45 protein-coding genes and 1 pseudogene (2 of these 46 cut by a window edge) are annotated in these 57671 nt (G+C 70.6%); 23 read left to right on the top strand and 23 right to left on the bottom strand.

Annotated elements, in window-relative coordinates:
- Both OG595_RS17570 and OG595_RS17565 read left to right on the top strand, forming a co-directional pair.
- Positions 1 to 62, top strand: the final stretch of a protein-coding gene (locus OG595_RS17570; RefSeq protein WP_329273178.1) for an LLM class F420-dependent oxidoreductase. It extends 901 nt beyond the left edge of the window; the window shows 62 of its 963 coding nt (coding positions 902–963); the start codon falls outside the window, past its left edge; its stop codon occupies positions 60 to 62.
- Between the two features lie 77 nt (positions 63 to 139).
- A complete protein-coding gene (locus OG595_RS17565; protein ID WP_329273176.1) occupies positions 140 to 838 on the top strand; it encodes a helix-turn-helix transcriptional regulator in 699 nt (232 codons plus the stop codon).
- A 64-nt stretch (positions 839 to 902) separates the two neighbouring features.
- Here OG595_RS17565 and OG595_RS17560 read toward each other — a convergent pair whose 3' ends face one another.
- Both OG595_RS17560 and OG595_RS17555 read right to left on the bottom strand, forming a co-directional pair.
- Positions 903 to 1709 (bottom strand): hypothetical protein, encoded by an 807-nt coding sequence (locus OG595_RS17560; RefSeq protein WP_329273174.1) that lies wholly within the window; start codon positions 1707 to 1709, stop codon positions 903 to 905.
- A gap of 70 nt (positions 1710 to 1779) precedes the next feature.
- Positions 1780 to 2520, bottom strand: a complete 741-nt coding sequence (locus tag OG595_RS17555) for a hypothetical protein (RefSeq protein WP_329273172.1) — start codon at positions 2518 to 2520, stop codon at positions 1780 to 1782.
- Between the two features lie 232 nt (positions 2521 to 2752).
- On the opposite strand from OG595_RS17555, the gene OG595_RS17550 reads away from it, so the two are divergent.
- The 4 genes from OG595_RS17550 (at position 2753) to OG595_RS17535 (ending at position 8080) form a co-directional block, all read left to right on the top strand.
- Complete coding sequence (locus OG595_RS17550) at positions 2753 to 3529, top strand: SDR family NAD(P)-dependent oxidoreductase (RefSeq protein WP_329273170.1); 777 nt, start codon at positions 2753 to 2755, stop codon at positions 3527 to 3529.
- 150 nt (positions 3530 to 3679) lie between these two features.
- Complete coding sequence (locus OG595_RS17545) at positions 3680 to 4798, top strand: LLM class flavin-dependent oxidoreductase (protein ID WP_329273168.1); 1119 nt, start codon at positions 3680 to 3682, stop codon at positions 4796 to 4798.
- A gap of 100 nt (positions 4799 to 4898) precedes the next feature.
- Positions 4899 to 6632 (top strand): N-acyl-D-amino-acid deacylase family protein, encoded by a 1734-nt coding sequence (locus tag OG595_RS17540; protein WP_329273166.1) that lies wholly within the window; start codon positions 4899 to 4901, stop codon positions 6630 to 6632.
- Complete coding sequence (locus tag OG595_RS17535; protein ID WP_329273164.1) at positions 6629 to 8080, top strand: aldehyde dehydrogenase family protein; 1452 nt, start codon at positions 6629 to 6631, stop codon at positions 8078 to 8080. Before OG595_RS17540 ends, OG595_RS17535 begins: the two co-directional genes overlap by 4 nt.
- 138 nt (positions 8081 to 8218) lie before the next feature.
- On the opposite strand, the gene OG595_RS17530 is transcribed toward OG595_RS17535, so the two are convergent.
- Positions 8219 to 9079: a helix-turn-helix domain-containing protein gene (locus OG595_RS17530; RefSeq protein ID WP_329273162.1), complete on the bottom strand. Its 861-nt coding sequence runs from the start codon at positions 9077 to 9079 to the stop codon at positions 8219 to 8221.
- A complete protein-coding gene (locus OG595_RS17525) occupies positions 9076 to 10146 on the bottom strand; it encodes a helix-turn-helix domain-containing protein (protein ID WP_329273160.1) in 1071 nt (356 codons plus the stop codon). The genes OG595_RS17530 and OG595_RS17525 overlap by 4 nt, the downstream gene beginning before the upstream one ends.
- Before the next feature lie 509 nt (positions 10147 to 10655).
- Here OG595_RS17525 and OG595_RS17520 point away from each other — a divergent pair.
- Positions 10656 to 11726, top strand: coding sequence for a helix-turn-helix domain-containing protein (locus OG595_RS17520; protein WP_329273157.1), 1071 nt, complete (start codon positions 10656 to 10658; stop codon positions 11724 to 11726).
- Here OG595_RS17520 and OG595_RS17515 read toward each other — a convergent pair.
- Together OG595_RS17515 and OG595_RS17510 are read right to left on the bottom strand one after the other, a co-directional pair.
- Entirely contained in the window at positions 11711 to 12667 is a 957-nt protein-coding gene (locus OG595_RS17515; RefSeq protein WP_329273154.1) for a sensor histidine kinase, read from the bottom strand. The genes OG595_RS17520 and OG595_RS17515 overlap by 16 nt on opposite strands.
- Positions 12664 to 12951, bottom strand: a complete 288-nt coding sequence (locus OG595_RS17510) for an STAS domain-containing protein (protein ID WP_329282970.1) — start codon at positions 12949 to 12951, stop codon at positions 12664 to 12666. The genes OG595_RS17515 and OG595_RS17510 overlap by 4 nt, the downstream gene beginning before the upstream one ends.
- A gap of 428 nt (positions 12952 to 13379) precedes the next feature.
- On the opposite strand from OG595_RS17510, the gene OG595_RS17505 reads away from it, so the two are divergent.
- Positions 13380 to 14120 carry an ANTAR domain-containing protein gene (locus OG595_RS17505; protein WP_329273151.1) on the top strand — a complete coding sequence of 247 codons (741 nt, stop codon included), beginning with the start codon at positions 13380 to 13382 and terminating at the stop codon, positions 14118 to 14120.
- Between the two features lie 15 nt (positions 14121 to 14135).
- Here the strand turns inward: OG595_RS17505 and OG595_RS17500 are convergent, their stop codons facing one another.
- Together OG595_RS17500 and OG595_RS17495 are read right to left on the bottom strand one after the other, a co-directional pair.
- Positions 14136 to 14450 (bottom strand): hypothetical protein, encoded by a 315-nt coding sequence (locus tag OG595_RS17500; protein WP_329273149.1) that lies wholly within the window; start codon positions 14448 to 14450, stop codon positions 14136 to 14138.
- A 327-nt stretch (positions 14451 to 14777) separates the two neighbouring features.
- Positions 14778 to 15173, bottom strand: coding sequence for a nitroreductase/quinone reductase family protein (locus tag OG595_RS17495; RefSeq protein WP_329273147.1), 396 nt, complete (start codon positions 15171 to 15173; stop codon positions 14778 to 14780).
- Between the two features lie 104 nt (positions 15174 to 15277).
- Between OG595_RS17495 and OG595_RS17490 the strand changes: the two genes are divergently transcribed.
- Complete coding sequence (locus OG595_RS17490) at positions 15278 to 16096, top strand: endonuclease/exonuclease/phosphatase family protein (protein ID WP_329282968.1); 819 nt, start codon at positions 15278 to 15280, stop codon at positions 16094 to 16096.
- An 88-nt stretch (positions 16097 to 16184) separates the two neighbouring features.
- Here OG595_RS17490 and OG595_RS17485 read toward each other — a convergent pair whose 3' ends face one another.
- Both OG595_RS17485 and OG595_RS17480 read right to left on the bottom strand, forming a co-directional pair.
- Positions 16185 to 16547, bottom strand: coding sequence for a hypothetical protein (locus OG595_RS17485; RefSeq protein ID WP_329273145.1), 363 nt, complete (start codon positions 16545 to 16547; stop codon positions 16185 to 16187).
- A gap of 223 nt (positions 16548 to 16770) precedes the next feature.
- Positions 16771 to 18351, bottom strand: coding sequence for a CehA/McbA family metallohydrolase (locus OG595_RS17480; protein ID WP_329273144.1), 1581 nt, complete (start codon positions 18349 to 18351; stop codon positions 16771 to 16773).
- A 231-nt stretch (positions 18352 to 18582) separates the two neighbouring features.
- On the opposite strand from OG595_RS17480, the gene OG595_RS17475 reads away from it, so the two are divergent.
- Together OG595_RS17475 and OG595_RS17470 are read left to right on the top strand one after the other, a co-directional pair.
- Complete coding sequence (locus tag OG595_RS17475; RefSeq protein ID WP_329273141.1) at positions 18583 to 19428, top strand: LLM class F420-dependent oxidoreductase; 846 nt, start codon at positions 18583 to 18585, stop codon at positions 19426 to 19428.
- Positions 19429 to 19636: 208 nt separating this feature from the next.
- Positions 19637 to 22252: a bifunctional FO biosynthesis protein CofGH gene (locus tag OG595_RS17470; protein WP_329273140.1), complete on the top strand. Its 2616-nt coding sequence runs from the start codon at positions 19637 to 19639 to the stop codon at positions 22250 to 22252.
- Positions 22253 to 22294: 42 nt separating this feature from the next.
- On the opposite strand, the gene OG595_RS17465 is transcribed toward OG595_RS17470, so the two are convergent.
- On the bottom strand, positions 22295 to 23359 hold the full coding sequence (locus OG595_RS17465; RefSeq protein ID WP_329273138.1) for an amidohydrolase family protein: 1065 nt from the start codon (positions 23357 to 23359) through the stop codon (positions 22295 to 22297).
- A 189-nt stretch (positions 23360 to 23548) separates the two neighbouring features.
- Here OG595_RS17465 and OG595_RS17460 point away from each other — a divergent pair, with 189 nt between their 5' ends.
- A complete protein-coding gene (locus OG595_RS17460) occupies positions 23549 to 24532 on the top strand; it encodes a hypothetical protein (protein WP_329273136.1) in 984 nt (327 codons plus the stop codon).
- Between the two features lie 203 nt (positions 24533 to 24735).
- On the opposite strand, the gene OG595_RS17455 is transcribed toward OG595_RS17460, so the two are convergent.
- The gene (locus tag OG595_RS17455) at positions 24736 to 26124 is read right to left on the bottom strand and encodes a glycoside hydrolase family 43 protein (RefSeq protein ID WP_329273134.1); all 1389 of its coding nucleotides are present in this window, start codon (positions 26122 to 26124) and stop codon (positions 24736 to 24738) included.
- A 317-nt stretch (positions 26125 to 26441) separates the two neighbouring features.
- Between OG595_RS17455 and OG595_RS17450 the strand changes: the two genes are divergently transcribed.
- Positions 26442 to 27317 carry a calcium-binding protein gene (locus OG595_RS17450; RefSeq protein WP_329273133.1) on the top strand — a complete coding sequence of 292 codons (876 nt, stop codon included), beginning with the start codon at positions 26442 to 26444 and terminating at the stop codon, positions 27315 to 27317.
- Positions 27318 to 27463: 146 nt separating this feature from the next.
- Positions 27464 to 28033, top strand: a complete 570-nt coding sequence (locus tag OG595_RS17445; protein ID WP_329273131.1) for a hypothetical protein — start codon at positions 27464 to 27466, stop codon at positions 28031 to 28033.
- A 188-nt stretch (positions 28034 to 28221) separates the two neighbouring features.
- Here OG595_RS17445 and OG595_RS17440 read toward each other — a convergent pair whose 3' ends face one another.
- Positions 28222 to 28776 carry a DUF2165 domain-containing protein gene (locus OG595_RS17440; protein ID WP_329273129.1) on the bottom strand — a complete coding sequence of 185 codons (555 nt, stop codon included), beginning with the start codon at positions 28774 to 28776 and terminating at the stop codon, positions 28222 to 28224.
- Between the two features lie 120 nt (positions 28777 to 28896).
- Between OG595_RS17440 and OG595_RS17435 the strand changes: the two genes are divergently transcribed.
- Together OG595_RS17435 and OG595_RS17430 are read left to right on the top strand one after the other, a co-directional pair.
- Positions 28897 to 32334 (top strand): tetratricopeptide repeat protein, encoded by a 3438-nt coding sequence (locus OG595_RS17435; protein WP_329273127.1) that lies wholly within the window; start codon positions 28897 to 28899, stop codon positions 32332 to 32334.
- A 252-nt stretch (positions 32335 to 32586) separates the two neighbouring features.
- Positions 32587 to 33720, top strand: coding sequence for an ADP-ribosylglycohydrolase family protein (locus OG595_RS17430; protein WP_329273124.1), 1134 nt, complete (start codon positions 32587 to 32589; stop codon positions 33718 to 33720).
- A gap of 250 nt (positions 33721 to 33970) precedes the next feature.
- Here the strand turns inward: OG595_RS17430 and OG595_RS17425 are convergent, their stop codons facing one another.
- Both OG595_RS17425 and OG595_RS17420 read right to left on the bottom strand, forming a co-directional pair.
- Entirely contained in the window at positions 33971 to 35530 is a 1560-nt protein-coding gene (locus OG595_RS17425; RefSeq protein WP_329282965.1) for a sodium:solute symporter family protein, read from the bottom strand.
- Between the two features lie 185 nt (positions 35531 to 35715).
- The gene (locus OG595_RS17420) at positions 35716 to 36501 is read right to left on the bottom strand and encodes an SDR family oxidoreductase (protein WP_329273122.1); all 786 of its coding nucleotides are present in this window, start codon (positions 36499 to 36501) and stop codon (positions 35716 to 35718) included.
- A 103-nt stretch (positions 36502 to 36604) separates the two neighbouring features.
- On the opposite strand from OG595_RS17420, the gene OG595_RS17415 reads away from it, so the two are divergent.
- Positions 36605 to 37549, top strand: a complete 945-nt coding sequence (locus OG595_RS17415) for a hypothetical protein (protein ID WP_329273121.1) — start codon at positions 36605 to 36607, stop codon at positions 37547 to 37549.
- A 102-nt stretch (positions 37550 to 37651) separates the two neighbouring features.
- On the opposite strand, the gene OG595_RS17410 is transcribed toward OG595_RS17415, so the two are convergent.
- From OG595_RS17410 to OG595_RS17400, 3 genes are all read right to left on the bottom strand, one after another.
- Entirely contained in the window at positions 37652 to 37861 is a 210-nt protein-coding gene (locus OG595_RS17410; RefSeq protein ID WP_329273119.1) for a DUF397 domain-containing protein, read from the bottom strand.
- 227 nt (positions 37862 to 38088) lie between these two features.
- Positions 38089 to 38946, bottom strand: a complete 858-nt coding sequence (locus tag OG595_RS17405) for a helix-turn-helix domain-containing protein (protein ID WP_329273118.1) — start codon at positions 38944 to 38946, stop codon at positions 38089 to 38091.
- Between the two features lie 597 nt (positions 38947 to 39543).
- Positions 39544 to 40299: a GOLPH3/VPS74 family protein gene (locus tag OG595_RS17400; protein WP_329273114.1), complete on the bottom strand. Its 756-nt coding sequence runs from the start codon at positions 40297 to 40299 to the stop codon at positions 39544 to 39546.
- Positions 40300 to 40515: 216 nt separating this feature from the next.
- On the opposite strand from OG595_RS17400, the gene OG595_RS17395 reads away from it, so the two are divergent.
- Positions 40516 to 43701, top strand: a complete 3186-nt coding sequence (locus OG595_RS17395) for a D-alanyl-D-alanine carboxypeptidase (protein WP_329273111.1) — start codon at positions 40516 to 40518, stop codon at positions 43699 to 43701.
- 96 nt (positions 43702 to 43797) lie between these two features.
- Here the strand turns inward: OG595_RS17395 and OG595_RS17390 are convergent, their stop codons facing one another.
- The 4 genes from OG595_RS17390 to OG595_RS17375 all read right to left on the bottom strand — a co-directional run bounded on the left by OG595_RS17390 (position 43798) and on the right by OG595_RS17375 (position 48362).
- Positions 43798 to 45501 (bottom strand): hypothetical protein, encoded by a 1704-nt coding sequence (locus tag OG595_RS17390; protein ID WP_329273108.1) that lies wholly within the window; start codon positions 45499 to 45501, stop codon positions 43798 to 43800.
- A gap of 317 nt (positions 45502 to 45818) precedes the next feature.
- Positions 45819 to 46745 carry a MerR family transcriptional regulator gene (locus OG595_RS17385; RefSeq protein WP_329273106.1) on the bottom strand — a complete coding sequence of 309 codons (927 nt, stop codon included), beginning with the start codon at positions 46743 to 46745 and terminating at the stop codon, positions 45819 to 45821.
- A gap of 108 nt (positions 46746 to 46853) precedes the next feature.
- Positions 46854 to 47357 carry a glutathione peroxidase gene (locus OG595_RS17380; RefSeq protein ID WP_329273104.1) on the bottom strand — a complete coding sequence of 168 codons (504 nt, stop codon included), beginning with the start codon at positions 47355 to 47357 and terminating at the stop codon, positions 46854 to 46856.
- A 9-nt stretch (positions 47358 to 47366) separates the two neighbouring features.
- Positions 47367 to 48362 carry an ArsR/SmtB family transcription factor gene (locus OG595_RS17375; RefSeq protein ID WP_329273101.1) on the bottom strand — a complete coding sequence of 332 codons (996 nt, stop codon included), beginning with the start codon at positions 48360 to 48362 and terminating at the stop codon, positions 47367 to 47369.
- 102 nt (positions 48363 to 48464) lie between these two features.
- Here OG595_RS17375 and OG595_RS17370 point away from each other — a divergent pair, with 102 nt between their 5' ends.
- The 4 genes and pseudogenes from OG595_RS17370 to OG595_RS17355 all read left to right on the top strand — a co-directional run bounded on the left by OG595_RS17370 (position 48465) and on the right by OG595_RS17355 (position 52448).
- Entirely contained in the window at positions 48465 to 49721 is a 1257-nt protein-coding gene (locus OG595_RS17370) for an MFS transporter (RefSeq protein ID WP_329273099.1), read from the top strand.
- 11 nt (positions 49722 to 49732) lie between these two features.
- Positions 49733 to 50302, top strand: a pseudogene (locus OG595_RS17365) (RNA-guided endonuclease TnpB family protein); the annotation flags it as partial.
- On the top strand, positions 50271 to 50732 hold the full coding sequence (locus OG595_RS17360; RefSeq protein ID WP_329273097.1) for an ATP-binding cassette domain-containing protein: 462 nt from the start codon (positions 50271 to 50273) through the stop codon (positions 50730 to 50732). The pseudogene OG595_RS17365 and the gene OG595_RS17360, both read left to right, overlap by 32 nt.
- 189 nt (positions 50733 to 50921) lie before the next feature.
- Positions 50922 to 52448, top strand: coding sequence for a hypothetical protein (locus OG595_RS17355; protein ID WP_329273095.1), 1527 nt, complete (start codon positions 50922 to 50924; stop codon positions 52446 to 52448).
- 80 nt (positions 52449 to 52528) lie between these two features.
- Here OG595_RS17355 and OG595_RS17350 read toward each other — a convergent pair whose 3' ends face one another.
- On the bottom strand, positions 52529 to 56137 hold the full coding sequence (locus OG595_RS17350) for an FG-GAP-like repeat-containing protein (protein WP_329273094.1): 3609 nt from the start codon (positions 56135 to 56137) through the stop codon (positions 52529 to 52531).
- 327 nt (positions 56138 to 56464) lie between these two features.
- Between OG595_RS17350 and OG595_RS17345 the strand changes: the two genes are divergently transcribed.
- On the top strand, positions 56465 to 57671 hold the 5' portion of the coding sequence (locus OG595_RS17345) for a ricin-type beta-trefoil lectin domain protein (RefSeq protein WP_329273092.1). It continues 7061 nt past the right edge of the window; only the first 1207 of its 8268 coding nucleotides appear in the window; the start codon lies at positions 56465 to 56467; the stop codon falls past the right edge of the window.

The raw sequence follows: 57671 nt of genomic DNA, 5'->3' as shown, positions 1-57671 counted from the left end.
GTCCACTGCTGGAGAACGGACCGGAAGGCGACCTGTCCGGCGGCCTGCCTGGATCTCATTGAACCTTTGAACATGTCCATGCTGGGGCGCGTACGTAGGGACGTACGGACGTCATCGTTCCGGCGGAAGGACATGCACGGTGCGCGCTTCCCGGCTCGTCGACCACCCCTCACCCAGGCTGTCCGTCGCCCTCGCCTGTGCCGAGGGCGAGTGGCCGCACGAGGACTGGCCGGACCCCGACGACCCGCACGTGGGGCGGGCGTCGCGCGTGGACCCGCCCTACCGCGAGCTGGGGGAGCAGGGCGCGGTGGACGTCGTCGTCCTGCGGTGCGAGGAGCCGGCGACCGAGTTTCCGGCGCTGCTGAGGGCCATGGGCGCCGTGAGCGTTCCGGTGATCGTCGTCAGTCCCCGGCGGGACACGGAGACCGTGGTGGAGGTGTTCCGGGGCGGGGCCGGCTATCTCGTCGAGGGCGACTACTGCACCTGCATGCTGGCCTCGGCGGTCATGGCGGCCACGGTCGGGCACACCTATCTCTCGCCGGTCGCGTGCGCCGCCCTCCGGGAGGGGGCTCAGCGGGTCTCCGAGGAGGGGTCGAAGGGCGCGTCCGTCGCCGGGACGGCGATGGAACGGCTGCGGAGTCTGCTCTCGCCGCGCGAACGGCAGATCATGGAGCTGCTGTCGACCGGCCTGGGTGCCCAGGAGATCGGGCTGCGGTTGACGCTGAGCGAGAAGACCGTCCGCAACAACCTCAGCAACATCTACGCCAAGCTCGACGCCCGGGGGAGTACGGACGCGGTCCTGAGATGGCTGGGAGCGACTCCGGTTGTTCGCATATGAGAAGCATGACAAGTATGAGAACAACCGGTGCCGCCTCATCCGGTGACGTCCGTCTCGAATCCCGCTACTGAGTCGAGATATCCGACGACGGAATCTCCGACAGCGGGACTTCCACGTCCGTGACGTTGCTGCCGCCCTCTTCGAATCCCGGCTCCGTGCGGATGCTGTTGCTCGAATTCTGGATTCCGTTGGCCTCCGGAGTTCCGCATTTGACGTTGCGCAGCCACAGCCTGCCGTCCGGAGTTCCGTTCTTCAGGAGCTGCGGATAGAAGACGTGGACGGTCGCGGCACCCTCGCTCGGTGCGAAGAACACCTTCTGGCCGTCCTGCTCCTCCTTGTACGTCGCACGCAGGAATCCGCTCACGTCGGTGCGCTTGGCCGACCACATGAAGAAACCGATGCTGTCCGCCTGCACGGTGTCGGTGCGGCTGATTTCCAGACCGGTGGTCTTGTCGTCCGTCGTGATGTTGATTTCCGAGGTGTTGAAACTGACGCCGACCTCGACGATCGAGCCCACCAGTTTCGAGTCCGCCGCGGCGACGAAGCCGTCCTCCAGCTGGATGAACCGGCTGACGGACGTGGCCACCTTGAAGGTCTTCGAGGCGGTGCCGGTCGATCCGCAGTTGTCGGTCACCGCGGAGACCCGTTGGTTGGGGCCGAGGCTGTTCCGCTTGTTCTGGACGGGGACGAAATCACAGTCGTCGAGCCTGTCCGAGTTCGACGCGCAGTCCGCGGACACCTCGGAGGGCGTGGCGGCGCCCGCCTGGGCCATCAGCGGGACGGCCACCGCGAGGGCCGCCACCGGGGCCAGGGCGAGGGTGATGCGCTTCTTCTTGCTCCGGTGGCTCTTGGCGCGGCCGGTGCGGCTCATGGGTTCTCCTGGGAGGGATATGGCTTTTGACCTGCGGTGATCGGGGTGTTCAAGAGAGAGCGGAGGAGCGTCAGCAGTCCTCCAGGACCGCCTTGGAGGTGCCGTCCATGAGACCGGGGGCGCCTGCGGCGCCGGGCAGGACGGCGGGACCCTCGACGACATCGGGTGCGACGAAGTTCTTCTCGGGGGAGGGGTTCACCGCGAAGCTCCCGGGGTCGGCGTCGATCCGCACCCGCCATTCCCCGGTCATCCGCTGCATCGTCGGCGTGAACTCCATGTGGAGCACCTTGCCGACAGGAACCTCGCGCTCTTCGGTGTCGCCCGCCGAAGCCGCCTTCGTGGTCAGGTCCAGGGTGCCCTTGTGCTTGAGCCAGGACCCGCCGATGGCGCCGAAGAGACCTCCGCCGCCGCCCTGCTGGGTCACGGTGTACTTGCCCTGTCCCTGAGAGGCGCTCGCCGACCAGGTGATGGAGACCTTCGACGGTTCGGTGGCGTTCGGTTCGCAGTTCGGGAAATCGATGGAGGACTTCTCGGTGGGCCCGGCGAAGGTCTCGAACTTCGTCTCGACGAAATCGCAGTTGTCGGACTCGAAACTCGGGCCGGCGATCGGGTGACCGCCGAAGTCGAAGATGTCCTGCTGTTTACCGTTGAGCACCTCGGCCCGCTGGCACAGAGTCATGATCTGCTCGGGTGTCTTCTCCTCCGCCGCGTTCGCCGACGGCAGGAGAGTGATGATCACGCCACCGGTCGCGAGTGCCGATCCGATCGCCACGAGTCGGACCTTCTTGTTCTTCAGACGCCTCTTTGCCATGTCACGCCGCCTCTGAATCTCTTGGTGTCCGCTTTACCTGTTCGTGGAGAAACATTGGCATCACCTGTGGTTCCGCGACAGGGTCAAATATCCCTACTCGCCGGTCACTTGGTGTGTGCTCTCGCACACGCAGCACACTCGCCGGTCACCCGCTCACCGACTCTGACGCATCGTCAGATCCGGCGGTACGATGCTGACCTCCACCGATGTGAACGCTGCGAAGGGGTTCCGCATGGGCAAGCTCGACGGACGGGTCGTACTGGTCACCGGCGCGGCACGCGGTCAGGGGGAGCAGGAGGCCCGGCTCTTCGTGGCGGAGGGTGCGCGGGTGGTCGTGGCGGATGTGCTCGACGACCAGGGTGAGGCCCTGGCAAAGGAGTTGGGTGCCCTGTACGTCCACCTCGACGTACGTGAGGAGGCGGGCTGGCAGGCCGCCGTCGCCGCCGCGGAGAAGGCGTACGGCCGGATCGACGGGCTGGTCAACAACGCCGGCATCCTCCGCTTCAACACCCTCCTCGACACGCCGCTCGACGAGTTCATGCAGGTCGTGCAGGTCAACCAGGTCGGCTGCTTCCTCGGGATCAGGACGGTCGCGCCGCGCATCGCCGAGGCCGGTGGCGGGACGATCGTCAACACCGCCTCGTACACCGGGCTTACCGGGATGGCGGCGGTCGGGGCGTACGCGGCGAGCAAGCACGCCATCGTCGGGCTCACCCGGGTCGCCGCGCTGGAACTGGCGCGCCGGAAGATCCGGGTCAACGCCATGTGTCCGGGCGCGATCGACACCGCGATGTCCAACCCGGCCGTGCTCGACCCGGACGCCGACGCCGAGGGTGCCTCTCAGGGGTTGGACAGGCTGTACCGCAAGCTCGTGCCGCTGGGGCGGATCGGGCGGCCCGACGAGGTGGCGCGGCTCGCGCTGTTCCTCACCTCGGAGGACTCCTCGTACATCACCGGGCAGCCGTTCGTGATCGACGGGGGCTGGCTCGCCGGAGTCGCCGTCGTCTGACCGGCCGGACCGCCGTCAGAGCGCATCATCTGACTGACCGTCAGCTATTGACGGTCCCAGGGGCCGGTGGAACAGTCGACTCAACAAATCTGACGCTGCGTCAGAAACGTCAGGATCGTCAGGAACGGTTACTGGGGACGGTGAACCTCCTTGGAATTCGGGCTCTTTGTACAGGGATACGTGGGCAAGCGGGCCGAGACCGATCCGCTCGCGGAGCACAAGGCGCTGATGGAGGAGACCGAGTACGTCATTCAGGCGGACAAGTCGAACTTCAAGTACGCCTGGGTGTCCGAGCACCACTTCCTGGAGGAGTACTCGCACATCTCGGCCAGTGACGTCTACCTCGGCTACCTGGCCCACGCCACCGAGCGCATCCACCTCGGCTCCGGCATCTTCAACCCGCTCGCCCCGGTCAACCACCCGGTGAAGGTGGCCGAGAAGGTCGCCATGCTCGACCATCTCACCGGCAACCGCTTCGAGTTCGGCTCCGGCCGGGGCGCCGGCTCCCACGAGATCCTCGGCTTCATGCAGGGCGTCACCGACATGAACCACACGAAGGAGCTGTGGGAGGAGACGATCGGCGAGTTCCCGAAGATGTGGATGCAGGACGAGTACGTCGGCTTCCAGGGCAAGCACTGGTCGCTGCCGCCGCGCAAGATCCTGCCCAAGCCGTACGGGCCCTCGCATCCCGCGATGTGGTACGCCGCCGGCTCACCGCCCTCGTACGCCATGGCCGCCCGCAAGGGACTCGGGGTTCTCGGCTTCAGCGTGCAGCGGGTCTCCGACATGGAGTGGGTGCTGGAGCAGTACAAGACGGCGATCGTGGACGCCGAGCCGGTCGGGGACTACGTCAACGACAACGTGATGGTGACGTCGACGGCGATCTGCGCGCCCACGCACGCGGAGGCGGTACGGATCGCGGCGGGCGGCGGACTGCACTACCTTCAGTCGCTGCTCTTCCGCTACCACGACACGTTCCCCCGTCCCGAGGGGTTCCCTGTCTGGCCGGAGACGCTCCCCGAGTTCAACGAGGAGATCATCGAACTGCTCATCGCCGAGGAGCTGTTGATCTGCGGGGACCCGGACGAGGTGCTGACGCAGTGCAAGCGGTGGGAGCAGGCCGGGGCCGACCAGTTGAGTTTCGGGATGCCTATCGGGATCTCTCGGGAGGACACGCTCCAGACGATTCAGCTGGTCGGTGAGCATGTGATTCCGAAGATCGACACCGACCCTGTGCATCGCACCTCGCGGTTCCGGGGGGCGGCTTGAGGTTCGTTGGCGGGTGCGGGGCCGTCGTGGTTGTTCGCGCAGTTCCCCGCGCCCCTAAAAGAGGGGCGCGTCCCTGCGGCCGTTGGGAAGAGGTGCAGCCGTGCTTGACCATCTGATCGCGGGCGTCACCGTCGTCGACGGGACCGGTGCGCCCGCCTACGTCGCCGATGTGGGGATACGGGACGGCCGCATCGCGGCCATCGGGTCCCGGATCACCGAGGAGGCCCGGACCACCGAGGACGCGTCCGGGCTGGTCCTCGCCCCCGGGTTCGTCGACCCGCACACCCACTACGACGCCCAGCTCTTCTGGGACCCCTATGCCACGCCGTCCCTCAACCACGGGGTCACGACGGTCGCCGCCGGCAACTGCGGCTTCACCCTTGCCCCGTTGAACCCCGACCGGCCGGACGACGCCGACTACACGCGCCGGATGATGTCCAAGGTCGAGGGGATGTCCCTGGTCGCGCTGGAGGAGGGGGCGCCCTGGACCTGGAGCGGCTTCGGGGAGTACCTGGACGCGCTGGAGGGCCGGATCGCGGTCAACGCCGGTTTCATGGTGGGGCATTGCGCGCTCCGGCGGTACGTCATGGGCCCGGACGCGGTGGGCGGACAGCCGACGGAACAGCAACTCGCCGACATGCTGGGGCTGTTGCACGAGGCCATGGACGCCGGAGCCTGGGGATTCTCCACCACGCAGTCGTCCTCGCACTCCGACGGCGACGGCCGACCGGTCGCGTCCCGGCACGCGCTGCCCGCCGAACTCCTCGCCCTCTCCCGGGCGGTCGGCGAACACGAGGGCACCCAGATCGAGGCGATCGTCGCGGGCTGCCTCGACCAGTTCAGCGATGCCGAGATCGACCTGTTCGTCGAGATGAGCGCGGCGGCGGGGCGCCCGCTGAACTGGAACGTGCTCACCATCGACTCGTCGGTACCGGCCCGCGTACCCCGCCAGCTGGAGGCAAGTGAGCGCGCCCGCAAGGCGGGTGGCCGGGTCGTGGCCCTCACCATGCCCATCCTCACGCCGATGAACATGTCCCTCGGCACCTTCTGCGCGCTGAACCTGATCCCCGGGTGGGGACCGGTGCTCGGCCTGCCGGTCGCCGAGCGGATCGCCCGGCTCGCCGACCCGGAGGTGCGGGCGGAACTGGTCCGCCGGGGACAGAGCGAGGAGGCCGGTGTCTTCCGGCGGCTGACGGACTTCGGCCGGTATGTCATCGGGGACACCTACAGCGCGGCGAACGAGGGCCTGACCGGCAGGGTGGTGGAGGACATCGCCGCCGAACGCGGCCTGGACCCCTTCAGCTGCCTCGTCGAGATCTGCGTGGCCGACGAACTGCGTACGGTGCTGTGGCCCATGCCCACCGACAACGACCCGGCGTCCTGGGCGCTGCGCGCCGAGACCTGGCGCCACGAGGACGTGCTGCTCGGCGGCTCCGACGCCGGCGCGCACCTGGACCGGATGTGCGGGGCCCCGTACACGACCCGTTTCCTCGGCGACTGTCTGCGCGGCCGGAAACTCGTGCCGCTGGAGCGGGCGGTGCAGATGCTGACCGACGAACCGGCGCGGCTGTTCGGCCTCCGTGAGAGGGGACGTGTCCAGGAGGGCTTCCACGCCGACCTGGTCCTCTTCGACCCGGAGCGGATCGCCGCCGACAAGGCCACCCTGGTGCACGACCTGCCGGGTGACAGCCCGCGTCTCGACTCGAAGGCGATCGGTGTGACAGCCGTATGGGTCAACGGAGTCGAGACGATCCGGAACGACACGGTGACGGGCGCGGTACCGGGCAGGGTGCTTCGCTCGGGCCGGGACACGGCGACGGTGAGCACCAAGTGAGCGACGGACAGCGGCTGTTCGTCGGCGGTTCGTGGGTGGAGCCGGCCGACGGGCACTACGAGGTGACCGACCCGGCGACGGAGGAGGTCGTCGGGCGGGCACCGGAGGCGTCCCGGGAACAGGCGTACGCCGCCGCGGCGGCGGCCCGAGAGGCCTTCGGACCCTGGTCGCGCACCTCACCGGAGGAACGGGCCGCGGTCCTGGCCCGCGCCGCGGACATCATCCAGAGCCACCTGGTGCCGTACGCCGCCCTCGCCCAGGCGGAGACCGGCGCCACGACGGGGACGGCACGCGGGATGCAGGTGGGCGTGGGCGCGGCCCGCTTCCGCCGGTACGCGAAGCTGGAACCGGCCGAGTGGGCGATCGAGCCGCAGGTCAACGAGGGGGGCCCGTTCGGGAAGGCCGCGGTGATGGGTGCGCTGGCCATACGCCAGCCGGTGGGTGTCGTCTCCTGCATCACCTCGTACAACAACCCGTGGGCCAACCCGGCCGGCAAGATCGCGCCCGCCCTGGCGATGGGCAACACGGTGGTCGTGAAGCCCGCTCCGCAGGACCCGCTGTCGGTGTACAGGATGGCGGAGGCGCTGGAGGAGGCGGGCGCGCCCCCGGGGACCGTCAACGTGGTCAGTGGACTGGGCGTCGGCGTCGGCGAGGCGGTCGTCGACTCCCCGGACGTCGACATGGTCAGCTTCACCGGCTCCACGGCGGTCGGGCAGCGGATCGCCGAGGTCTGCGGCCGTGGCATGAAACGCCAGCTGATGGAACTGGGCGGCAAGGGCGCGGCCCTCGTCTTCGACGACGCGGACATCCGCTCGGCGGTCGCGGGCATCGGCACCACGTTCTCCTTCTACAGCGGCCAGATCTGCACGGCACCGACGCGAGTGCTGGCCCAGCGCGGCGTGTACGGGCGGCTTGTGGAGCAACTCGCCGCGTACGCGGGTCACTTGAAGGTGGGTGACCCGCGCGCCGAGGGCACGGTGGTCGGGCCGGTGATCTCGGGGGCGCACCGGGACCGGGTCGAGGCGTACGTCGAACTGGGCCGGAAGGAAGGCGCGGTGGTGGTCGCGGGAGGCGAACGGCCGCCGTACGACCGGGGGTTCTATGTCGCCCCGACCCTGCTGGCCGACTGCACGAACGACATGCGGGTGGCCCGGGAGGAGATCTTCGGGCCGGTGGTCACCGTCATCCCCTTCGACGACGAGGAGGAGGGCGTCGCGCTGGCCAACGACAGCGAGTACGGCCTCATCGACTACGTCTGGTCGGCGGACGTGGCCCGCGCCTTCCGGGTCGCGCGCCGACTCCGGGCGGGCGGCGTGGGTGTGAACACCGTCGGCCGGAACATGGAGGCGCCGTTCGGTGGGTTCAAGCGGAGCGGGGTGGGACGCGATGTGGGGTCGTACGCGCTGCACGCCTATGGGGAGGTGCAGGCGGTCGTCTGGGCGGGGTGAGACCGGACAACCGACGATCCGCGCGTACGTCCCCCCGGCGCAGCCCGCGCCGCGCCGACGTACAGCCCGCGCCGAGGGGACGTACAACCGGGAGCCGCGCCCCGTGGGGCGGGGCCCACGGCCGGGCGAAGCGCGCTGTCAGGGGTCGAAGCACTCCCGGCCCGTGGTGCCCGCCGGTGTGAAGCACAGCCGTAGGCCGGTCCGGTTCGGGCCGCCGATCATCGGTGTGAAGCGGTAGGCGCCCGTATCCGCGGTGTTCCTGATGACGACTCGACGCGACCGGGTGCCGGGGGCCGAGATCTCGATCACGTCCCCGACCCTCGAATGCCAGATCCGGCCCCACGCGGCGACGCACACCTTGCTGTACCGGAGCTCCACACTCGCACCGGTGCTGGTGCGGTGCGGCGGACCGAGCGAGTCCACCCGGCCGGGCAGCCCGCAGGCCATCGGGTTGGGATCCTTCCCGTCACACGCCGTCCCCTGGCAGCCCGGGACGGGATCCAGCGCGGGGGACGCCAGGCTCGCCGGGCTTCCGCCGGCGCCGGGGCTCCGCAGGGACAGCGCCGCCAGCATCGCCACCACGGCCACGCCCACACCGGTGATGAACGGCCCGTAGCGCCGGACCCGCCCGTGGACGCCCGTGGTGTCCACCGCATCCGCGGGGACGAGGACGAGGGCGGGGGGAAGCGTGGGCTGGGGCTGCGGCTGTGGCTTGTGCGGGGGCCGGGCGGGGAGGCCGGTGTGCCGGGCGCGCCCGCTCCACTCGGTGTCCGCCAGCTCCCACAGCGCGAGCAGCCGCCCGGAGGACTCCCCCGCCATCGCGCACAGCGCCTCGACGGCCTGCCGGGGCACCGGCTTCTTCCCGTTGAGATAGCGCTCCCAGGACGACTTGCTGTACGGCGTGCGCTCGGCCAGCGCCGCCAGACTCAGGCCCGTCCGCGCCCGCATGTCGCGGAGCCCCTCGGCCAGGGCCACGCACTCCGGTGCGGGGCCGCTCATTTACGCAGCGCCTGCCAGGTATGCGGGCCCACGACCCCGTCCGCCGGCAGCCCGGCCTGCTTCTGAAGGCGCATCACGGCCGCGATGGTCTGCTGTCCGTAGACCCCGTCGACGATCCCCGGGTCCAGCCGGTGATGGCCCAGCAGGCACTGGGCCTCCACCACGTCCCAGCCCGGTCCGGCGAGGACGGCGGTGCGCGTCACGCTGTATCCGGCGAACAGCCCGCCGCCCGCCGCTTCGGCCCGGCGGACCTTGCAGGAGTACGACTTGTCCGGCTTGAAGACGTACCAGCCCAGCCCCTCGGTGGAGGTGCTGTTGCTGTTGCCGGTGCTACTGGTACCGGTGCCGGTACCCGTGGTGCTGCTGCCCGGCAGTGGGGCCGCCTGCGCGGTCCGTACCTTGGTGCCCCCGTCGTCGTCGCCCCAGGGAGCGGTGATCAGCATTCCGGCGACCATCCCCACGAGCGCGGCGGCCACCACGGCAGCGAGGGCGACAGACCTGCGCACCCCCGACGGCTGCCCAGCCCCCGAGGCTCCGGCCCTCGATACGCGGGGCCCCGACACCTCGGGCCACTCCTCGGAGGCCCTGGCGCCATCAGTCAAGGCCCCGCCCCCGAGCCCGCCCCCGAGCCCCTGAGCCGACTCCGACGCAGACGCCGTAGAGCCATCCGCCGGCGCCGATGCCGACACCGCGGAGCCCTCGGCCGCGCCGGAACGCCCGGCAGCCGCCTCGCCCCGTGCCTCCTGCTCGCCACCGTCCTCGTCCTCCGCACCGGCCGACGAGGACGGCGGCGCGATCTGCTGCGGCCACGCTTCCTCGGCCACCTCGTGCAGCACCAGCAGCCGGACCTGATCCGCCCCCGCGATCCGCGCCAGCTCCTCCACCGCGTGCCGCGGCGGCAGCGCCTTCCCGTTGAGGTAGCGGTCCCAGGACGAACGGCTGTGCCCGGTCCGGACCGCGAGCGCGTCCAGGCTCAGCCCGCTGCGGTCCTTCAACCTCCGCAACTGCACGACGAGTTGCCGGACTCTCTGGTCCAGAGAGTCCGGCAGTTCCTTCCAACGTGACACGCCCCACCCCAATACGTATCAGAAACCCCCCAGGGCTCTCGCCCCATGCCCTGTTAGTACACCTCGCGCGGGCTCCAGGGCCAGGCCGAGGCTCCACGCCCTTGTCCTCGTCCATGACCCACCAGGGCGCACGTCCCAGCGATGCCGCAGCACGCCGGACATCCCAGCAGGTCAATGCGTGGGCCGTCCCACGGTGTCCCAAGGGGGCCGGCCGCTCTGGCCCGTATCCGAACTGACCAGCAGTCTCTGTGGTGCGACCCGGCGGCGCGGTCCACCCGCATCGCCCTCACAGGGAGGAGGCCGAACCATGAACGTACGAAAGCGACCGCCTCCCCGACGCCAGAACCTGGACGACCCGCCGCACCGACGGCGGATCAACTGGCGGAATCGGCCTCCTGAAGCCGGCGCGAATCCGTCCACGCCGAGTCATCGAAGAGCGCGCTCCCTTCTCCTGACGGTTCCACTCTCTTGGCAGTTCAACGGGGTCATGACGATTTGAGGGGTGTCAGATGATCGAAACCGCGTTCCACAGCGATGAGTTGCCGGTCGTCGACCGGTTCGAGTGGTGGCGGGATCTGACAGCGCGGACGCTCACGCCCACGGTGATCACCAGCGAACACGAAGACGACTTCCGGGCCGGCCTCCGCCTGCTGGATCTTGGGGCCACACAGGCGTCGGTGCTGTCCTACCCGTCGCTGCGCTCGCGGCGCACACCGGCACTCGTACGCCGTTCCGACCCGGAGCTGTACCACCTGTTCCTGACGCTGAGAGGCGGACAGACCATCTCCCAAGGCGGTCGTGACGCGTCGGTGGGGGCCGGGGACCTGCTGCTGTACGACAGTTCCCATCCGACCGACGCCCAGGTCTTCCCCGAGGACGGGGGCGCGGTCGAGGGGATCATCGTCAACATGTCCCGTGCGGCCTTTCCCCTTCCTGCGGCGAAGGTCGACCGCCTCCTGGCGACATCGCTGCCGGGAGGCTCGGGCATGGGGATGCTGCTGTCCCAGTTCCTCATCCATCTGGCCGCCGAGGCCGCTGCCATGAGACCGCAGGACGCCGTCCGCCTGGGCACGGTCGTCCTTGACCTGGTCACCGCGTTCCTGGCGCAGCACCTGGACGCGGCCGACACCGTTCCCCCGGAACGCCGTCAGCAGGCCCTGATGGTCGCCATCCACTCCTTCGTCGAACGCAACCTGGGCGATCCGGAGTTGTCGCCGGCCTCGGTCGCCGCCGCCCATCACATCTCCGTCCGCTACCTCTACCGCCTTTACCAGGGCCAGGGGACGACGATCGCCGACGGCATACGCCGCAGCAGACTGCGACGCATCCACCGCGACCTGGCCGACCCCCGCCTCGACGGCCGCTCCATCAGCTCGATCGCCGCACGCTGGGGATTCCCGGAGCCGACGTCCTTCAGCCGCGCCTTCAAGACGCTGTACGGCATCACCCCACGCGACCACCGCGACACAACCCGCCTACCGGGACGCAGTCCGTGCGTCGAGTGCCAACGGCCGTGCACGGCATGCCAACAACCCCGCGAACATGTCCAGCACGATGTCCTCGGCTACCGGCCGAGGTAGAACCGGATGGTCGTACCGTCCGGGTCGGTGTGAACCCGGACCAGGTCGGCGACGGCGTGCACCAGGAGCAGGCCGCGTCCGCCGCGCTGGTCCCGGGGGGCCGGGCGGCGGCCGGCGAGCGGGTCGTTCAGTTGCCCGCTGTCGCGGACCTCGCACACCACCCGCGAGTCCTCCGACCAGATCCGCAGGATGCCGGAACCGCCGCCGTGCACCACGCTGTTGGTGGTCAGCTCGGCCACCGCCAGCGCGAGATCGTCCAGCCGTACGCCGGACAGGCCCAGTTGTGCGCCGAACGCGACGGCGAAACGCCTGACGACCGGCAGTTCGTCGATGCCGAATCGCTGGGGCTCGGCCGTCGCGGGAGCCGCCGTGAGCGGCTGGTTGCAGCGGGCGAAGGCCTGCCCGGGCGCGTAGGACGGGCTGGGCCGCCGACTGCCGCCGGAGACGACCACCGGGTGGGTGGCGTACGCGTCGGTGAGCACCTCCTCGTCGAGGCGCTCGGCGTCGTACGGGCACAGAATGGTCACGTCCCGGCCCTCGAAAGCCGGGTTGATCAGCGCCTCGTGCTGCACGCACGCCGGGTACTCGACGCCGCTGCGGCCGGCCCAGATCGGCTCCCCGATGATCCGCACGTGTGTCTGCGGGTGGGCGTCGGCGAAGGCGCGCAGCACCCTCGGGATGATCCGGCCCGGGTTGCGGCCCGCGTCGGTCATGTCGAGGAAGCGCACGGACGCGGCGTCCTCGCCCAGAGTGTCCCTGAGCAGGGCCAGGTTCGGGCCGGGCACGGCGACCGCCACCGGATGTCCGGCTGTCAGCCCCTCGCGGATGAAGGGCACCGTGCCGTCCAGGTACTCCTCCTCGCCCCGGTAGAACAGAGCGGGATGCGCGAACGGCTCGGCGGCCGACTCGTCGGTCGATCCGGCGGTCTTCGTGGCAGTCATCGTGCCACCACCTCGATCACTGGCAAATCGGGCCAGAACATCTCAAGCATCCGGGGCAGTGCGACAGGCGGCCGTTCGATCACGATGCGCCGTTCGGCCGAGAGGTCCTGAGCGGCCACCGCCAGGGCCGAGGCGCCGGCGACATCGACGAACGTCACGGCGGACATCTCCAGATGGCACACGATCTCTTTACGTAGGGTCATGCGAAGGGTCAGCTGCTCCAACGTCTGCTCCCAGGCCGGGCATGTGGCCGAAGTGATCTCACCGACAGCCCGCCACCCCACCCGGTCCCGCAACGGACGCAGCCGCAACGCGTTCCCTGACGGGGCCGTCACCGACGCCGAGGCATTCGCCCGTCGCAAAATGTCCACGTCTCACCCCGTGTGCCGGTCGCACCCCAGTATCCCTGTTGCCGCGCGGACGGCGGAGGGAAGACGCTGGCGCGCACCTCCAGGACGACCGGCACGATGTTGCCATTTCCCCATGCCCCGCAGGACCGCGTTCATGCACAGCCTCGCCCCGGCGCCTCACGCGCCACGTCGGCCGGGCCGACGGCGGCCCGTAACGGTCCCCACATCTCCACGCCGGTCGCGGAGTACGCCGTCCCGGACGGGGAAGGCGCGACAGCAACGGCCGCGGGCTACGTCAGAGCCGCGCGCAGCGTGGCGCGGACCCCGACGGCACATCCGGACCCCAGACCCGAGGTGAGTACATGTCTGTCGCCCCCGCTTCTCGACTGTTGGCGTCGGTCGCCAACGGGCCGCTGACCGTCCGCGTCGAGATATGGGGCACCACCGCGGTCCTGACCCCGGGCGGGGAGATCGTCCACGGCTGCACAACGGCGCTCGACCCCGTCCTGGGCAGGCTCCCCGGCGAGACGGACGGGCTGGTCCTGGACATGACGGACGTCACCTTCATGGACACGGCCGGACTCCAGTTCCTGGAAAGCCTGGAGGACTTCAGAGCCGCCGCGGGCATCCCTTTATGGACCGTCAACTGGACCGGCCAGCCCCGCCGCATCCTGGAGATCACCGGCCTGTCGGTCCCGGCCGCCGCGTCCGACCCCGCAGGTTCCACCTCCGCGTGGCTGCCCCCGGACACCCGTCACCTGGTCGCGCTGCTCGGCTCCGACCAGGGACTTTCCGCAGTGGCCGCGGAACGGGCGGAGCAGGTGCGGCGACTCCAGGCGGAGGTCGCGCAGTTGCAGCAGGCCATCGAGTCCCGCCCGGTCATCGACCAGGCGCGCGGAATCCTCATGGCCGTCGAAGCGTGCACCGCCGACCAGGCCTGGAACGCCCTGCGCGACGCCTCCCAGCACACGAACACCAAACTCCGCGACGTCGCCGAGGCGCTCGTCGCGGCGAGCACCGGCGGCCCGCCTCCGGCCCAGCCCGTGCGGACGGCGCTACGGGACGCGGTACGCCGCCAGCACGCGCGCGCTCAAGCGCCCTGACGGTCGCCGTCCGAACTACCGTGACTCCGCAGTACCCCCACCCCGCCAGGGCAACGGCGCCTCCCGGACCCTGAGCGGACCGACGGTCGCGTCCAACTCCGCGTCCGTGAGAGGGCCGCCGGTCCCCAGGCCCTCCCAGATCTCCAGCTGCCTGAGGCGTTCCACCGGGACGTGGCAGACGCGGAAGAAGCAGACCATGAGCTGGAAGACCCCGAAGTCGCCCCCCATCTCCCGCATCTCCCGCACCACCCAACGCCCGGCCTCGGACGCCGACCGGCCTTCCTCAACCAACCTCCGCAGACCGGCTTCGATCGCGGTCCTGTCGGTCATCAGCTGAAACACCCCCCTTCGGCGCTGTGTACCCTCCGGCGGCCGGATGCCCCCGGCGCCACGCATTGCGCAAGGCACCGGGGGCATCGCAACCCTGCGAGGCTCTCCCGGAGCCTCAGCCGAGAGCCAGCATGCCCGACCATCCACCGCTGGGTACCGCGGTATAGGCCCTGCCCCGGTCGCCGTACCCCCGGAAGACGCCGAAGGCGGACGAGGGCTGCACCTCGTACGGGCGTGCGCCGACTCGTGGGGGGTGTCCGTGCTGCGGGAGTTGGGCGCGTCGAAGGGCGGCAAGTTGCTGTGGGCCGAGTGCGGGCCGACGTAGGTTCAGCCGTCCAGGTCCACCCGCACCGTCAGCAGATTCGTCCCCAGGGTTCGTACGCCCGTGCTGTTGACCTTCGGCAGGGTCCGCAGGCGGGCGATCGGATCGTCGTCCGGGAGAAGGTGGGCCGTGCCCTCGTGCCACCGTCCCCCGACGCGCACCCGTACCCGCGGGTTCGCCTTGATGTTCCGTACGTACTGGGACTTCTCGCCGAACTCCGAGACCAGCCAGAACTCGTTGCCGATGCGGCGTCCGCCGAGCGGAGTGACGCGGGGGAGTCCGGACGTGCGGCCTGTGGTCTCCAGGAGAGTATGGAACGGGAGGCGGCGGGTGACAGGGTTGCCGATACGGCGCTGGAAGGTGGTGGCGGCCTTGAATCTGAACTCCGTGAAACGGGACATCTTGTTCCTGTGCCTCCTGTGCGCGTGCCGCTGTTGTTGGCTGTGTTCTTGAATGGTGTCCCGGAGGCAGGCAGTTGGGCGAGACGGGATGGGCGGTGGCGGGTATGCGCGTGGTGACCTGGAACCTCTGGTGGCGGTTCGGGCCCTGGGAAGCGCGGCAGAAGGCGATCCTGTCCGTCCTGCGGGAGCTGCGGCCCGATGTGGTGGGGCTCCAGGAGGTCTGGGAGTTCGGCGGGGAGAACCTCGCCGGCTGGCTCGCCGGCGAACTCGGGCTGCACTGGACCTGGGCCCCCTCCGAGGCTCCCGAGCGCTGGCAGCGGCGTATCGGGGGCGAGCAGGTCGACGTCGGCAACGCGGTGCTGAGCCGCTGGCCCGTCGTCGAGAGCGAGGCGATGCGGCTGCCGGCGCCGGACGAGTTGGACGACGGACGCCTTGCCCTGTACGCCAGGCTCGCCGCCCCCGGCCACCACGTGCCCTTCTTCACCACTCACCTCACCTCCGCGCCCCACGCCTCGGCGGTCCGGTGCCAACAGGTCACCGCGCTTGCGGAGTTCGTCGCGGAACGCCGTGACGGCACCGCCTTCCCGCCCGTCATCACCGGCGACTTCAACGCCTGGCCCGACTCCGACGAGATCCGTCTGTTCGGGGGTTACCGGACGGCCCCGCCCGTCCCCGGCCAAGTCTTCATGGATTCCTGGGAGTTGGCCGATCCGGCGGCTCCGTCGGCGACCTGGGACGCCGCCAACCCGTATGTCGCGGCAGGGTTCGGCCCCAGCGCGCGGATCGACTACATCCATGTGGGGGTGCCGTGGCCGGGAGGTCTCGGGCATGTGCGCAAGGTGGAACGGGCCGGGCACCGGCCTGTGGAGGGCGTCTGGCCGTCCGATCACGCGGCGGTGGTGGCGGATCTGATGTCCGCCTGAGGGCTGGGTGAATCCTCGTTACCCCGGGCGGGGCCATCGGAGCGGGGCAGTTCCCCTGTCGCGCCCCTGAATCCCGGTGCTCTCGGCCTCAGTTGAAGGGCACATAGCTCTCGCCGTTCAGGTACAGGTAGCCGTTCTGTCCGATACCCCACTGGTAAGTGAGCGGTGCCCTTCCGTCCGGGTAGGTCGTGAGTTGGTTGCCGCTGACGGAGAACCGGCCGGTGATGCGGGTGCCCCGGATATCCATGCTGTACGACGAGTCACCGTTGAAGGTGTACACGGAGGACCGGAAGCCGTCGCTGCTGCCGCCACTCCAGCTTCCGACCAGCGCGGCTGGTACGCCCGCCACCTGCCCGCCGGGGGCGCCGGCCGCGTCGCCGCCCGTGTCCGACGTCCCGCTTTCGCCTGCGCCGCCGCAGCCCCCAAGGGCGAGTAGAACGCAGAGTGTCACCGCGGACACCCCCATGTGTCGAGCTGACCTCACCAAAGCCTCCCAGCGCTGTGGCCCACAGTGGGCCACAGCTTCGTCCTGCATGGGGGCATAGTGTGACGAAATAAGTAAAAGAATCATGTATGGATCAAATGGATACTGCTTGAGGCTGTATTCGCTCAGGTTTTGTTGTCATGAGTACTGGTCTCTCGGCCCGACCTCCGGTCCGGCCGACCTGTCCCTGCTACCGCCCCAGGAAGATCGGGTTGGTGAACGCGGCCAGCGCCCCCGGCAGCGGCGCGAGTACCGCCTCGTGCCGCACCTCCGCGCGGACGTACGCCGCGTACTGGGCCGTCGTACGCCACTCCACGACGCCCGCGCCCGTCACCGGCAGGACCGCGCTGGTGAACAGCACGCCCTGGTCCGTGACGAAGCGGACCGTGCAGCGCGGGGCGCCCGACACCTCCAGGCGGATCGTCACCGGGGCGTCCTCGGACACCTCCAACCGGCCCCCGATGTCCGCGTGTTCGCCCTTCGGGCCGGATGCCGTGAAGGTGAGGGAGACCGACTTGGACTCGGCGACGTAGGAGCGTCCTGCCTTCAGGCCCTCCTGGATCGCCTCGCGGGTCAGGTCGTCGGCCAGGACCACCGTCTGCGGGACGCCCACCGGGTCGGGGTCGCGGTGGGCGTCGCTGTTGCCCATGGCCGGGATCCATCCGCGCCCGCCCGGGGCGCCCTCCCGCACCGACGCCACCAGCATGCCGTCCCAGTCCGCGAGGGCCACCTCGTCCTCGGGCGAGTAGGCGCCGTTCCACACCTCCACCGCGTCCGCCTCGGCGAAGCCGAACTTCCAGCCGCAGCCGACGCAGGTGGCGTGCGGGTGGGCCGGGACCACCAGGCCGCCGGCGCGGCGGATCCGGCGCGCGTACTTGCCGAAGCGGTTGTCGCGGGCCCGGTAGCGCCAGTCGACGAACGTCCCCGGGTCCGTGCCGAGCGCGAGCACGTGACCGTTGCGGGTCGTCACCTCCTCGCCCACCAGGATGAGGAGGTCGTCGCCCGCCTCAGAGGCCCAATGGGCGTGTGATGAATGGGTGTTGTGGTCCGAGCTGTTGATGAAGTCCAGGCCCGCCGCGCGTGCGAGGGCGGCGATCTCGGCCGGGGTGCGGCGGCCGTCCGAGAACCAGGTGTGGAGGTGGCAGTCGCCCCGGTACCAGGCCCGGCCCCGCCCCTTCGCGCGCTCGGGAGGGTAGACCGGGTCGACGGTGTCGCCGGGCTCGCCGTAGGTCAGCGTGATGGTGATCTCGTAGGCGAGGCCCTGCGGGGAGACGGTGTAGGGGCCCAGCGCGATGTGCCAGGTGCCCGCCTTCACCGGGCCGGGGATGTAGCCGGGCGTCGCGTCGTCCGCGCGGACGAAGAACTCGGAGCGGGCCCCGCCCGACCAGCCCCGGAAGCCCTTGCCGCCCAGTTCTGTGCCGTGCTGGTCGAAGACGCCGATGTCGAGGGCGTTGCCCGCGGTGCCGGCCGGGACGGACGGGCGGTCGTAGCTGTATGCCACCCTCAACTCCCTTACCCCGTCCGGGATTTCGACGGGCAGGTAGACGAAGTCGGGGGAGCCGGTGGGCAGCGTGCCCCGTACCGTCTTCGTCTCCGTGCCGGGGGTGGCCTCGGCCGGGGTGCCGTGGGAGAAGGTCACGCTTCCCAACGTAAGCGCGGCGGCGGCTCCCGTCACGAACAGAGCGCGTCTGGCCAGGCCGTTTCCGGTGCCGGAGTCGGTGTCGGGGTTGGTGCCGGGTTCGGTGCCGGTTCCGTGGTCGTCTTCGCACATGCTGCCGCTCCCAGGGTGTCGGGGTGTGACATGGGTGACGCAGTGACGGTGCTGTGTTGGCGCGTACCGCTTTCATGGCCACTCTCGTGCCCGGGAGTGAACTCCCGTACAAGACAGGGGGATCGCCGCCTTTCGAGCGCGCAGCACACACAGGTGCCGCCCAAGTGATGTTCGACCGATCCCGACCGGTCGGTATGGACAGACGAGGCATCGCCCGGTACAGATATGGGCATGCGCCTAGCCGTCACGATCTTCCTCACCGACGAGACGATCACCCCGACCCGACTCGCCCGTGAGCTGGAACAGCGCGGGTTCGCCGGGCTGTATCTGCCCGAGCACACGCACATACCGGTCGAGCGGACCACCCCGTACCCGGCGGGCGGCGACCTGCCGCCCGAGTACGGCCGCACGCTCGACCCCTTCGTCGCGCTCGGCCAGGCCGCCGCCGTCACCGAGCGGCTCGGCCTCGGCACGGGTATCACGCTCGTCGCCCAGCACGACCCGATCGACCTCGCCAAGCAGATCGCCACCCTCGACCACCTCTCCGGCGGACGCTTCACCCTCGGCCTCGGCTACGGCTGGAACGTCGAGGAGGCCGCCGACCACGGTGTGGAATGGCGTACGCGGCGCGAGCTGACCCGGGACCGGGTGGCGCTGATGCGCGCCCTGTGGGCGGACGAACCGACCGCGTACGAGGGCGAGTTCGGGAGTGTGCGGGCGAGTACCGCGTACCCCAAGCCGGTGCAGAAGCCGCGTGGGCCGGTGACCGGCCCCCGGACCCTCATCGGCGGTTCGGCGGGGCCGAAGCTGTTCGCCCACATCAGCGAGTACGCCGACGGCTGGCTGCCGATCGGCGGGCGTGGCCTGTCCGAGTCGCTGCCCGTGCTGCGGTCGGTGTGGGCGGACGCGGGCCGCGACCCGGCCGTCCTCCAGGTCGTCCCCTACGCCGTTCAGCCCACCCCGGGCAAGCTCGCCCACTACGCCGAGCTGGGCATCGAGGAGGCCGTGGTGCAGCTGCCGCCGGCGGGCGAGGCGGAGGTGCTGGGCCTCCTGGACGGGTACGCCCCGTACCTGTAGCCCACCTGAGGCCCTGAGGCCCTGAGGCCCTGAGGCCCGGCGGACCCGCGGGCTTCGCGCGGACTCCGCGCGCGCTTCGTGCGGACTCCGCGCGGGCTCCGTGGGCGATGGCCGCCGTGGTCGCCAGTGCCGCCCTGTAACGTTCGGCCGCCCGAACGGACAGGGCGGCCCCTGCGGGACCTGATCACATCGATCGTATGCTCGAAGGATGACGACTCCCGAGACCTCCGGAACCGGCCCCACCGAGCGCCCCGGCGGCGCCACCGGCCCGACCGAGAACTCCATGCGTCGCGCCCTCAAACGCGCCCGGGACGGCGTCGCCCTCGACGTCGGCGAGGCCGCGGTGCTGCTCCAGGCCCGTGGCGAGGCCCTCGACGACCTCACCGCGTCCGCTGCCCGCGTCCGGGACGCCGGCCTGGAGGCCGCCGGCCGCCCCGGCGTCATCACGTACTCGAAGAGCGTCTTCATCCCCCTCACCCGGCTGTGCCGTGACAAATGCCACTACTGCACCTTCGTGACGGTGCCCGGCAAGCTCCGCCGGGCCGGACACGGCATGTTCATGTCCCCGGACGAGGTTCTCGACATCGCCCGGCGCGGCGCGGCCCTCGGCTGCAAGGAAGCGCTGATCACCCTCGGCGACAAGCCCGAGGACCGCTGGCCGGAGGCGCGCGAGTGGCTCGACGCGCACGGTTACGACGACACGATCGCGTACGTCCGCGCCATCTCGATCCGCATCCTGGAGGAGACGGGCCTGCTGCCCCACCTCAACCCGGGCGTGATGTCCTGGACGGACTTCCAGCGCCTCAAGCCCGTCGCTCCGAGCATGGGCATGATGCTGGAGACGACGGCGACCCGCCTCTGGTCCGAGCCGGGCGGCCCGCACTACGGCTCCCCGGACAAGGAACCCGCCGTACGGCTACGGGTGTTGGAGGACGCGGGCCGGTCGTCCGTCCCCTTCACCTCCGGCCTCCTGATCGGGATCGGCGAGACGTACGAGGAGCGGGCGGAGTCCCTCTTCGCCCTCCGTCGCGTCTCCCGCGCCTACCACTCCGTCCAGGAGCTGATCATCCAGAACTTCCGCGCCAAGCCGGACACCGCGATGCGCGGAATGCCGGACGCGGAACTGGACGAGCTCGTCGCGACGGTCGCCGTGGCACGGCACATCATGGGCCCGAGCGCCTGCCTCCAGGCCCCGCCCAACCTCGTCGACTCCGAGTACGGGCGGCTGATCGGCGCCGGCATCGACGACTGGGGCGGGGTCTCCCCGCTCACCATCGACCACGTCAACCCGGAACGCCCCTGGCCCCAGATCGAGGAACTGGCCGCCAAATCAGCGGCAGTCGGCTTCGCGATGCGCGAACGCCTCTGCGTCTACCCGGAGTTCGTACAGCGCGGCGAGCCCTGGCTGGACCCGCGACTGCTCCCGCACGTACGGGCACTCGCCGACCCCGAGACGGGTCTCGCGCGCGAGGACGCGGTCGTCGAGGGGCACCCCTGGCAGGAACCGGAGGAGGTGTTCGTGTCCTCCGGCCGCACCGACCTGCACACCACGATCGACACCGACGGCCGTACGTCCGACCGGCGCGACGACTTCGACGAGGTGTACGGCGACTGGGGTGCCCTGCGGGAGGCGGCGGCGCCCGGGATGGTCCCGGAGCGCATCGACACGGACGTACGGCAGGCGCTGCGCACGGCGGCCGACGACCCGACGCGGCTCACCGACGACGAGGCGCTGGCGTTGTTCCACGCGGACGGCGCGGCCCTCGACGCACTGTGCCAAGTCGCCGACGACGTACGGAAGTCGGCGGTCGGGGACGACGTCACCTACATTGTCACCCGGAACATCAACTTCACCAACGTCTGCTACACCGGCTGCCGTTTCTGCGCCTTCGCCCAGCGCCGAACGGACGCCGACGCCTACACACTGTCCCTGGACCAGGTGGCAGACCGCGCCCAACAGGCCTGGGACGTAGGGGCGGTCGAGGTCTGCATGCAGGGCGGCATCCACCCCGACCTGCCGGGCACCGCCTACTTCGACATCGCGCGCGCGGTGAAGGAGAAGGTCCCCGGCATGCACGTGCACGCCTTCTCACCCATGGAGGTGGTGAACGGCGCGTCCCGCACCGGCATGTCGATCCGCGAGTGGCTGACGGCCGCGAAGGAGGCCGGCCTCGACACGATCCCCGGCACGGCGGCGGAGATCCTCGACGACGAGGTCCGCTGGGTCCTGACCAAGGGCAAGCTGCCGACGGCAACGTGGATCGAAGTCGTCACGACGGCCCACGAGCTGGGCATCCGCTCGTCCTCGACGATGATGTACGGCCACGTCGATCAGCCCCGCCACTGGCTCGGCCACTTCCGCACCCTGGCCCGCATCCAGCAACAGACCGGCGGCTTCACGGAGTTCGTCACCCTCCCCTTCATCCACACCAACGCCCCGGTGTACCTGGCCGGCATCGCCCGCCCCGGCCCGACGATGCGCGACAACCGGGCGGTCATCGCCATGGCCCGCCTCCTCCTGCACACCCACATCCCCAACATCCAGACCAGCTGGGTCAAGCTGGGCACGGAGGGCGCGGCGGAGATGCTCCGCTCGGGCGCGAACGACCTGGGCGGCACGCTGATGGAGGAGACGATCTCCCGGATGGCGGGGTCGTCGTACGGCTCGTACAAGTCGGTGAAGGACCTCATCGCGGTCGCGGAGGCGGCGGGCCGCCCGGCCAGGCCCCGGAACACCGTCTACGGCGAGGTTCCGGAGGAACGGCAGCGGGCGGCGGCCCTGTCGGACGGGCATCTGCCGGAGCTGTTGCCCGTGCTGGAGTGACCTCGGTCGACGGCGCCCACCCCGCCGCGTCCGCGTGATCCGTCAGACGACGACACGGCCCCGCAGGATGATCCGGCTCGGGTGGGCCAGTGCGGAGGCGTCCCGCGTCGGGTCGGTGTCGTAGGCGACGAGGTCGGCCGGAGCGCCGTCGGCCAGGCCGGGCAGGCCGAGCCAGGAGCGGGCCGACCAGGATGCCGAGCCCAGCGCCGCTTCGGCCGGCAGACCGGCACGCGTCAGCCATTCGACCTCCGAGGTGATGGTGCCGCACGGGAAACTGTCCGTGCCGGCCAGGACGGTGACACCGGCTTCGTACGCCGCCCGGACGCCGGGCAGCATGCCCTCCCAGCCGGCCAGCCACCAGTCCCGGGCGGCGCTCGGCCCGGCGGCCCGCCGCCGCTCGGCACCGGCACCGAACACGCTCAACGTCGGTACCAGCGCGGTCCCTTGGGCCGCCATCCGGTCGATCAGACCGGGGTCGAGATGCATCCCGTGCTCCAGGCTGTCCACCCCGGCCAGCACGGCGTTGCGGCAGCCGTCGGTGGTCTGGCAGTGCGCGGCGACCCGGCCGCCGACGGCGTGCACCGCCTCCACGACGTCGGTCAGGATCTCCAGCGGCAGCGCGGGCTCGTTGTACTTCCAGTCGCCGATGACCTTGCACCACCCCGAGGACGCCTCGACCTCCTCGACGGCGGCGTCCACCAGGCCCGCCTCGCTCACGTCCCGTCCGAACCCGGGGAAGAACCGGCCGGGCGTGGCCAGCCACCGCCCGGCCGAGCGCACCCGCGGCAGCTCCGGATCGTCGTCCACCCAGGCCGGGATACGAGCGGCGGACCCGGGCGCGCGCACGAGCAGCACGCCGGCGTCCCGGTGATCGGTCAGGTGTCGGCGCAGCGTCTCGTCACTGAAGGGATCCCCGACGCCCTCCGCGCCCGGATGGGTGTGCGCGTCGACGAGACCGGGCAGCAACCAGCCCCCGTCGACGACTAGTTCGGCATCCCTGTCCGAACGCGCCCCCGGGACCGGCTCGGTCCACAACCGGCCCCGGTCGATCCAGAGGGTCCGTTGCTCCCGCTCGGGCAGTACGACGCCCCGCACCTTGAGCACCACGGTCGACTGCCCCTTCCTGAAGGGTGGTTCACGGGTCGGTGGCCCACCTGGAATGTAGCGTCCCGCTGTTCACCGACCGGTCGGCACCGGGCCTCCTCCACCGGAGAAGCCGTAAGCCGGGCGGATGCGCGCCGGTGCCCGCCCGCCCGCGCGTAGCTCGCCTGCTCGGCGCTGTGATTCGATGTGCCGATGGACGGTCCGGCAGGTGTTGCCCAGGAGACGCTCTACCGTGCGCTCGACGAGACGGTGTCACGGCTGTACGGCGAAGGCCGGCCGGCCGATGCCCTGAAAGCTGTGGAGGAGGCGGCTCCCCGGATCCCCTCGCGCCGCGCGGACACCGCACACCTGGCGGCCTGTCTGCTGACGCTCACCGGGCGCGCCGAGGACGCGCTGACGACGCTGCGCACCGCGCTCGCCGACGGCGCCTGGTGGAGCCCCGCGATCCTCGTCGAGGACGACGACCTGGCCGCCGTCCGTGACCTTGAGGGATTCGCCCCGCTGCTGCGCGAGTCCACGGCCCGGCACGCGGCGGCCACCGGAGTCCCTCTTCCCCCGGTCGTACGACGGCCGCAGGGCACGCCCCGAGGTGTCCTGGTCGCCCTGCACGGCGCCGACCAGGACGCGGCTCTGGCCGCGGAACAGTGGGCGGCGGCCGTGGACGCGGGCCTCGTCCTCGTCGCCGTCGACTCCTCCCAGCGATCGACCCCGCTCTACCGCAGCTGGCCGGACACCGGCGTCGCGATCCGGGACGTCACCGCGGCCCTCGCCGAACTGGACGAGGCCGACCGCTCCCTGCCGCTCCTGGCGGCGGGTTTCTCGGCGGGCGCCCGCGTGGCCGTGCTGTGGGCCCTCTCCGAAGAGTCCGACGCAGCACAACTGCCCTCCGGATTCCTGGCGTTGGGCCCGGCCCTCACTCCGGCGCACCTCGACGGAGCACTGCTCGCGAGAGCCGCGCGGAGCACCGTGCGCGGCCGGATCCTGGTGGGGGAACAGGACGACGACGTCACCCCCGAGGTCTACGAGGCCCACACGGTACTGCTCGACGCCGGCGCGGACATCACCCTGGAGACCGTCCCGGGCCTGGGGCACGCCTTCCCCGCGGACTTCACCCGGAGTCTCCCGGCCCTGCTGGACTCCTTGTCGGCGGCTCGGCCGCGCCCTGCGGGGCGCTGAGGACCGGCCGGTCGCGCTACGGGCGTCCGCACCGGGATTCTCGTTCCGGAAGGAGACCGAGCGCAGGTGACCGGCAGTCGGCCGGCAGGTGGCGGTCCGGATGCGCACTCGGCCTGCCGGTGCAGGGCGGCGTCCCTGCACCGGCAGAGTGGGATGGGTCCCGAAGGCCCCCTCAGTTCACGACAGTTGGGACGGCCCCCGCCTCAGTACCCCACCCTGAACGTGGCGTCCTGCTTCTCGGTGGTCGTGGAGATCGGGTCGATGCGCAGTAGGTAGTTCGAGTGGCGGATGTACCGCGTCGGGTTGTTGTACGAGCGGAAGGACGCCCATGAGCTGTCCGCCAGGCCCGCCGTCCGGTAGAACGTCGCGTCGCCCGCGAACGTCGACGTGCCGTCGTTGACGTCGAGTTGGAGGGCGTAGTTGTAGTGGCGGAGGTAGCGGGTGGGGTAGTTGACCGACTGGAAGGAGATGCCGGTGCTGTCGGCCAGGCCCGGGACGAGCTTCCACTCCGAGTCGGTGTACAGGTCGAAGGGGTACTCGTCGATCCGGCCGACGTAGTTGGCGTGGCGGATGTAACGCGCCGGGTAGTTGTAGGACTTGAGGCGGTTCCAGGCCGGGGAACCCCACTTGGTCAGCAGGTTGTTGTACTCGGCGGTCGTGATCGTCTCGACGCCGCAGTGCTTGGAGTTGACCGGCTGGGTGTACGTCTTCTGGTCGAGCGCGGTCCAGGTGCCGGAGGCCAGGTCGGAGGTCTGCCAGGCGTAGAAGACGCCGTTCGGCGTGTACGTGTCGCCCCAGAGGTACCAGGTGTTCGACGACAGCGACTTGAACACCGTCGGGGCTTCCGTGCCGCCGTGGGCCACGCCCGCGCTGTACTCGGTGAAGCTGCCCGGGTCGAGGGAGGTGGAGCGCGCGGAGACGAGCGTCTGGTTCTTCTTGAAGAACAGGTAGTTGTAGCCGTTGACGCCGACCGCCATGTCCCCGTCGATCACGTCGTACCCGGGGTCGAAGAAGACCTGCGGCGCCGATGCCGTGATGAAGTCACTCGTGTAGTTGACCATGATCACGTTGTGGCCGCTGGAGTTCACGGAGGAGTAGATCACCGCGTACTGGCCCCGGCCCGCGTCCCAGAACGCCTCCGGCGCCCAGCTGTGCGTGGTCATGTCGTGGAGCTTGAGGCGCCGGTAGCCGGTGAAGGTGCGCAGGTCGGCCGAGTCCCAGACGTGGATGTACTGGCTGTTGTACGACCAGTCCGTGCCCTTGAGGTCGGTGGCGATGACGACGAACGTGCCGTCCTGCTTGCGCATGAGGAACGGGTCGCGGAGTCCGAGGGCGCCCGCGGTGGGGGTGACCACGGGGTCGTTCTGGTTCAGCGGCGTCCAGTTGAGCGAGTCGGTGCTGACGGCCAGGTGGAGGCCGTAGTCGGTGCCCAGCCCGAGGCTCGTCGACTCGGTGAAGTAGCACATCACGTACGCCGAGTCGGCCGCGTGGGCGGTGCCGGCGCCCAGGGTCATCACGCCGGACATGGCGAGGGGGGTGGTGGCGGCCATGCCGAGGAAGAGACGGCGGGACGGCTGGGGTCTTGCGCTCATCTTTGTCTCCAAGCGGGTGCTGGCGGGTGCTGGCGAGGGGTGGACGCGGGTCCGGGAGCGGAGTGAGCTGCTGTGCGACTCGTGTGTGTGGGGGAGGGGGGAACAGGGCGAACGGGGACGGGGAACGCGCAGTCCAGGCAGGCGAATTGGCCGAAATTTCGAACTAGGTTCGGAAAGTCGATCAGAAGGTAGATCGCCCCACCCTGCTCGTCAATCACTCTGGCGAGGCTGTGGGGATTCTTTGTGCACAACCCTCTGTACGCGTCGAGAGTCACCTGGGGGTGTTGAAACCGCTTGATCCTCTTGGAGGTTGTGCAATGCCCTCTCGCCCCACAGGCCGCCGCGTCGGCCGAAAGGCACTCCGCACGGCCTCGGCCCTGACCCTGGCCGTCACCACTGGACTGACCGCTCTGGTCGCCCTGCCCGCCTCTGCGGGTGCCGCGGAGTCGGCGGCCACCGTGACCAAGGGCCCTGGCCAGACCCTTGTTTACACGGCGGCGCCGGGTCAGACCAACAAGGTGAAAGTCGACGCGACGATTGACGGCGGCATGTCACTCAACATCTTCTTCACCATCGACGACGTGTTTCCGATCGAGGTCCCTGGGGACGTCTGCCGCTACCCCGACCCCGCAGACCGCACCAGAGTCTTCTGCGACGTGTTCGGCGGGGACAGCTCCTCGGACTACGTGGCGCTGACCATGAAACTCGGCGACGGCAATGACACCCTCGCCTTCGACAGGTACGCCGATCAGGGCAGATACACAGTCGCGCTCGACCTCGGCGCCGGAAACGACAGTTCGCTCCAGACCGGCGGTATCGACGGCAACCTGGTCTACGGCGGACCTGGCAACGACAACATCACCGAGCGCGGCAAGGGGCGCGTCTGGGGCCAGGACGGCAAGGACACGATCTCCGTCGACGGCGAGGGAAGCCGAGCGGACGGCGGCCCGGGCAACGACCTCATCTACGGGGGCGCGGGCCGGCAGACCCTGACCGGGGGCGACGGCAGCGACACGGTCCGTGGCGGTACCGGCAACGACCTGATCCACGGCAGCCCGGGCAACGACATCCTGTACGGCAACAGCGGCAACGACACCATCCAGGGCAACAGCGGCAACGACAAGCTGTACGGCGGTCCGGGCAAGGACGTCCTCAGCGGCGGCCCCGGCCGCAACGTCGTCCGCCAGGACTGACACCCGCGCCGCCCGCCGGGCCCCTCCCGGCCCTTCCCGGCTCCCTTCCCGGCCCCTGGCCGTCCGGGGAGGGAGTGCGCGTCGGAGTACGATGATCCGACCCCCGGCGGAGCATCCGGCGGCGGGTTCTGTTGCTGAGGAGATGCGTGACCGTGGCTGCCCGACGGCTTCCCTCATCGGTCTGGGTCACCGGTCTGACCTTGGGCGCGATCGCCGCGGTCGCCGTGCTGGCGGTGAAGGCCGAGCAGGGTCCGCAGCCCCACGCCACCGCTGCCGCCAGGCCCAGCGCGTCCGCCTCGGCGAAGCCTTCCGTCAAGCCCAGCCAGGCCGTCGAGGTCGCTGTGCCCGACGGGTCCGGGACCGGGCGGCGGGTCGTCTACTCGCTCGGGCAGAAGCGCGTCTGGCTGGTCGACGCGAGTGACCAGTCCCGCCGTACGTTCACGGTGTGGCCGGGCTCGGTGAGCCCGGACCCGGGGACGTACACGGTGTCCAAGCGCACCGACGCCCTCACGGGCTCGGACGGCGTACAGATCGAGCACGTCGTGTATTTCGCCGCCAAGTCCGGGGTGAACGTCGCGTTCTCCAACGCGCTGGACGGCTCGTCGCCTCCCCCGGTGGCGGGCGTACAGACCGGCGGTATCCGGATGAAGGTCGCGGACGGCGACGCCGTCTGGGCCTTCGGCTCCGCGGGGACCCCGGTCGCGGTGGTCGAATAGCCGACGGCAGCCGACGGCCGGCTCGGACCACGGCGGTCTCGCCTACTCCCATTACACGGAGAAGGAGCAACTGCCCTGACCGGCTTCGGGGAACGGGCCCGAGGAGGGTCGCGGGGCCGGTACCCGCGACCCTCACGGGGTCCCAGGGCGAGAGGGGCCTTGCCGCTGCCCTCCCGAGTGCCGGCGCGTCAGTCGGTGGACTTCGCGGTGGAGGCCGTCGAGGGTGCCCCCGAAGGCAGGTGGATCACCAGCAGCACCAGCCCGCTCAGCGTGATCACCCGCGTCGCCGCGTCCAGACCGTTCCAGTCGTCCGACTGCCACATGGCGAACCACTCGCCGCCGATCGCGATGAAACCGGCGCCGAACAGCAGCATCAGCATCAGCAGGCCGTACGTCGAGATGCGCCGCGCCTGTTCGAGGTCGCGGCGGATCCACAGCCAGGTGGCGGCGATGAGGACGAACGCGGCGATCGTCTCCCACACGATGATCGCGACGTACGCCGTGTCCTGGAGGCCCTTCGAGGTGATGGCTCTCCACATCAGGTCGTCGTCCTTGAACGTGGTGTCCATCGCGAGGACATGGCGCACGAACTGCTGATTCGAGTCGAAGTCGGTGATGTTGCCGAGCGCCACGAGGGCGATGTACAGCGCGACCGTCGCCGTCAGCAGGGTCGCGGCGAGGGTGAGCGCGGTGTGTGGGGGGTGGACGGTACGGGTGGGGTGGGGGGTACCTGTTGTGGTCATGGTGCAACTCTATGGATCGGTTCGGGCGCCGTCTCCCCGTACCTGTCCGGGAGTTGAGCCAGACTGGAGGACGCCTCAGGAGACTCCCCACGACGCGACACGACACGAGGAGACGTACGGATGCCCCAGCCTCCGCGCCCGTCGATGCGGCAGCTGATCCAGCAGCGCAGACGCGCCGGGTTCGTCGGCCGGGGTGCCGAACGGGCCGCGTTCCGGGCCAACTTCGAACTGCCGCCGGACGACGAACGCCACCGCTTCCGCTTCCATGTGCACGGCAACGCCGGCGTCGGAAAGACCTTCCTGGTGCGGGAGTTGGAGCAGCAGGCCAAGGACCGCGGCGCGCTCACCGCCTACGTCGACGAGGGCGTCGGCAGTGTTCCGGAGGCGCTGGCGGTGATGTGCCGTCAGTTCGCGGCGCAGGGACGGCGGTTCAAGGAACTGGAGCGGTTGCTCGCAGCCCATCGGGAGCGGCGGCACGAGGCGGAGTCCGCCGTCGCGAGCCTCGAAAGCCTTGAACCGCAACCGGGGAGTCCCTCGGCCGGCGGTCCGTCGGTCGGCGGTCCCTCAGCGGGTAGCCCCTCGGCCGGGAGTCTGACGGCTGCCCGGATGGGGCTCGTCGGCGCCGGACTCATCCCGGTCGTCGGACCGTTCGCCGGCGCACTCGACGCCGACCGGATCGCCCGGGGCGCCGACCGGGTACGGGCCGGGATCGCCGCCCGGCTGCGCAACCAGGACGACGTGCAGCTCGTCCTCGCGCCCGAGCGCGTCCTCACCCCGGTGCTGCTCGCCGAGCTGGACGACATCTGCGCCGCCGTGCCCTGGATCGTCCTGTTCTTCGACACGTACGAGCGCACCGGCCCGTTCCTCGACGGCTGGCTGCACGACATCATGACCACCGACCGCTACGGCGACCTCTCCTTCCCCGCCAACCTCGTCCTCGTCACCGCTGGTCAGCGCCCCTTCGACACCGGCCGCTGGGGCGGCTTCGCCGACTTCGTCACCGAGGTGCCGCTCGGGCCGTTCACGGAGGCCGAGGCGCGCGGACTGCTCGCCGACAAGGGTGTGACGGACGGGCCGGTCGTCGAGGAGGTGCTGCGGCTCACCGGCGGGCTGCCGGTGCTGGTGTCGACCCTCGCCGAGGCCCGCCCCACCGACCCGGACGACATCGGCGACCCGAGCGCGACCGCCGTGGAACGGTTCCTGAAGTGGGAGACCGACCCGGTCCGCCAGGCCGCCGCCCTGGCCTGCGCGCTGCCCCGGCGCCTGGACGCGGACATCTTCCGGGCCGCCTTCCCGGCTTCCGCTGCCGGGCAGGCGCGGGACGACGCCGAACTGGACCTGCTGTTCGAGTGGTTGAGGTCGCTGCCGTTCGTGAGCGACCGGGGCGACCGCGTCCAGTACCACGACGTCGTACGAGCCCCCATGCTCCGCCTCCAGCGCCGCCGCTCCCCGCGCCGCTGGGCCGAACAGCACACCGGCCTCGCCGGCACCTTCGCCCGCTGGCGCGCCGAGGTCGAAGTGCCGCTCCCCGCCGACGAGTTGTGGGCCACGGAGGAGTGGCGGGAGCTGCGGCTCGCGGAGTCGTACCACCTGCTGTGCGCGTCCCCCCGTACCGCACTGCCCGTCGTCCTGCGGGACGTCGTCGACGCCTGCGACCACGGCGAGGTGGTCGCCCGGCGGTGGGCGCGCCTTCTGGTGGAGGCGGGCGACGACAACGAGGCACCGGCGGTACGGAGTTGGGGACACGACCTCCTCGACGCGCTCGCCGACTACGGACACGTGGGGGACAACCGGGAAGGCGGGGACAACGAGCAGGGCGGGGTGCTCGGCGCGCTCGCGCTGCTGCTCGGCCGGGCCGGGCTCGACGCGCGCGGGCAGGCCGTCGCACGCATGCTGCGCGGGCGCGAACTGCGGATCGGCGGGGAGTACGAGAAGGCCCTCGGCGAGTACGAACAGGCCCTCGCCCTCGATCCCGGGCTGGAGCGCGCCTACTACGGCCGGGGCGTCACCCGTGCCGAACAGCGCGACTACGCCGCCGCCATCGCCGACCTCGACCGGGCCGACGAACTGGCCCCCGACACCGCCCGCGTCCTGTTCGTACGCGGCGACTACCACCGCATCCTCGGCCACCACGAGGAGGCCGGCCGCGACCTGGACCGGGCCGTCGCCCTCGGCCCCGAACTGGCCGGCGCCTGGGCCTCCCGGGGCGTCACCCGGCACGGCACCGGCGACACCGAACAGGCCCTCGCCGACCTCGACCGGGCCCTCGAACTGGACCCCGAGCACGTGTGGGCCCTGGTCCGGCGGGCCCGGGTGCACCGCTCGCGCGGGGAACAGGCCGGTCAACTCGCCGACCTGGACCGGGCGGTGGCCCTCGGCCCCGAGCTGGCCTGGGTCGCGTGCGAGCGGGGCGACGCGCTCCGGGCCGCCGACCGTGACGCCGAGGCCCTCGACGACTACGACCGGGCCCTCGAACTCGACCCCGCCTACGCGTCGGCGTACGCCAGCCGGGGCGTCTCCCGCAGCCGACTCGGCCGCCACGACGAGGCGTTGGCCGACCTCGACCGGGCCCTGGAGCTGTACCCGTCGTACGCCTGGGCGCTGGTGCAGCGCTCGGTGGTGCACCGGCGGGCCGACGGATTCGAGGCGTCGTACGAAGACGCCCACCGCGCGGTCGAGTTGGAGCCGGAGAGCGCGTGGGCGCTGTGGAACCGGGGTGAGGCGCTGCGCTGCCTGGGCCGGTTCGAGGAGGCGCGCGCGGACCTCGACAGGGCGCTCGCGCTGGCCCCGGACAGCGTGTGGGCGATCGGCTGCCGGGGCGCCGTACTGCACGAACTGCGCCTTTACGCGGATGCGTTGGCGGACCTGGACCGGGCGGTCGCGCTCGACCCGGACGGAGCCTGGCATCTGATGCGCCGGATCATGACCCTGCTGGCGGTGGGCCGCCCCGAGGACGCGCGCACCGACCTCCACCGCTATCTGGTGATCGGCGACGACCGGGCCTGGGCGCACCACACCCTCGCGCAGATCCACCTCCTGGACGGGCGTCCCGGCGAGGCGGCGACGGCGCTCGCGGAGGCCGCGCGGCACGGACTGACCGAACCCGCCGGACTGGAGGAGCTGGCCCGCGCCCAGCGCAGGGCGGGGGAGTGGAGTGCCGCCCGGGAGACGGCGGACCGGATGTGCGGCCTGCACGAGGCCGGCGGCGTCTTCTGCCTCGCCCTCGCGGTCGCCGGGGAGCGGGGCCGGGAGGCCGCCCGCCCGGTCTGGCGCGAGGCGGACCGGCTGGCCTCCGGCTGGGAGCCGGCCGAGGGCGCGTCCGGCTTCCTGCACGCGGTGATCGCGGCGGGCCTCGGCGACTGGGCCGACCTGGACGAACGCCTCACCGGCCTGCTCACGGGGACGAGGGAGTGGGTGGACGTGGCGTGGCTGGCCGACCTGCTGAACGAGCTGGCGGCGGCGCCGGGCGACCCGGCGGAGGAACGGGAGCGGATCGCCGTACGGCTGGAACGGGTGCGGGCGGCGCGGGAGGCGATCAGCGGGCGGTACACGGAATGACGAAGAAGCGGAATGACGGAGAAATGGGATGACGGAGAAAACGGGACGACGGACAAGGGGGAGTGACGCAGAAGGGGAGGGCCTGAGGCTCCTCGATTGGTGACCAGTCGGGATCACTCATGCCGACTCATGCTCTCTCATGTCACTTTCCGCATACCAATGCGGGCCCTGAACGGACCGTTCCCGGTCGATTACAGTGCTGAGCTGTCAATCGTACGAACGATGCTGTGAGGGAGGTCCGAGGTGGGTGTGATGACATCCGGTGGCGTGACCGGTGCCGCGTCCGGCGCCATCTGGGGCCGCCCCGAACAGCAGGACTTCCGCAGCCGGGTCCGCGGCACCCTGCTCGGCGCGGCCCTCGGCGACGCCCTGGGCGCCCCGCTCGACGGACTCACCCTCGACTCCATCCACGAGGCGTACGGCGCTGACGGACTCACCGATCTGGCCTTCGCGTACGGCAGACGCGGCTCGATCACCGATCTCACCCAGCTCACCCTCTTCAGCCTGGACGGCCTGATCCGCGCCCAGGTGCGCCGCGACACCGGCGCCTGGCACCCGCCGACCGACCTGCACCGCGCCTACCGCCGCTGGCGGGCCACCCAGAGCGACTGGGGGCCGGACGAGCGCCGCAAGGAGGACGGCTGGCTGGCCCGCGAGGAGTGGCTGTACGCCCGCCGCGACCCGGCCCTCGCCTGTCTGCTCGGCCTCGGCGACGAGACCATGGGCACCCTGGACGCGCCCAAGAACCCCGGCGAGGCCGGGCCGGAGGCGGCGGCCCGCTCGGGCCCCTTCGGACTCCTGGTCGGCTGGGAACCACAGCTCGTGATGCAGCTGGCGGTGGAGTGCGCCGCGCAGACCCACGGCCACCCGACGGGCTACCTGGCGGCGGGCGCGTACGCCGTGATCGTGCACGGCCTGGCGCGCGGCGAGAGCCTCGACACGGCGGTGCAGCGGGCGCTGGCCCTGCTGGCGGCCAGACCCGGCCACCAGCAGGTCTCGGAGGCCCTCCAGCGGGCCCTGGGGGCCGTACGCCAGGGCATCCCGTCCCCGGCGCGGGTCGCGGACCTGGCCGGCGCCGGCACGGCGGAGGGCCTCCTGTCGGTGGCGGTCTACTGCGCGCTGGTCGGCGAGGACATCCGCCACGGTCTTTCCCTGTCGGTCAACCACGGCGGCCCCTCGGCCGCGACGGGTGCGCTGACCGGCGGCCTGCTGGGCGCCCTGCACGGCGAGACGGCCCTCCCGCCCGCCTGGCTGGCGGAACTGGAGGGCCGCCCGACGATGCTGGTCCTCGCGGACGACTTCGCGATGGAGATGACCCAGGGACCGGCCCTCCACGGCCCGGCGGGATCCTCCCCGGGCTGGCTGACGAGATACCCGAGGGCGTGAGAGTCGGACGTTTCCAGCCGGGCCGTTCCGGCCCGGCCGGCGTTCGCGGACGAGGCACCTCCAGCCCGAGCCAGGTTTCCCACCCACCCCCGTCGCTTCTCCAGCCCGGGCCCGGCCATTCCAGCCCGTCCGGCGTTTGAGGGCGAGGCCCGTTCAGGGCCGAAGGGGGGCTGGGGGCGCAGCCCCCAGGTTCAGGATGGGACGGGTAGGGGCGGCGGGGGTGAGGAAACCCGCCGCACACCCCGCCGACTCACCCCTTCCCGGGCACCGTGTCCGCCGGCTCCGCCACAGGCACCCGCACCGCCATACCGTCGTCCCCGTCCGTGTTCACGGTCTCGATGATCGCCAGCCGCTCCGGCGTGTCCTCGGGCCGCAGGAAGCCGATCAGGATGTACAGCACCAGCGAGACGGCCAGCGGGATCGACACCTGGTACTGGAGCGGCACCCCGCCGTCCACACTCCAGTTGATCGGATAGTTGACCAGCCAGAAGGCGAGCAGCCCCATCGACCAACTGCCCAGCGCCGCCGTCGGCCCCGACCGCCGGAACGGCCGCAGCAGACCCAGCATCATCGGGATCGCCATCGGACCCATCAGACCGGCCACCCACTTGATGACGACGGTGATGATGTCCTTGAACGTGGGGGAGTTGACCTGTGTGGCCGCCGCCATGGACAGCCCGAGGAACACCACGGTCGTCACGCGCGCCGCGGTGAGCCCCGACGAGTCCGTCCATGCCCGCGCCCGCTTCCAGACCACCGGCGCGACGTCCCGGGTGAAGACGGCGGCGATGGCGTTCGCGTCGGACGAGCACATGGCCATGGTGTGGGAGAAGAAGCCGACGATGACGAGCCCCAACAGGCCGTGCGGCAGCAGCTGTTCGGTCATCAGGGCGTAGGAGTCGGACCCGTCCGGCTTCTGCGACTGGACCAGCAGCGGAGACATCCACATCGGGAAGAACAGCACCAGCGGCCAGACCAGCCACAGGACCGCCGACAGCCGGGCCGACCGTTCGGCCTCACGGGGACTGGCCGTGGCCATGTAGCGCTGGGCCTGGTTGAGCATGCCGCCGTTGTACTCGAACAGCTTGATGAAGAGGAACGCGAGCAGGAACACCGTGCCGTACGGGCCCACGAGCGGCTTGCCGTGTCCTTGCAGCGCGGGCTCGTCCCAGACCCCGAAGAACCCTCCGTGGTCGCCGAGTTCGGCGACGACCGCGACGAACATCGCGATGCCCGCCAGGAGTTGGATGACGAACTGACCCAACTCCGTCAGCGCGTCCGCCCAGAGGCCGCCGATCGTGCAGTACACGGCGGTGATCGCACCGGTGATGAGGATGCCCTGGTTGAGGGACAGTCCGGTGAAGACGGACAACAGGGTGGCGATCGCCGCCCACTTGGCGCCCACGTCCACGATCTTCAGCAGCATCCCGGACCACGCCAGTGCCTGCTGGGTCTTCAGGTCGTACCGGTTCTTCAGGTACTCCAGCGGTGACGACACATGGAGCCGCGACCTCAGCCGGTTGATACGCGGCGCGAACAGCTTGGAGCCGATGGCGATGCCCAGCGCGATGGGGAACGACCAGGTGACAAACGACGTGACGCCGTACGTGTAGGCGATACCGGCGTAACCGGTGAACATCACCGCGCTGTATCCGGACATGTGGTGGGAGATGCCGGACAGCCACCAGGGCATCTTCCCGCCCGCGGTGAAGAAGTCGCTGACGTTGTCGACCCGTTTGTGGGACCAGACACCGATCGCGACCATCACACCGAAGTACGCGATGAGCACGGTCCAGTCGAGGCCGTTCATGTGCTCCCTCCCAGGGGCGTCGAGCAGGTCGAGCGGGGGTGTCGAGCGCCCGCTCATCGTCGATTCGATGGCATGGCAACGACAACAGCCCGAACAGTCAAGAGGGAGTAAAGAAGTTCGCCGCACTGACCTCGGTTCATGTCCATGAACTCAGCGCGACCGCTGAGAGATTGGCGGAATATCGGCTACCGCATCAGTTCACCCGCGTTCACCAGCAAAGACTGCCCGGTGATGGCCCGGGCCCGCTCCGACGCCAGGAACACCACCGTGTCCGCGACATCCCCGTCCGTGGCCAGCTCTGGCAACGCCATCCGCTCCGCGAGCCGCCGCCGCACCTCGGCCTCCGGTACCCCCTCCCCCTGTGCCGTGAACCGCACGTACGCCTCCACCGGCGGCCCCCACATCCACCCCGGCAGCACGGTGTTGACCCGGATCCGATGGGGCCCGAGCTCCCGCGCCAGCGAGTACATCGCGCTCGTCAGCGCACCCTTGGAGGCGGCGTACGCGGCCTGCCGCACCTGCGAGGGCGCCGCCACGGCGGACTGTGTACCGATGAACACCACACTCCCGCCCCGCTCCTTCAGCGCCGGCAGACAGGCCCGCGTCATCCGCAGCGTGCCCAGCAGATTCACGTCGACGACACTCGCCCAGCTCTCGAAGTCCGCGTCCTCGATCCCCCCGAAGTAGCTGTCCCAGGCGGCGACATGGACGACCCCGTCGATCCGCCCGAACCGCTCGCCCGCCAGCGCGGCCAGCGCCCGGCACTGCTCCTCGTCGGTGATGTCGGTCGCGCGGTACGCCGTACGCGTCCCGTCCGGATCGAGCTCGGCGGCGGTCTTCGCGAGGTGCGCCTCGGTGCGCGCCCCGAGCACGGCGTTCCCCCCGTCCCGTACGACGGCCGCCGCGACCTGACGCCCGAGCCCGGCGCCGACGCCCGAGACCACCACGGTCCTCCCTGTGAGCAGCGACATCGAAGCCCTCCCCGGCTCTGGCGGATTATCTGACGGAGCGTCAGAGTATGGGCGTCCGAAGGAGGAAGGAAGAGGAGCGAAAGAGGAAGAGGAGGCGAAGGGAATGACCGAACGGGAAACAGCCGAGCGGGAAGCGGCCAAGACGGAGGCGGGTAAGACGGAGGCGGGCAAGGTGAAAGTGGACGGGACGGAAGCGGGCAGGGCGGAAGTCGGTGGGGACACCCGCAGCGAGGTGTACGCCGAGCTGGCGGCCCTCGGGCCGTACGGCGTCCACCCGGGCCACGCGCTCATCACCATGGTCGAACCGCACCCGGGCCACGAGTACGCGTACAACCGCTGGTACGAGGACGACCACTACTACGCGGGCGCGATGGCCATGCCGTGGATGTTCTCCGGCCGCCGCTGGGTCGCGACCCGGGATCTCCAACTCCTGCGCTACCCGGAGAAGTCGGCGGTGGCGCAGCCGGTCACCGCGGGCTGCTACCTCTCCACGTACTGGATCACCCAGGGCCGCTACGCCGACCACATGCGCTGGACCGTGGGCATCAACAAACGCCTCAACCGCGACGCACGCGTCTGTCACGACCGTACCCACGTCTTCACGGCGTTCCAGGACCACGAGACGACCGTCTACCGGGACGGCGCCGTCGGCCCCCGTGACTTCCACGCCCTGGATCACCCGTACAAGGGACTGGTGTTGCAGGTCATCGACGCCGAAAGCCCTGAAGCTCGGGCGGAGTTGCTGGAGTGGCTGCGCACCCGGCACCTGCCCGGGCGGCTCGCCGGGTCGCCGGCCGCGATGGTCACCGCCTTCCACCCGACCCCGCTGCCCGGCGACCGTATGACGTACGTGAAGCAGGTCGAGGGCGTGGACGTACGGCTGACGCTGCTGTGGTTCCTGGAGGCGGATCCACGGGACTGCTGGGAGCCGCACTTCACGGGGCTGGAGGAGGAGGTGCGGGAAGTGGGCCTCGGGCGGGTGGAGTTGGTGGCGCCGTTCATTCCCACGGTCCCCGGGACCGATCTGTACGTCGACCGGCTCAGGTGACCGGAGCCGGGCGTGGCCGAGCCCCCTCGGCCAAGTCGGCGGGCCGGTCGAGAGGGCTCTTCCTGTGGTGCTTATGGAGTTGTGGGAAGCAGCGGTGAAGCATCAGGTGAGGTCGAACGCTCCCCGGCCGACCTCTGTCACGAACGAGTTCCATGAGTCGGCCGGGAAAGCCAGCGTTGGACCCGCCGGGACCTTGGAGTCCCGGACGGCCAGCGCCGCGTGAATCGGGGACTTGACCTCGACACACGCGCCGTTGCCAGTGGAGTACGAGGACTTCGTCCAGGTGCTCGTGGCGCCTTGCTGAATTGCCATGTTCGCTCCGCTTTGACCAGTGGTGAGTTCTGTCGCCGACCGGAGGGCACCCTGTGGAGCCCGCGGCACGGTTTGCGCCAACGTTGTTCCTTGATGGCCTGATCGACGCTACTCGCCAACCTCGTTGAGCGGACCGGTCGTTCACTCGACCGGGTGGCATATACCAGCGGGCTCTTCCATTGGCGTGGTGCAGAGGTGTACTGTGCGGCCCTTGCTTCTCCAGGACGTCAGCGTGCGTACTCTTTCGCCAAGTCCGCGATGAATTGCCGGGATTGCTCCACATTCAGGGCCTGTGCCCGCAAGTGTTCGTACATGACGCTGTACTTCTGAACGTCCTGCGCCTTCTCCAGGTAGAGGTCGCTGGTGACGCCCTCGATGTAGACCACGCTGGAATCGGCCGCGTCGGGGAACTCCAGGATCGCGTACTGGCCGTTGAGGCCCGGATGCGCCCCCATCTCGAAGGGGATGACCTGGACCGTGACGTGCGGCAGCTGGGACTGCTCGACCAGGGACTCCAGTTGCTCCCGCATCAGCAGCCTGCTGCCCACGACACGGCGCAGCGCCGCCTCGTCGAGCACCGTCCACAGGCGCAGCGGGTTCTCCACGGCGGTGATTCGTTCCTGCCGGCGCAGCCGGACCTGCACGCGGTTGTCGATGTCACCGGGGGGCGTCTCCGGCAACGCGCCGGTGATGAGCGCCTCCGCGTAGGGGCGGGTCTGCAACAGGCCCGGGATGACCTGGGGGTCGTACACGCGCAGCGACGCCGCGTCCGTCTCCAGCCCGATGTACACGCTGTACGGGACGTCCCCGAACGCGTGCCACCAGCCCTGCTGACGGGAGTCCTTGGCCATCTCCATCAGGGAGTCGACCATCCGCTGGTCCTCGACCTCGTACACCCCGCACAGGTCGCGGACATCGCGCTGGCTGATGCTGCGGCGGCCGTTCTCCAGCCTGCTGATCTTCGACTGGGAGACCAGCAGGCGCTCGGCGACCTCTTCGGCCGTCATGCCCTTCTGTTCGCGGAGCCTGCGCAACTCCTGGCCCAGCCGGCGTCGCCTGACGGTGGGATTCACATTGGACGCCATGGGACGTGCACCTCCGGCTGCGTACCTGTACTTGCCACTTTCCGTATCTGCTGTTGAGCAGACTGCCACCAAGGCGCGCGCTACCGCTGGGAAACTGCGGATATGCGATGCCGAGGCGGGAGATATGCGTCCGGTACACGCCAGTTCGGCGGATTCCGCTTAGCGTCCGGGGGCGTCCCCGGCCGGCTCCGGACACGCATGTGCCGGACGCCGTCCGCCGGAGGGCATGTGCCATGCGCCGCAGGGCGAGCGCGGGGCACTCGGCCCCGGACATACGGCCCCGGGCACACGGCCCCGGGCACACGGCCCCGGACACACGGCCCCGGACATACGGAACCGGGCGCCCGGCCCCGGACATACGGAACCGGGCGCCCGGCTCCGGTACGCGGACATGCGGCCGCGCGAGGCGGCGAGGGCCGGGTCGGAGTCCTTGCGGACGTCCTTACGGTCCCTCACCGCCCCGCGCGGGCCAGCGGCTCCCGAACCGGTCTTGGGGACTGCGGTGCGGCGCTGTTGAGGTCCTGCGTGGTGCGCGTGCGCGTCGAGCGGGGTCGTGCGGGTGCTTCACGGATCGGGCGTTCGTCGTGGGCCTGCGGCTCAGAGAGCCACGGCGCGCGCCATGGATCCGCGGTGCGGCTGCATCGGAACGCCGCGTGCGGGCTCCGGTGCGGACCTGGCTCCGGGGGCGGCCTGACGGCCGGCCGGTGCCGGGCTGCGGCGCGGTTGGACCGCGACGCCGTTCTGCACGTCCATGACAGCGTGGGCCACCAGGCCACCCATGGGGTCGTGCCGGATCAGGTCCCGTAGCCGGGAGCGGGACGAACGTCCCTCATTACCCGGATACAGGTGCTTGCCGAGACCGACCGCATGGGCCAGCGCGGCGAGCGCCGCCGTCCGCGGGTCCGGCGGGACGCCGGTGCGGATGGCGGTGTCCAGTCGGGCTCTGATCTCCCGGCTGATTTCCGTGTCCGTCGCCTGATAGCGAGTCGTCGGAAGCACCCCGCACATCTGTCCCGCCACGGCATGCACCATGCCGCACCGCTCCAGATGCGAGAGGTAGGTCTGACGCAGCCCCAGGCGGGGCCCGCCAATCCAGTTCACTGCGCGTACGGGTGCTCCGCGTCGGCGAAGCAGTTCCAACGCACAGTCCAGTGTTGGATCTCCAGTCGGCCGTGGTACGACCACGGCGATACGATCCCCGTCCGGGGCTATCCGTCCGGCCATCGCCAGCTCCACTAGCTGTGCTCCGGCCAGACCGAGGTCGAGCGACTGCGGCTGTGCGGTGGTACCCGTGGCCGGGTCCAGCGCCAGCAGAAGAAGCTCTTCCGGAATTGATCTGCGGCTCCTGCCCATCCATGCCTCCCCGCGTGGATGAATGACAGGGTGACCCCTCTCACATTCATCTGTCGAGAGGGCGTGACCGGTTCGTAGTGGAACCAGTAGCTATGTCGTTCTCGTCTACCGCAGGAGTCAAGGCTGCGCACAGGACACTGGTAGCTGGTTCGGACAGTGTCGTTCGGGCTGTGTTTGACGATTCACGGTTCACGGTTCGGTACGCGCACGGAGACCGTGCGGCGCGAGAAGGAGGCATCGGTGGCGGGCGAGTCCCCCGACAGGTCGAAGCAGCGCGAGTCGTCGGAAGAACCGACGTCGGGGAGCGCGGGTCCGGTTCCCGGGGCCAGGGGTGAATCCGGCGCCGGGGCACGTGACCCACGGCTCGCGGTGGCCCGGGAGCGGGAGTCCACGGCGCGCGGTGGCGTCGACACGGCGACGCGGGTGTTCCAGCGCCCCCTCCTTCCGGCGGAGGCCGCGGATGCGGAGAGCGGTGCCGAGACCGACGTCGACGCGAGTACGGCGGACACGGCCGCGGAGGCTGCCGGCGAGCCCGGGGGTGCCGCCGAGGCCGACGGCACCGACGGGACGGGCAGCACCCGGTTGCGTGCGGCCGTGGCCGCGTGGGTCGCCAGCGCCGACGGCGACGGCGACGGTGACGGCGCCGAGGGCGAGGGCGGGAACAGGGGCGGGGGCGAGTCCGAAGGCGCCGAGGGTGCCGCCGAGGAACCCGGCCCCGATGCGGAAGCTCCGGCCGACGCCCCTGGGGGCGCCGAGAAGCCCGCGGCTGCCACCACTGACGATGTCGGACCCGAAGAGCCCTCCGGGGCCACTGACGGGGCCCCTGAGGCCGCCGACGGGGCATCTGGCGATTCCGCCGAGGGCCCCTCCGAGGCGGACAGTGCCCAGGAGAGCGAATCGAAGCGGCAGCCGAAGCCCGGGTCCGAGCGGAAGCCCGGGCCCGAGCGGAAGCCCGGCACCGAGCCGAAGTCCGGCACCGAGCCGAAGTCCGGGCCCGAGTCCGGCGCCGGGTCCGTGAGCGCGGGCGAGCCGAAGTCCGGCGCCGGCAGTGAATCCGGTGCCGAGCCGACGTCCGGCTCCGAATCCGGCGTCGGGCCCGAGTCGGGCGCCGAGGTCGAGAACGCGGCCGAGCCGAAGCCCGGCGTGGGGTCCGGGGTCGGGCCGGAGTCTGACACCGAGGCTGACTCCGGCACCGAGCCCGAGAGCGCCGCCAGGCCGAAGTCCGGCACCGCCACCGGCGCGGGGTCCGAGCCCGGCGAATCCGGAGCCGGGACCGGGACCGGGACCGATGACGCGCCTGAGCCGAAGTCCGCCGTCGAGGCCGGCTCCGGCACCGAGCGCGCGGCCGATCCGAGGTCCGGCGCCGGCAGCGATTCCGGGGCCGATCCGAGGTCCGACGCCGAGCCGACGTCCGGGGCTGAGTCCGACGCCGAGACGGGGTCCGCGCCCGGGTCCAAGCCCGGCGCCGAATCCGGGTCCAAGCCCGGCACCGCGCCCGGGTCCAAGCCCGGCACCGCGCCCGGGTCCAAGCCCGGCACCGCGCCCGGGTCCAAGCCCGGCGCCGAATCCGGGGCCGGGTCCGAGCCCGCGTCCGATTCGGCGCCCTCGCCTGACGCCAAGGCCGAAGCCGGCGCTGACTCCGCCTCCGTCTCTGGCTCCGCCGCTGACTCCGCCCCCGCCTCCGGCGTGGACGCCGACGGTCCGGCCCCCAAGCCCTTCGTCGATCAGCCCACCGCCGTCTTCAAGGCCGTACGCCCGCCCGCCGCGCCCCCTGTCGACCAGCCGACGACGATGCTCAAGCTCGGCGACCTCGCAGCGGCGAAGCCCAAGGGCGACAGGCGGGACGCGGACGGCAAGGCGGACGCCAAGGCAGACGCTGACGCCAGGACGGATGCCGTCGAGGGTGCCAAGGGCGAGTCCGTTTCGGAGCGAACCAGCAAATTCGTAGCCCTGAGGCAGCTGGACGACCCGGCGACCCGTAAGCCGCCGCCCGCCGCGGGCCCCCCCGAGGCACCCGCTCCGGCGCCGTCCTCCGCGCAGGCGCCGAAGGCACCCGCCGCCGATGCCACCGCCGTCACCCCGCAGGTCGGGCCGGAGCGGACGACGCAGCAGCCGTTGCCGCCCATGCCGCCGCTGGATCTGCTGGCCGAGCTGACGAACACGCCGCCGCCCCGGGACACCGCCGTGCGGACGGTCGCGCGGCGCGTCAAGATCTGGACGCCAGTGGTCGTCCTGCTGGCGATCGTCTTTGCGGTCGTACAGGCTTTCCGTCCGCTGCCGAGCCCCGAGCTGACGTTGACCGCCGAGGACTCCCACACCTTCGAGGGGACGGCCGCCGCGCTGCCGTGGCCGTCCGAGGGACAGGGCTGGATGGACGTCAACGGCGTCGGAACCATGGGGAACTTCGGCGAGCAGAAGCCGGTCGCCATCGGGTCGGTCGCCAAGGCGATGACCGCGTACATCGTCCTCAAGGACCACCCGCTGAAGTCCGGCCAGGCAGGCCCGAAGATCACCGTCGACGCGCTGGCGGAGAAGGAGGCCGGCTACTGGAAGGACGGCGAGTCCACGCTCACCACCGTCAAGCAGGGTGACGTCCTCACCGAGCAGCAGGCGATCTCGGCCATCATGATCCCGTCGGCGAACAACATCGCCCGGCTGCTGGCACGTTGGGACTCGGGGACCGAGGCGGCGTTCATCAAGAAGATGAACGACACGGCCAAGGAACTCGGGATGAAGAACACCACCTACACCGACGCCTCCGGCCTGAAGGAGACCACCGTCTCCACCGCCGAGGACCAGGTGAAGCTGGGCAACGCGCTGGTGCGGATCCCGGCGCTGATGGACATCACCAAGCTGCCGGTCTGGTACGACCCCACGGGCAAGAAGTGGGACAACTACAACCGTCTCGTCCCCTACAACGGTGCCATCGGCATCAAGACCGGCACCACCACCGCGGCCGGCGGCAACCTGCTCTTCGCCGCCACCAAGGAGGTCGGCGGCGAGACGGCCGTCGTCGTCGGCGCGATCCTCGGCCAGCACACGGCGCCGATCATCGACACCGTCAACGCGGTCAGCAAGACGGCGATGATCGCCGCCCGGGACGCGCTGCTGTCGTCGAAGATCCTGAAGAAGGGCGATGTCGTCGGGTACGTCGACGACGGGCTCGGCGGGCACACGCCGGTCGTGCTGTCGAAGGACGTCACGGCGGTCGGCTGGGCCGGGCGGAAGGTCGAGCTGTCGTTCGTCGCCGACGACGACCTGCCGCACTCCGCCAAGGCGGGCACCACGGTGGGCTCCCTCACCGTGGGCGACGGCAAGGGCGGCGCGGTCAAGGTCCCCGTCCAGCTCCAGAAGGACCTGGTCGAGCCCGGCTTCGACAAGAAGCTGACACGGGTCGGCTGACCGGTACCCGGCTGGACGCGAGCTGGATGTGCGGAAGGGCCCGCCCCCATCGGGGCGGGCCCTTCCGCACATCCAGCCGTCCTGCTCCCGTCCCCGTTACTTGTCCTTCTCCGCTTCCTTCTCGCACTGCAGGGCCGTCTCCCGCGACGGCCCGCCGTACGTGGAGCTGATCCGGATGTCGCCGGGCTCCTCGACGGTCAGCTTGGTGAACTCGCCCTCGTCCGTCAGGCAGCCGTTCTCCGCCCACAGCCAGGGCGAGAACGCGATCCGTACGGTCACCTCGCCGGCCTTCGGCATCCGGACGACGAGGTTGGCGCCGTCGGCGCTGACCACGGAGGCCGGCTTGTCGACCAGCGGGGTCGCGTTCTTGACCCGGTAGATCTTCCAGTTGGCGTCCTCCCAGACCGGCTGGAGATAGCTCGGTCCGCTGGTCACCAGGGCGTGCTCCAGTTTCGCCGGGCCGTCCGGTTCGCCGTTGACGAGGACGACGAAGCCCACCGCCCACTGGGAGAGCCACGCCTTGTACGCCGTGGGGGAGAAGCCGCCCTCGGGCTCGGCGGTGCCTCCGTGGCCCTCGTAGAAGAGCCGGCCCCGCTCGACGTCCGCCTGCCGGTTCCAGCCGCGGGCCATGTTGATGTACGGGGCGAGGATGGCGGCCTCGCGGTGGTCGCGGGCCGGTACGACCTCGACGCGCGTCTGTTCGGCGCCCAGCCGCTTCAGCTCGTTCACGACGCCGTCCGTCTTGACGGCCCACTCGGGCACCGTGGTGTTGGTGACGATGTCGGCGATCGTCTTGCCGGACAGCCAGCTCACGGAGATGGCCATCGCGAGCCCGAGGGCCACGATGCGCCGCCGGGGGGTGAACCAGGGGAGGGGCAGCCGGGGAGGGACCGCCTGGGCGGTATCCCCGTCCTGTGCCCTGTACATCATGATCGCGAGCAGTGTCGCCGGGGCGGCCAGCTCGGAGAGCCGCTCGACGTTCGTACCGATCGGGGTCGGGATCAGGTAGCAGAGGACCACGCCGGCCGCGTACACCGCGGAGCCCAGCCGCAGGGTGCGCCAGGCGCTCGGGGCCGTCAGGACGACGATCGCGCACAGCACGACGGGCGGCCATATACGGGCGAACGGCATCGGCTGCTCGCCCTCGAACGGGAACAGCAGCGTCGTGACGCCCACGACGGCCACCGGGGGCACCAGCAGGGCCACGGCCCGGCCCCAGTCGCGCGACAGCAGATAGGCGGCGCCGACGACGAGGACGAACAGCCCGGCGACCGGGCTGCCGGTGGTGGCCAGCGTCGCGCACAGGGCGGCGATGCCGAGGTGTCGTGCGCCGCGCCCGCTCACCACGGCCAGTACGGCCGCCATGGCGAAGGCGGTGCCCAGCACGAACGTGGAGCGCCCCGAGATCACCTGGCACCACAGCGAGAACCCCACCGCCATCGCCGGCCACAGCGGCTTGCGCACACCTGTGCGGGCGACGAGTTCCGCGCCGAGGACCGTGGCCGCGACCCCGGAGAGCATGGTGGCCGCGACGACACCGATGGCGGCCATCAGGTACGGGGACATCAGGCTGTAGTTCGCCGCGTGCAGTCCGCCGTACCAGAACAGGTTGTACGCGGAGTCCGGGTACATCTTCGCGAACTCGGCCCACGCCACCTGGGCGGCCAGGTCGCCGCCGCCGGTCGCGAACACCGCCCACCACACGAAGTACAGCGGCACCGCGCAGGCGGTCACCGTCAGGGCCACCCGGTGGCGCTCGTGCCACACCTCGCGTACCTGCGTGGGCTTCTCGGCGCGCATGACAGGTCTGCGTGGGGTCAGCTCGGCAAAGGCCACTGCAACTTCCGTTTCGCTTCGGCTCGGGCTCGCGCGGACGACTGGCGGTGTCTGTCCCGGAGAGATCTCTGTGGAGGCCTCTCCGGGGTAGACGCTAATCGCACCCCGGGCGTTGGTTTACAGGGCCCCATGTGACATGGCGGTGACTGGGGCATGACGGAAAAGAGCCCCATCAGCTTGTGACGGTTCCCGGACGGGCGCGACCGGATAATTCAGGCCGCGCCCATCCGGTCACTTCTCGGGCACTCTCCCGGGTCCCCTACGGGTTCCCCGGGGCATTCTCACGAACCGGCCGGGGAGACGGGGGACGGGACGGGCAGCGTGACGGACGATGCGACGGGGAACGCGATGTCGCACACCGCGTCGTCCGGTCCCGCCGCTTCCCAGTCCGCGAAGTACACCTCGCGGCACGGGCCCGTCGGCCCGGTCCCCTGCCCGGCCAGCCACCGCTCCACCGCCTCGAAAGCGGCGATGATCTGCGGATGGGCCACCTGCGCCTTCGTGATCCGCGTGTACGCGAGCCGCCGGGCCGGTTCCACCCGTACCACCGTCTCCCAGGGCCGCCCGTGCGCCTGCGCCCAGGCCCGCGCGGCGGCCTCGTCGGCGACCGGGACGCACGACTCGGCCGGACCGTCGCTCTCCATGGACACCTCGGAGTGGTAGACGACGAACGGTGCCGCCGTCACGCCCCCGCACTCCCGGGCCGCCGCCTCCAGGCGCCCCAGCGACGCCCCGATCCACGCGGGCAACTCATCCGCGAGAGTGTGCCGCGTCTCCGTCAGCACCACCCGCTCGGGTACGTCCACGATCTCGATCACGAACTTCCCGTACAGCTCTTCCATCTCGGAGCTCCTCCCCGACAGTCGTCCACGGAGGTAGTCGGCGAGTGTGCGCTGTCCCGCGATCCGCGCCTCGACGTCCGCCCAGTAGGCGGCGAGCCGCTCGGCGGCGGCCGTCCCGTCCAGCTCGACCAGGGTCACCAGCTCGCCGATGAGGGCGAGTGGCATGTCCAGCTGTCGCAGCAATGCCACCAGGCGGGCGCGTTCGGTCTGCTCGGTGCGGTAGTAGCGGTAGCCGCTCGCCTCGTCGACGTGCGCGGGGGCGAGCAGCCCGAGTCGGTCGTACAGCCGCAGGGCCTTGGGCGAGAGCCGGGCCCGTGCGGCGAACGCGCCGATGGTGAGCAGGTCGTCGTTCCCGTAGCCGTCCACTCCGACATCCTCCGTCACCGGGCACGGTCGGCCCGGTGACACAGGACGCTCACCCCTGCCCCAGGGGCAGGGTCAACCCAAGGCCGGCCCGCTGAACCGAGGGGCAGGTCAGCCGATGGCCTTCTCCACCGCGCCCACCAGCTCGTCCGTCTCCGGCTCGGTCTGCGGGGAGAAGCGGGCGACGACCTGGCCGTCACGGCCGATGAGGAACTTCTCGAAGTTCCAGCGGATGTCGCCGGTGTGGCCCTCGCCGTCGGCGAAGCCCACCAGACGGTCGTACAGGGTGTGCCGGGCGTCCCCGTTGACCTCGATCTTCTCGGTCATCGGGAAGGTCACGCCGTACGTCGCCGAGCAGAACTCGGCGATCTCCTCGGAGCTGCCGGGCTCCTGGCCGAGGAACTGGTTGCAGGGCACCCCGAGGACGGTGAAGCCCTTCTCGGCGTACCGCGCCTGGAGCTTCTCCAGCCCCGCGTACTGCGGGGTCAGCCCGCACTTGGAGGCGACGTTGACGATGAGGACGGCCTTGCCCGCGTACTGGGACAGGTCCGCGGAACCGCCCGTGAGGGCACCGATCTCGACATCGAGGGGGGAGGAACTGGCATCTGTGGTCATAAGCGGATGCTAACTCCGGTAGGTGTCGGGCCCTGCTCCCGCCCTCGAAGCCGTGACCAAGACCTCACCGGCCGCCGTACGCGAGTACAGCACCGACCGCCCCGCCCGATGCCGCTCCACCAGCCCCGCGTCCAGCAGCACCCGCAGATGCCGCCCGACCGAGCCGAGCGTCTGCCCGGTCACGCCGGTCAGCTGGGTGGTGCTGTGGGGCGAGTCGAGGAGGACGAGCACGGTGGCCCGGGCCGGTCCGAGGAGCGCCCCGAGGGCGGCGGACGCCCCACGCCCACCGCGGTGCTCGGCCAGCACGCCCGCACACGGGTAGATGACGGCGTACCGCTCCGGCTCCTCCCACGCCACCCACCCCGCCTTCGGTGTCACGGGTACGAAGACCAGCTCGGCACCGGAGATCTCGCGGGGCGGGTTCGCGTACAGGTTGATCTGGAGCCGGTCACCGTCGAGCCAGCGAGTGCCCGGGCGCAGGGTGTCCAGGACGGCCGCCCAGCCGTCCTGACCGAGCCGCGCGGTCCGGGCGACCACATCGGCTTCGAGGACGCGCCGACGCCGGTCCCAGTACGGCAGTACGGCCTCCTCCCACACGTACGTGAGGAGGTCGGCGGCGCGTTCCGGGAGGTCGTCCCGGTCGGCGAGGGCGGCGGGCAGCGGGCCGGGGCGGGAGCGGACGAGGTGGTCGCGGGCGAGAGCGGGGGCGACCGTACGGACGCGGTCGACGGCCTCCTCGAACGTCTCCCCGTACCGGGGGGTGGGGGTCAGGAAGTCGGCGGTCCAGTCCCGGCCGAGGCCGGCGCGGACGAGGAGAGCGGCCGTCGGGTCGTGCGCGAGACGGCGGCGGTACGCGGGCAGGTGGGCGGCCAGCCAGCCGCGCTCGCCGGGGTGCGAGGCCGTCCCGGCGTGCAGCAGACGCAGGTTCGCGAAGGTCTCGGCGAGGGGCGAGATGACGAACCGGCTGCGGGCCAGGGTGTCGGCGTTCACCTGCCACCAGCCCATGCCCGTCCCTCCGTCGGCCCTCCGTCAGCGTGGAGCGTGCGTGAGGTTTCGCGTGTGCGCGAAACAATAACGGGGGTCCGGAGCCTCTCGCAGACTCCCCGCATGCGCAGCTACTCCGCCCTCTTCCGCACCCGCGAGTTCACACCGCTCTTCCTCTCCACGGCGCTGAGATCGGCCGCCTCGACGATCGGCGGTCTGGCCCTCGCCACCCTCACCTACCGCGCCACCGGCTCGCCCCTGCTCTCCGCCCTGAGCATGTTCGGCCCCCAGCTCGCCCAGGTGGTGGGCGCCACGACCCTCCTCTCGGCCTCCGACCGACTGCCCCCGCGCGCGACCCTGACGGGCATCGCGCTCGCCTTCGCGCTCGGTACGGCGGCCATGGCGACCCCGGGCCTGCCGATCGGGGCGGTCTTCGCCCTGCTGTTCGTGCTGGGGCTGATCGCGTCGCTGGGGGCGGGGGTCGGCTGGGGCCTGCTCAACGAGATCCTGGCCAAGGAGGGCTACCTGCTGGGGCGTTCGGTCTTCAACATGTCGAACGGGCTGATGCAGATCGCCGGTTTCGCGACCGGCGGGGTCATGGTGGCGACCCTCTCTCCCCGCACCGCACTCCTCACCGCGGCGGCCCTCTACCTGGCAGGCGCCCTGGTGACCCGCCTGGGCCTGACCCGCCGCCCGCCCCGACTCTCCGGCCGCCCGTCCATCGCCCAGACCTGGCGTACGAACGCCCAGTTGTGGTCGGCCCGGCCTCGCAGACTCACCTACCTGGGCCTCTGGATGCCCAACGGCCTGGTCGTCGGCATCGAGTCCCTGTACGTGTCCTACGACCCCGGCTCCGCCGGCACCCTCTTCGCCTGCGCGGCCCTCGGCATGCTCATCGGGGACGTGACGATCGGCCGGTTCGTGTCACCCCGGCTGCGCCGCCGACTGGCCGTGCCGCTGCTCCTGTTGCTGGCGGTGCCGAACCTGGTGTTCGCGCTGGGCCCCGGGGTGTGGGTGGCGGCCGTGACGGTCTGCGTGGCCTCGGTCGGTTACGGCGCGAGCCTCGTCCAGCAGGAACGCCTGATGTTCCTCACCCCGCCCGAACTCTCCGGCCACGCCCTCGGATTGCACTCCGCCGGGATGCTCACGATGCAGGGCGTGAGCGCGGCCCTGGCCGGCACGATCGCCCAACTCACCTCCCCCGGGGCGGCGATGGCGTTGATGGCGGCGGGGTCGGTGTGCGTGACGGTGGTCCTGGTGGCGGCTGGGCGGCGCGAGGGGCACGGTTCGGATGGCAGCACGGGTGACGGCGCGGGAGTCGCGAGCCCGGCAGAGCAGCCGTGGTCCGTCGAGCGGCCCGGCAGCACCCGGAACGGGTGAAAAATTCCGCCAGGGTGACTCGAAACGTGAAGAAGGCGCAGCGGGAACTGTCCCGTAAGCGGAAGGGGGCGAAGAACCGGGAAAAGGCCCGGCTGAAAGTTGCCCGCGCCCACGCTGCTGTGGCGGATGCGCGCAAGGAGTTCCATCATCAGCTCTCCACCCAGTTGATCCGCGAGAACCAAGCGGTCGCTGTGGAGGACCTGGCGGTATCGGGACTGGTGCGTACCCGGCTGGCCAAGAGCGTGCACGACGCGGGCTGGTCACAATTCGTTGACCTGTTGGAGTACAAGGCGAAGCGGTACGGGCGGGCCTTCGTGAAGGTCGGCCGGTTCGAGCCCACCAGCCAGGTGTGTTCGGCCTGTGGCCACCGGGACGGGCCCAAACCTCTGCACGTGCGGGAATGGACCTGCCCCGCCTGCAACACCGTCCACGACCGGGACCACAACGCCGCGATCAACGTCAAACAGGCCGCCGGACTGGCGGCATCAGCCTGCGGAGCGTCGGTAAGACCGGGACTTGTCCCGGCACAGCGCGAAGAAACAGGAAGTCGTGGAGTCCCGCCTCAAGCGCGTGCCGCGTAGCGACACGGAAACGAGCGAGACGGCCAGAAACTCCCTCCCCTTCAGGAGGGGTACAAGTCAAAAGGGTGGTCACCAGATATCCGGCGGCCAGTGGCAGCGCCTCGGCGTCGCCCGCGCCCGGCACCGCGACGCCCGCATCCTCGTCGTCGACGAACCGACCAGCGCCCTGGACGCGGAGACCGAGCAGCGCGTCTTCGACCAGATCCGCAGCCGCGCCGCCGCCGGCCAGACGATCATCCTGATCACCCACCGTCTGCACAGCGTCCGGCACGCCGACGAGATCTATGTCCTGGACCGGGGCCGGGTCGCCGAACACGGCACGTTCGAGGACCTGTTGAGGCCCGACGATGACGGACCGGGGCTTTTCCGGCGGATGTACCTCGTGCAGTCGGAGCAGTACCGGCTGGACGGCGAGCAGACGGCCGAGTAGTGATCCACATCACAAGATCGTGACGCGAGGAAAGTGAAGGAAGTGTGCCACGGCGATGCGTGGGGCTGGCATGCTCATGCGTGGCTACTGAGGGGTAACCGTTCGTGCTCGATCCCTGGCTCGATCCCCGGCTCAACCCCCGTGCCCCGTCCCGTCATTCGATCAACTCGATCCCGAGGACCCCCACGCGTGCACAAGCTCACCAGACATGCCCTGTTGGCATCGGTCACCGTCGCGGCCCTGCTCACCACGGGCTGCTCCGCAAGCTCGTCGACCGAGGCCGACAACACGGGTGCGGCAGCGGCCGAGATGCCCGCCGCCGCCAACACGCCGGACGAACTCGCCGTCGTAAAGGCCCCGTTGGACAACACGGCCCCCACCGCCGTGGCAACCCAGGGCGCGGCCCGGACGGGCTCCGCAGCGCGGAAGTCGTCGCTCAAGGTCGCCTCGTACGACAAGAAGAGCGGCCGGGCGGTCATCACCGCGAAGTCGGTGACCGCGCCCGTGGACGGCGCGAAGACCCCGTCCTCCGCCCCCGCCTCCTCTCCCTCCTCCTCCGACCCTTCCTCCCCCTCGCCCTCCGCGTCGGAGACGACTGCCGCTCCCGCCGCGCCCGTTGCCGTCGGTGACGTCATCGCGAGCGCCCCCGCTCCCGGTGCCCCCGACGGTCTGCTGGCCGAGGTGACCGAGGTCGTCGGTGACGCCGCGGACGGCGGTACGGAGGTGGTCACCAAGTCCGCCGAACTCAGCTCCGTACTCGGTGAGAGCAAGGCCGAGGGCGACGTTCCGGTCGACCCGTCGGCCATCGAGGTCGACCCGCTCGTCCAGGGCGTGAAGGTCTCCTGGGCGAAGACCGGCGACCTCACCTTCGGCCCCGAGGGCGCGAAGCTCCCGCTGGGCAGCCTGCGTATCGACGTGGGCGCCGCCATCGCCACGGCCGAGGGCGCTCCCGCCTCGGCGTCGGCCTCGGTGCAGGGCTTCGTCCAGCTCGCGCCCGAGGTCGCCTTCTCGTACGACGGTTCCGGCAGCGGGACGGGCTCCTCGCCCGGCGGCGCGTTCCTCGGCCTGACCGGTGACTGGGCCTCGAAGTGGTCCCTGAAGGGCCGCGCGGCCGGCACCACCACGACCGACGGCAAGCCCCTGCGCATCCCCTTCGCGAAGCTCCACGCCGACCCCGTCATCTACGCGGGCCCGGTCCCGATCGTCGTCAACCTCGACCTGGTCTGCTACTTCCAGGTCGACGCCGACGGCAAGGTGACCGTCGACGTCGAGCAGGACCTCAAGGGCGACTTCCGCGTCGGCGGCACCTTCTCCTGGAGCAAGGGCTGGCAGTCGGTCAGCGAGTCCGAGATGACCGGCACCCCGCTGGACGTCAACGTCACGGCGACCGGCGACGTCAAGGCGTCCCTGGGCGCCGAGGCCTCGATCGGCCTGTACGGCACCGTCGGTGTCAGCGCCGACCTCGCCCCGTACCTCCGCGTGGAGGCGGACGCCGCGGCCGGGGGATCGAGCGACGGCACGGGCTCGGCGAGCGGCTCCTGGGCCCTGTACGGGGGCGTCGACCTCTCCGGCGCCCTCCAGCTCCAGCTGACCATCTTCGGCACACCGATCTTCCAGACCCGCATCCCGCTGGGAGAACTCCACAAGGAGTGGCCACTGGCCAAGGGCGAGGCATCGGCGACGACACCGCCGACGACGGTGAAACCGGCGGCCTGACGCGCGCCGGGCCGATCACGGCTGAGGGGCTCTTCCGTCCGGTACCGGACGGAAGAGCCCCTCAACCGTTTACCCCTGGGTCAGCCCAGCCGCTTCACCGTCGTCCATCCGTCCGCGTCCAGCGTGTCCGGGGACGCGTCGTTGGCGGTGGCGGAACCCGCGAACAGGAGCAGGGCGCCCGCGGAGTTGGTCGCGATCATGTCGGGGATGCCGTCGCCGGAGATGTCCGGACTGCCGTACACCAGTGGGTAGCTGGCGGCCGTGAAGGTGGTGGAGGCGTAGGTGTCGTCACCGTCCAGGCTGCCTGCCGAGGTGCCCAGGCTGCTGAGGACCGTGCTCACCCCGTCACTGCCGAGGATGCCCTTGCGCAGCACGATGTTGCCCGCCGTGGTCCGGTACGTCAGGTCCATCGCCTTGTCGCCGTTGTAGTCGGCGATGGCCACGAAGTCGCGGCCCTCCCAGGACGTGGTGGTGTGCTGGGTGGCGGTGGTGAATGCGCCGCCCGTGTACCCGGAGAGGATCCACAGCTCGCCGCCGCCCACCCCGCCCGCGACGAACAGCTCCGGCCGGCCGTCGCCGGTGAGGTCGCCCGCCGCCTTCATCTCCGACCAGGTGGACGGGGCGGGCATGTTGGCGGGCAGCCGGACCTCGACGCGCTCCCTGACGTTGATGGCGCCGTAGCCGTCACCGGGATAGATGAACAGCCGGTTGTCGGGCGTACGGATCACCCAGTCGGTGACACCGTCGCCGGGTGCGAAGTCGCCGTTGTGGGTCACCAGCGCGTACAGGGGGTTGGCGCTGTCGCCGTTCCAGATGTGCGGGGCGGTGCCGGCGTCCCGCAGCAGGGTCCCGTTGTCGTGCTGGCCCCAGGAGCTGACGTTCCACTTGCCGTTCTGGTCCGTCGTGTTGATCCAGAGGTTCCCGGCGGCGGTGACGTGACCGTAGTCGGGGGAACCGTCGCCGTTGAGGTCGCCGGCGGCGTCGGCGCTCGGGCGCGGGGTGACGTAGAAGGTGTGCTTGTACGGGTTGGGCGAGATGTTGCCCGCCGAGTCGACGGCCTTGACGTACAGGGTGTTGGGGCCTGCCGCCGGTGGCTGCATCCCGGTGTAGTCCTCCGTCGACGTGATGACGGTGGTGCAGGTGGCCGCGCCCGTGCCCTGCTTGGTGCCCGCGCAGGCGTAGTGGTCGTACGTGGTGTTGTTGACGGAGAAGACGAACTTCACGATGTCGCTGTCGGCGCCCTTGGTGAAGGTGAAGTTCCCGGCGGTGCCGAACGTGACCGTGGACCAGACCTCGCCGTTGCTGTCGTTGTCACTGTCGGCGGGGAACTGGACCGAGGTGACCAGGGAGGGCGAGTCGGGCAGGTCGGAGTCGTAGTGGAAGCGGCAGAACCCGGAGCCGCTGGTGGGCGACCAGGCGCTGCTGACCTTCTTGTCCCAGGAACGCACCCGCCACACGTAGTTGTTGCCGTTGGACAGCGTGAACCGGTCGGAGCTGAGCTTGACCGGGGCGGTCTCGCCGTCGTCCACCGGGACGGAGAAGTACTTGTGGGTGGCGTCGTACGACCCCTCGCGCCAGACCTCGAACTCCAGCTTGGCGAGGTCGCTGTCGGGGTCGGTGGCCTTGGCGCTGATCGTCGGGACGGTCTTGCCCAGGTTGATGTAGGGCGACGCGCTGGTGTCGCAGGAGCCGGGGCTCATGGTGACCGAGGTCGGGTTGCCCGGCTTGCGGTTGTACTCGACGGCGATCGTCGGCGAACCCTCGCCCTCGGCCTTGAACTTCTTCCAGGAGTACGTGTCCGTCTCCAGGCTCGACGCCGAGGTGGTCGGGGCGGAGGAGGAGGTCGAGGCCACCAGGCCCACGTTGAAGGACGTCCAGCCGTTGTCCGCGGCCTCCTGGAGCAGCGAGGTGACCGTGAAGTTGACGTTGGTGTCGGGGCAGGAGCTGTTGGACTTCCAGCCGTAGGCGAAGGACTTGGAGGTGATCTTCCGCTTCCAGCCGGGCTGACGGTTCCATGTGGTGGAGCCGGAGAAGGGGTCGGTACGCCACACCTGCATGGTGCGCTTGCTGCACGACCAGGAGTGGGTCTCCAGGATCTTCATGGTCGCGCTGGAGACGTCCGCGTCCTTGATGGACTTCTGGAGCTTGAGCTTGAAGAACGAGCGTGAGGTGCCCCAGGTGTCCCGCTCGAAGCCGACGCGGGCCTCCTTGGTGTCCTGGTTGTAGTTGGCACCGTCGTAGAAGCTGGAGCTGGGGTACTTCTTGTACACGCTGGTCCAGTTGGACCGCAGCGCGGAGGTCGAGGGGTCCAGGAACAGTGGGTAGACCGGTGCCTTGGCGCCCGTCGGGGCGAGGTAGTCGCCTGGCGGGGTGATGGTCAGGACGCGGCTGACCTGGTTCAGGGAAGCCCCCGCGGTGGCCGCGTGGCCGCCGTCGCCGGGACCGTTGACGGCGGGCAGCGCGAGGGTCTCGTTCGCGGCGGAGGCCGGCCGAGCGTAGGCGGCGGGGTCGATGTCCCCGCCGTCGAGCCGGGAGTCGGCGTCGTCCTTCGAGTTCCCGGAACCGGCCGTGCCCTCCTCGGGGTTGCTCTCGGGGTCGGCCTCGGCGGACCTGTCCACGGCCGAGGTCCAGCCCTCGACGTCCTCCGCGTCCTCGTTGCCGCCGATGCCGGCGTCCGGGTCGGTGGCCGGGGCGTCCGTGTCGTGTGTGCCCGCCGAGTCCCACAGGAACGGGGTGGGCGAGACGGATATCTCGTTGCCGTTCCTGTCCTCGCCCCGCATGACGTCGGTTGACGGGTCGAGCGAGAAGGCGAGCGTGGGTGAGGTGAAGCGGTAGCGGGGCGGGTCGGCGGCCAGCGCGGCGGCGGCCTCAGGGGTGTGGATGACCAGGACATGGGTGTACCCGCTGTCCCGCGCGGTCAGCATCAGGTCGACGTCCGGCAGCACACCCTCGTACAGCGCCCGGTTGTCCTCGACGACCGGCTCCGGGAGCGTGCCGGGCCACTCGACGCCGATCTCGTGGCCCTCGACGGACATCGTCAGGAGTGAGGTCCAGGCGGGTTCGGCGTCGTCGGCGGCCGGTACGGCGACAGTCGAGTTCTTGCTCGTCGCGCGATAGACGGCGGTGTTGAGGGCCGACTCCCCGGCAGTGCCCGCCCCCGAATTGGTGGATTTACTGGAAAGACCCGCACTGTTTACCTTGGATTTACTTTTACTTGGGGTGCGGTTCGGGTCCCCCGAGCTGAAAGTCACGGGATTGGGGCTGTTCACGGTGGTCCAGCCGGCCTTTCCCTCCCGCAGCGAGGTGTCGACCGGGGCCCACTTTCCCTGGGCGTTCTTCGCCCGCACCGGCGCCACGGAGGCCGTGTAGGTGAAGGAGCCGTCGGGATTGGCGAACGTCCGGGAGAACTCGTCGGTGAGCGCGGCCACTTCGACTTTCTTGCCGGTCCTGCGCGCCTTCCGCTGGGCCGCGTCCTCGGCGCCGACCTCGCTCTTCGCCGGCTTGGCCCTCGCGCCCGCCCCGGGCGAGTTCTTCGCGGCCGGCCCGTCGTCGCTCAGGGCCAGGACGGTGGCACCGCCGACCAGCAGCGCGAGGGCGATCGCGGCGGCGACGCCGCGTCGAACTCCCCCTCTGCCAGGGGGTGTTGGTTCGCTGGTGTCGTGGCTCTCGTGACTGTCGTGGTCGCTCAAGGGACCCTTCTCCCGTTGTCCTGGGCCTGGCTTGAACGCACGACCCCCCGTTTTGGACGGTTGGAGTATGTGCAAGCCACCCCGGCGAGATCAACACCCCTGTGCGGGCCGGGAGTAGGAGCGGTGTAAGCGATCGAGGGGTATGGCGATTCTTTGCCGTTCTTTGTGTGATTTTGGCGCGTGACATAGCTAACACAAACTTATGTGGTCTTGACGCGGATCTTCACTAGGAGTCAATTTCATCCCGTCATTGATCACCGTGTGCCATGCCTTTTCGGATGGCCTGCGGCACGGTGATACGGGGAAACGGGGAGAGGTCGGTCCACCATGCGTGGGGGCTTGTCGTGGTGCGGCAAAGGGTGGCTGACGGAGAGATCGCCGCGTGATCGGCTCCTGCGCCGAAGAGCGCGCCTTGGAGTCGTCGCCGCTCTGTTCCTCGCCCTCAACGTCACCTCGTTGCAGGGCGCCGTGGCGTTCGGCCCCGACAACGATGCCCGTACGACCGTCGAGTTGGACGATCTGCAGCAGACGGACGCCGTCCCGCTCGACGAGACCAAGACCGACAAGCTGGAGCAACTCGAAGCGCCCGCGCTGGAGAAGCTGACGGACTACACCCCGGCAGCGGTGGTCGAGGTCCCGGCGGCCGTCGACCTGGCCGCACCGGTCGCCGACGTGACCGCGGGCGGCGCCCCCAAGCAGGTCGCCGCCTCCGCCGACGGCACGCTGACCGTCGGCGTCACCGCGCCCGCGGGCGCGACGCAGGCGCAGGCCGACTCCCTTGAGGGTGCCTGGAACGTCACGGTGAAGCCCGAGACCGACGCGGTGGCCGCCGGTGCGCAGGGCCTGATGCTCCAGGTCGACGCCCCCGACGCCGCCACCGGCAACGCGGTCGTCCAGATCGACGCGACCCGCTTCGCCGAGACGTACAGCGCGCAGTGGCTGGACCGGCTGTCGTTCGCCCTGATGCCCGCCTGCTACGCGACCACTCCGGAGCTGGAGGAGTGCTCGACGGGTACCCCGGTGACCACCGAGGTCCAGCGCACCACCGACGAGGTCACCGTCTCGGTCGACGCGGGCGGCGACTCCTCCGGCTCCGACACGGACCCCGGTGAGGACGGCGCGACCGACGAGACCTCGGACTCCACGGCCACCACCAAGAACATCCAGGAGACCCTGCTCAACCTGACCGTCGACACCGCCGCCCTGGCATCGGTGTCCACGACGACAGCCACCTCCACGGGCACGAGCGCCTCCACCGCCGCCAGTACCGGCAAGGGCTCGGTCGACTCTGCCGTCTGGCGCGGCGACAGCCGGACCGGCGTGCGGCAGGTGGCCGACTCCTCCGCAGGCGGCCTCCTGGTCGGCACCTCCTACGGCGCCGGCTCGGGCGGCGACTTCGCCGCGACCCCGCTCTCCTCGGCAGGCACCTGGTCGCAGGGCGGTTCGTCGGGCGCCTTCACCTACGCGTACACGATGGCGGGCCCGCAGGTCCCCTCCGGCCCATCCCCGAACGTGACGCTGAGCTACAACTCGC

Source organism: Streptomyces sp. NBC_01451, from assembly GCF_036227485.1.
Taxonomy (GTDB): domain Bacteria; phylum Actinomycetota; class Actinomycetes; order Streptomycetales; family Streptomycetaceae; genus Streptomyces.
This window is presented reverse-complemented; position numbering and strand designations above follow the sequence as displayed.

What these genes read in the sequence shown, in the direction of transcription:
- OG595_RS17420 (WP_329273122.1), bottom strand. Translation starts at nt 36,501, where the DNA reads ATGTCGCTGCTCACAGGGAGGACCGTGGTGGTCTCGGGCGTCGGCGCC.
- OG595_RS17380 (WP_329273104.1), bottom strand. Translation starts at nt 47,357, where the DNA reads ATGACCACAGATGCCAGTTCCTCCCCCCTCGATGTCGAGATCGGTGCC.
- OG595_RS17555 (WP_329273172.1), bottom strand. Translation starts at nt 2,520, where the DNA reads ATGGCAAAGAGGCGTCTGAAGAACAAGAAGGTCCGACTCGTGGCGATC.
- OG595_RS17470 (WP_329273140.1), top strand. Translation starts at nt 19,637, where the DNA reads ATGACGACTCCCGAGACCTCCGGAACCGGCCCCACCGAGCGCCCCGGC.
- OG595_RS17520 (WP_329273157.1), top strand. Translation starts at nt 10,656, where the DNA reads ATGATCGAAACCGCGTTCCACAGCGATGAGTTGCCGGTCGTCGACCGG.
- OG595_RS17405 (WP_329273118.1), bottom strand. Translation starts at nt 38,946, where the DNA reads ATGGCGTCCAATGTGAATCCCACCGTCAGGCGACGCCGGCTGGGCCAG.
- OG595_RS17430 (WP_329273124.1), top strand. Translation starts at nt 32,587, where the DNA reads ATGACATCCGGTGGCGTGACCGGTGCCGCGTCCGGCGCCATCTGGGGC.
- OG595_RS17435 (WP_329273127.1), top strand. Translation starts at nt 28,897, where the DNA reads ATGCCCCAGCCTCCGCGCCCGTCGATGCGGCAGCTGATCCAGCAGCGC.
- OG595_RS17390 (WP_329273108.1), bottom strand. Translation starts at nt 45,501, where the DNA reads ATGCGCGCCGAGAAGCCCACGCAGGTACGCGAGGTGTGGCACGAGCGC.
- OG595_RS17475 (WP_329273141.1), top strand. Translation starts at nt 18,583, where the DNA reads ATGCGCCTAGCCGTCACGATCTTCCTCACCGACGAGACGATCACCCCG.
- OG595_RS17410 (WP_329273119.1), bottom strand. Translation starts at nt 37,861, where the DNA reads ATGGCAATTCAGCAAGGCGCCACGAGCACCTGGACGAAGTCCTCGTAC.
- OG595_RS17505 (WP_329273151.1), top strand. Translation starts at nt 13,380, where the DNA reads ATGTCTGTCGCCCCCGCTTCTCGACTGTTGGCGTCGGTCGCCAACGGG.
- OG595_RS17530 (WP_329273162.1), bottom strand. Translation starts at nt 9,079, where the DNA reads ATGAGCGGCCCCGCACCGGAGTGCGTGGCCCTGGCCGAGGGGCTCCGC.
- OG595_RS17500 (WP_329273149.1), bottom strand. Translation starts at nt 14,450, where the DNA reads ATGACCGACAGGACCGCGATCGAAGCCGGTCTGCGGAGGTTGGTTGAG.
- OG595_RS17480 (WP_329273144.1), bottom strand. Translation starts at nt 18,351, where the DNA reads ATGTGCGAAGACGACCACGGAACCGGCACCGAACCCGGCACCAACCCC.
- OG595_RS17400 (WP_329273114.1), bottom strand. Translation starts at nt 40,299, where the DNA reads ATGGGCAGGAGCCGCAGATCAATTCCGGAAGAGCTTCTTCTGCTGGCG.
- OG595_RS17495 (WP_329273147.1), bottom strand. Translation starts at nt 15,173, where the DNA reads ATGTCCCGTTTCACGGAGTTCAGATTCAAGGCCGCCACCACCTTCCAG.
- OG595_RS17440 (WP_329273129.1), bottom strand. Translation starts at nt 28,776, where the DNA reads ATGACCACAACAGGTACCCCCCACCCCACCCGTACCGTCCACCCCCCA.
- OG595_RS17425 (WP_329282965.1), bottom strand. Translation starts at nt 35,530, where the DNA reads ATGAACGGCCTCGACTGGACCGTGCTCATCGCGTACTTCGGTGTGATG.
- OG595_RS17455 (WP_329273134.1), bottom strand. Translation starts at nt 26,124, where the DNA reads ATGAGCGCAAGACCCCAGCCGTCCCGCCGTCTCTTCCTCGGCATGGCC.
- OG595_RS17415 (WP_329273121.1), top strand. Translation starts at nt 36,605, where the DNA reads ATGACCGAACGGGAAACAGCCGAGCGGGAAGCGGCCAAGACGGAGGCG.
- OG595_RS17460 (WP_329273136.1), top strand. Translation starts at nt 23,549, where the DNA reads ATGGACGGTCCGGCAGGTGTTGCCCAGGAGACGCTCTACCGTGCGCTC.
- OG595_RS17370 (WP_329273099.1), top strand. Translation starts at nt 48,465, where the DNA reads ATGCGCAGCTACTCCGCCCTCTTCCGCACCCGCGAGTTCACACCGCTC.
- OG595_RS17515 (WP_329273154.1), bottom strand. Translation starts at nt 12,667, where the DNA reads ATGACTGCCACGAAGACCGCCGGATCGACCGACGAGTCGGCCGCCGAG.
- OG595_RS17450 (WP_329273133.1), top strand. Translation starts at nt 26,442, where the DNA reads ATGCCCTCTCGCCCCACAGGCCGCCGCGTCGGCCGAAAGGCACTCCGC.
- OG595_RS17375 (WP_329273101.1), bottom strand. Translation starts at nt 48,362, where the DNA reads ATGGGCTGGTGGCAGGTGAACGCCGACACCCTGGCCCGCAGCCGGTTC.
- OG595_RS17550 (WP_329273170.1), top strand. Translation starts at nt 2,753, where the DNA reads ATGGGCAAGCTCGACGGACGGGTCGTACTGGTCACCGGCGCGGCACGC.
- OG595_RS17560 (WP_329273174.1), bottom strand. Translation starts at nt 1,709, where the DNA reads ATGAGCCGCACCGGCCGCGCCAAGAGCCACCGGAGCAAGAAGAAGCGC.
- OG595_RS17490 (WP_329282968.1), top strand. Translation starts at nt 15,278, where the DNA reads ATGCGCGTGGTGACCTGGAACCTCTGGTGGCGGTTCGGGCCCTGGGAA.